The organism is Lactobacillus agrestimuris (assembly GCF_943193025.1).
In the GTDB taxonomy this organism is placed as follows: domain Bacteria; phylum Bacillota; class Bacilli; order Lactobacillales; family Lactobacillaceae; genus Lactobacillus; species Lactobacillus agrestimuris.
The window spans coordinates 1-52,448 of sequence record NZ_CALPCQ010000014.1; the positions used below are offsets into that span (position 1 = coordinate 1).

The window sequence follows — 52,448 nt, forward strand, 5'->3', positions numbered from 1 at the left end:
AAACTCAGTAGAATATTTAGTCATAAAAAATACCTCACAATCATTAGATCTATGTCTAACAATTATGAGGCACTTCATTTGAACTTGAATCCTTTTTTGAATATCAAAATTTTTGATTACTCTTCGGATAAAGCATCTTGGACTTCTTTAGTACGACAAACTAAGACATCACAATTAGCGGTTCTAGTAACGTATTCGGTAATACTACCGATCAATAATCGTTCAACTGCATTTAAACCAGTTGCACCAACGATAATTAAATCAATATTATTCTTAGAAGGGAAGTCATGAGCGATAATTGTTTTGGGTGAGCCAAATTCGATATCGTATTTAACATTTTCAATCCCAGCCTTCTTAGCACGGTCTACGTATTCTTCTAATCGCTTCTTAGCATCGTTAGATACTTGTTCAACCATAGCAGTATCAAAGCTAGATACATTTTGGAATGATCGAGTATCGACAACATGTAAGATGTCTAAAGTTGCATGGTTACGTTTTGCAATTGCAGCAGCTTTACTGAAAGCTAAGTCCGCTTCTTTTGATCCATCGACTGAAACTTGAATATGTTGATATTGTGAAAGCATAATATAAGCACCTCTTTCTGATCTCTACTCTTATTTTACCAAAAAAATTGAACTTCGTTATTAATTTTAATTCTTTTGATTAATTAATAGACTAAAGATTAAAATTGTTAATGAACCCAAAATCAGCGTAACTAAGTTAAGATATGTATTCCCTAAAAATAGGATTAGGATCCCAATTACACTGTCTACAAGCAGGGCAATAGAAGTCCACTTAAAGATTCCTGCCAACTTAGGATTACCACCTACATCATATATCAAAAAATGACCACCGCGTCGGTGCCATAAATACCAGGCGGTTAAGACTAAAATAATGATAAAGATTGTCATTACTATTTTAATTAGCATCTATTAAACTCCCTATGAAAAAAGACGGTCAAGAAGGACCGCCTTTTTTTGATTTTCTAAAGAAACCTGAGTTAATCAAACATAGCTAATGACGCTTGTTGAACCCGCAATGTTCAAATATTTAGTTGGTATCGCAGCGAATATGGATCCTGAGCAATGTCAGTATTCCGATTCGGTAGTTATTTACCAACCACCACGTCTTCTAGTTTGATCGGTCAACTTTATACATTTGAGCTTGTCGATCAACTCAGATCACTTATTATACTAAGTAAAAATACGCTAAATGTCAAGCGATTGAAAGGGGATACATTAGCATACTAGCGCTTATCTTTAAGGCCTTCTGCTTGCATTTTTCGTAAAATCTGGTACTGCTGTTTGAGACCTTTTTCAATTTTTGAATTACCTTTTGGATCAAAGTATTGACTTCCAACAAGATTATTTGGGAGGTATTGTTGAGCAATCCAATCCCCTTGGTAATCATGTGGGTAAAGATATTCGAGACCGTGTCCAAGTTTTTCAGCACCTTTATAGTGAGCATCTTTAAGGTTGTTTGGTATTGAACCAATCTTTTTAGTTCGAACATCAGAAAGAGCAGAGTCAATTGCAGAAATTGCACTGTTGCTTTTGGGAGAAAGTGCTAATTCTATAACTGCATTTGAAAGCGGAATTCTTGCTTCGGGAAAGCCTAGGGTTTGTGCTGCCTGAATTGCAATAAAAGCATGTTGAGCAGCTGCTGGATTAGCTAGGCCAATATCTTCATAAGCAATAACGGTTAATCGCCTGCAAATTGAAATTAGGTCACCAGATTCAACTAATCTAGCTAAATAGTGAAGAGCAGCATCAGTATCAGAACCCCTAATTGACTTTTGAAAAGCAGAGATTAAATCATAATGACCATCACCATCTGAATCGAAGTTTTGACTTTTCATTTGAATTGAATCGGCCATTTCTTTTTGAGTAATAACCATTGATTCAGTATTTTTTCCAGCCTCAATTAATTCTTGCTTAGTAGATCTAACTGCCAGTTCTAGGCCGTTAAGAGTAGCTCTTAAATCCCCATTGCCTTTCTCTATTAAAAGAGTTTTAGCAGCAGGAGATAATTCAGCATGATAACTTCCTAAGCCATTCACATCGTCATTTAAGGCTCGATCGATGGCTAGACTGGCATCTTCTTCTGATGGTGGTTTTAATTCAAAAATTTGACAACGTGATCTGATAGCAGGAGAAATTGAAATATATGGATTCTCAGTGGTAGCACCAATTAAAATAATCTGACCTGATTCAAGAAGAGGCAAGAGAAAATCCTGCTTAGTTTTATCTAAACGGTGAATTTCATCTAAAAGTAAAATTACAGTTCCGCTCATTTTTCCTTCTTCAGCAACCTGTTGAAGGTCTTTTTTGCTATCAGTTGCAGCATTGAGTTTTCTGAAAGCATATTTAGTAGATCCAGCAATTGCACTTGCAATACTTGTTTTTCCAATTCCTGGAGGACCGTATAAAATCATTGAAGAAAGTAGCTTAGCTTCAACCATCCGCCGAATAATTTTTCCAGGGCCAATTAAGTGTTGCTGACCAACAACTTCATCTAAATTTTTTGGCCGCATTCGATAAGCTAATGGTTTCATCGTTTACCTCCAAAAAGTCTCTGCCAAAAGTTAGGTTTACTACCAGAACTATTTTCTAATTCCATCTTTGGCATTTCGGGAGGGTATACTTGCATAATTTCAACCCTTGGTTTGTTAATAGCATCTTTTGCAACTACTAAAATGGCAGTATCATGCAGACCGGTTTTTGCTGTTTCATTATTTACCAGAGTAAATTTGATATCTTTTTTACAACAAATTGCTTCAACTTTATCTAAGAAGGGGATATTATCCATTTTTCCGTTGATTAAAATTGTATAACCATGATAATCATCTATGTGATCCAAAAAGATCTGAGTTAATTTAGGATCTTTGACTTCAGTATTATCCATTCGAACCAAGACTCTTTCTCTAAGAGAGCCTAAAAATCTTCTACGTTCGTCTGGTTTGGTTTGTGGAGTTATACCACTAGCGGCATTTTCCACACGCTTTGTTAAATCCTCAGTCATAATTTCACCTCCTGATCGAATATTAATATTATAGCAATAAAAAAACTTTTCCCAGAAGGGAAAAGTTTTTTCTTAATATAAATCCAAGTATTAAAGTAACTTGTTGTACCATTCAACAACAAGAGCTTCGTTGATGTTAGGATCCATTTCGTCACGTTCTGGTAAACGAACAAGTGAACCTTCCATCTTGTTGTCATCAAATGTTACGTATGATGGACGACTAGTTACTGCATCAAGAGCGTCCTTAACTTGTTGTAAGTTCTTTGACTTTTCCTTCAAACCAATAACTTGGTTTACGTTAACTTCGTATGAAGGAATGTCAACACGCTTACCATCAACAGTAATGTGACCGTGGTTTACCAATTGTCTTGCTTGTTCTCTAGTAGTAGCTAAACCAAGACGGTAAACAATGTTGTCCAAACGACGTTCAAGTAAAATCATGAAGTTAGTACCATGTTCACCTTCACGGATCTTACCGGCGCGAGCAAACATAGTTCTAAATTGACGTTCGTTTAAACCGTACATCCAACGTAACTTTTGCTTTTCGTGAAGTTGTTGGCCGTATTCTGATAAACGACCACGGCTGTTAGGACCGTGTTGACCTGGAGCGTAGTTACGACGAGCAAGTTCCTTACCAGTACCTGATAAAGAAATACCTAATCTTCTTGAACGTTTCCAACTTGGACCTGTATATCTTGACATAAAAAAATCCTCCAATAAAATCTAATAATTTTTGGAGTAAAATATTACAAATAAGTTCAACATTCGTGCATCTTGATTTGATTTTCACCCGTTGCAGCGTGGGTTACTCGTTCACTTAAAAGCGTATCAAGATGTTGACGTTCTTGTCACTTATAGCTGCAAATATTTTACACGCTGATTATTATATAAGCCTCCAAAGAATAAATCAAGAAAAAGCAAGCTTTTATCCCGCTTTTTTCAATGGTTTGGTATAATTATCTTAGTTTTGGAGGATTTTTTATGTCATCAATTCAAACTTTAATTGTTATAGCAGTCATTATCGTAGTTGTGCTTATTATTGCGTTTATGCTGATTATGAATCGGAAGCAACTTCGCGAAATTGAAGCAATTGATGAAGCTATGGATAAGATTGAAAAAATGCAACTAGCTCAAGATATTAAACGACTTGATAAGATGGATCTAGCTGGTGAAAGTTTAACTACGCTTAATACTTGGCGTAAATCATACCAAGAAGCTGAAACCAGTAAAATTCCAGAGGTTCAGCACTTAGTAGAATCTGCGGCTGATCAAAATACCTCTTACCATCTTTTTAAAGCTCGTAAAAGTATCAAGCAGGCACAGGAAATAATTAAGCCTACCTTGGAAGATGCCCAAAATACTAAGGCTGTTTTTACTGATCTGCTTGAATCTAACCGTGAAAATCAGATTCAATATGATGCTTTGATCAAGTCTTATCGTGAAACTAGAAAAACTATTTTAGCGGATTCTTTTGAATATGGCGCAGCACTTGACACGATTGAAAATGATTTGGCTACTATGGAAAGTGATTTCGAAGAAGCTAAGAACTTGTCGTCACAAGGTGACCACGTTGAAGCTAAGAGAGTTTTAACCAAGATCAAGATGGATCTTACCTCTTTAAAGGATCAGCTTCCTAAAATTACTGAAGCTCATCATCAGCTTAATACTGTCTATCAAGACCAGCTTCGTGAATTATCATCAGTTTACAAAGAAATGATCTCTCAGAAGTTCTACTTCGCAGACAGTGACGTTTTAGGCAAGATTAAAGATATTCACGATGAGATTAGTGAAGCTAGGGGACTACTAGCTGATTTAAAAGTCGATGAACTTGCAAAAGAAAATGAAAAAATTTCTAAGCATATCGATGAGCTATACTCAATCTTGGAAAAGGAATACAAGGCACGTCCATTTGTTGAAAAGAATCAAAGTAAGATGCTTGCTTTAATTTCTCATCAACAAATTGCTTCCAAAAATTTAGTTGAAAAATTACATCATATCGATGAAAGTTATGAATTAACTCATGGTGAGCTTGATGAAAGTCGTAAACTTGAAAAAGAAATTAATGAAATGAGTCGTCAATATACTGTAGAAACTCAAAGAATTGCTGATGGCAAGGGAGTTTATTCAGAAATTCAAAGTTCATGGCTTGCAATGCTTGATCGTATTCGTCAAATCGATGATGAACAAAAGCGTATGTCTGAAGATGTTGATGGTCTTTATGATTCGGAAAATGTCGCTAATGATTCAATTAAGCAATTTAAGCAAGAAGTTTCATTAGTATATCGCCGTCTTCAACGTCGTAAGTTGCCGGGCGATCCAGATAGCTTTGTTCAAATGTACACTTTAGTCGTAAATGAGATTGGTCATGTTGATAAAGAACTAAACCGAGTACGCATCAATATGGAAAAGATTTCTGACGAATTGATTCAAATTTCAGATGATGTTGAAAGATTAAAGCGAGAAGCCGACGATATCATTAACTCAGCTAACTTGGTTGAGTTAACTATTCAATATTCAAATCGTTATTCCGATAAAGAATCAATTCAGCGCGCACAAGAAAAAGCTACGCAATTATTTCAATATGACTACAACTATAAGGAAGCCTTAGATACTATTGCGACAGCTATTGAAAAGGTTGAGCCAGGTTCATATCAAAGAATTGAAAACTCGTACTATTCAGAGAAAAACAAATAATTGAAGCTAATTAATAATTAGGTTACAATTAATAAGTAACTAATTAACGGTCACATATGTTGACCGTTTTTTTAAAGGGGAAATTACTTGTGATATATTTTGATAATAGTGCTACAACAAAAATCGACCCAAGCGTTTTAGCTACTTACAACAAGGTAGCAACTGACATTTGGGGGAATCCATCTAGTTTGCATAAATTAGGTGATAGAGCGCACCAACTCTTAGAATCATCACGTAAACAAATTGCTGAATTGTTGGGTAGTAAGCCACATGAGATTTTCTTCACATCAGGCGGAACCGAATCCAACAATTGGGCGATTAAGGGTACGGCTATTCAAAAAAGAGAATTTGGTAAACATATCATCACTTCAAGTGTTGAGCATGCTTCAGTAGCTAATAGCTTTACTAGTTTAGAAAACTTGGGTTATCGTGTAACCCGTCTTCCAGTTGATAAAGAGGGTAGAGTTAATGTAAATGACTTGAGAAATGCGATTGATTCAGATACTACACTTGTTTCAATTATGGGTGTAAATAACGAAATTGGAACTATCCAACCAATTGAAGAAATCAGCGATTTGCTTGAGAATTATCCAACTATTCAATTCCACGTTGATAATGTCCAGGCTTTAGGTAAGAATATTTGGGATCGCGTCTTCACTCCTCGAGTAGATTTAACCAGCCTTTCAGCTCATAAATTCCATGCTCCAAGAGGAATTGGAATTTTATACAAAAAAGAAGGTAAGATGCTTACTCCACTTCATGATGGAGGTGGTCAAGAAAAGGGTCTTCGTTCAGGTACTGAAAACTTACCCGCAATTGCTGGTATGGCAAAGGCAGTGAGATTATTACTTGAGAATGAAGCCGAAAAGGCTGATAAAGAAGCCGCTATTAAGAAGCGCATTGTTGATTACTTGCAAGATAAGCCCGGTATTAAGATCTTTTCACCAGTAAGCGATGGCTTTGCACCGCATGTACTTTGTTTTGCCTTAGAAGGAATCCGTGGAGAAACCTTAGTACACACACTTGAAGATCAAGATATTTATACATCAACTACCTCGGCCTGTGCATCTAAGACCGCTGATGAGGCAAGTACTCTTGTATCTATGAAAATTGATGATAAAATTGCTACTAGTGCAATTCGTTTGAGCTTCGATGAAAGCAACACTCTTGAAGAAGCAGACGAGTTTATTAAAGTGTTCGATAAAATTTATGATCACTTTGCTAAAATTAATCATTTAGGAGAGAATTAATGGTTCAATACACTGAAATTTTGGTTCGTTACGGCGAATTATCCACCAAGGGTAAGAACCGTAAGGACTTCATTGGTCGTTTGGCGGGCAATGTTGAGAGAGTCTTAAGAGATTTCCCTCAAGTAAAAATTCACCCACGCCACGACAGAATGCACATTGTCTTAAATGGCGCACCATTTGAAGAAGTTGATAAGCGGCTTAAGAAGGTCTTTGGTATCCAAACTTATTCACCTTCAATCAAAGTCGAGAAAAATATCGAAGCAATTGAAGAGACTTCTTTAGAATTGATGAAGGCTACTTTCAAGCCTGGTATGACCTTTAAAGTTAATACTAGACGTGGAGACCACAAATTTGAATATGATACTAACCAAATTAACAATATGGTTGGTGATTACTTGTTCAAGAATATGGATGGCCTTAAGGCAGAAATGAAGCATCCTGATATTGTTTTGCGTGTTGAAGTAAGACAAGATGCTGTTTACATTTCTAGCGAACTCCTTCATGGTATCGGAGGGATGCCAGTTGGTACTGCCGGTAAGGCAATTATGATGCTTTCAGGTGGAATCGATTCACCAGTTGCTTCATACCTTGCAATGAAGCGTGGAGTAGAAATTGAAATGGTTCACTTCTTTAGTCCTCCATACACTACTGAAAAGGCACTTGCTAAAGCCAAAGAATTAACTGGTATTTTGGCAAACTACTCTGGCAAGATTAACTTCATTGCTGTTCCTTTTGCAGAAATTCAAGAAACAATCAAGGAAAAGCTCCCAGAAGGTTACCTCATGACTGTTCAAAGAAGATTTATGCTTCGTTTGGCTGATATTATCCGTGAAAAACGTGGTGGTTTAGCTATCTTTAACGGTGAATCAGTTGGACAAGTTGCTTCTCAAACTTTGGAATCAATGGTTGCAATCAATGATGTAACAACTACACCGGTTCTTCGTCCAGTTGCAACAATGGATAAGACTGAAATCATTGCTCGTGCTGAAGAAATTGGTACTTTCGATCTTTCAATTCAACCATTTGAAGATTGTTGTACAATTTTTGCTCCACCACGTCCAAAGACTAAGCCCAAATTGGATAAGGCTCGTGAATATGAAGCTCGTCTGGATGTCGATGGACTTATTCAAAGAGCGTTAGACGGAATTGAAATTACTCCAATTCATGCTAACCAGAAGTTCTTGGCTGATAAAGCTGAAGAAGATTTAAATTTATTATAGAAACTAAAAACGTGAGTCGTTGACTCACGTTTTTTTGCACTATTTAGACTTTTTATTTAATTTCTTCCATGCTTTCTTCGAACCACGATCAAGATCCTTTTGTAATTTGAATTCGTGCCAATCATCAATGAAAAGTAAATCAAGATTATAATTTTCAGGATACAGATCTTTGGCCAATCTTCGCAATTTTACTCGCTTAGCAGGAACAGTTTGCAGTTTCTTATCAAGAAAGACCACAATCTGATTGACTTGATCGCTCGGACCATAGTAAATTGCTTCACGTTTAAGAGCGGATAAGTAGACGATGTCTCCCTTATGAAAATTGGGTTCTTTATGTTCTGAACGCTGTTTGTGTTTGAAAGAAACTTTACTCTTCTTGGTTGGCAACACTCCAGTATCGAGAATCTTATGCGCAGATTTAAGTACTTTTTGGCTCATTCCGCATCTATTTGCAATCCATAATGCATTACTATCACCGGACTTATTTAAAAGTAGGTGGTAAGTGGGTGTTAGTTCATTAGCATCAAAATCCATTGCAGCAGTGATAAAGGCCGAGTTTTTCAAAGAATAATCCTTAATCGAACTATAGTGGGTCGTAGCAATCACAAGGCAGCCGCGCATCTGGAGTTCTTGTAGTATAGCAATTGCAATTGCACTACCTTCATTTGGATCGGTTCCGCTGCCAATTTCATCAAACAGAATCATACTATATCTTTGTGCGTTTTCAACAATCTTAGCAATTTCAGTCATTTCAGCTGAAAAAGTTGAGAGTGAATTATCAATATCTTGATGATCACCGATTGAAGTGAAGACGTGATCACTCAAAGGTATGTTGCAAATTGACTTACTTGGTAAAAAGAGTCCCATTTCAGTCATTTGAACAGATAAGCCAATAGTCTTGAGCGTAATTGTCTTTCCGCCAGCATTTGGTCCAGTAATGATTAAACCACGTTCTGGATTACCTAATTCAACTGAGAGAGGCACTGGATTTTCTAGTAAGGGATGACTCATTTGTTGCAAGTTCAAAATATTCTCCTGATTAATTTCAGGTCGTAGTCCATTGATTGATAAGGAATATTTAGCCCGAGCTAAAATAATATCAAGTTCAGTAATTATTTCCATATTTTGCCTAATTGAGGTCAAATCATCAAAGACTTTGGCGGATAATATCCCTAAAATTTGTAATTCGATTGCTTCAATTTGTCCTTCAAGCGTAGTTTTTTTCTGGATTAAATTAGCAATCTTTCTTGGTTCAATATAAACAGTCTTACCATTACTTGAACTAGTGATAATTGTGCTAGGTAGCTGATTTTTGAAAGAGTTCTTGATTGGTAGAGTGTAGTGACCGTCTTTTTCAACGATCATACTATCTTGCAAATACTTGCGAATGGTCTTGGATTGTAAGTAATGATTGAGAACTAGTTTAATCTGCTCATTGATTTTTATAAGTTGCTGACGCATTCTGGCTAGATCTTTATCAGCATTTGCAGAAACTTGACCATGCTCAATTTTGTCATAAATAGATTCTTCAGTTCGATCTAAGATGATTAGATTGTCTCCATAGCTAGCAAGTGTGCATGCAATATCACGGTTCTTATCAAAAAAGCGTGCAATTAAGCGAGTAACTCTGATAAAGTCAGCCAGTTTTTCAAATTCACTTGGATTCAAAATTAGACCTTTTTCAATTTTATTTAGTAGTGGAGTGATGGAATCTGATGAGATAAAAGGTAAATGTGAGCGCCGACTTAAGATGTTAACCATTTCTTCAGTTTCGTTAAGTAAGGCGGTAACCTTACTTAAATTATTAGATAAAGGGCGCAATAAAAGAGCGTGCTTAGCTTCAGGTGATGTTGCAAATTCTGCAACAAGTTCACGAACACGGTAAAATTCAAGTTCATCTTTTTTAATATTCATTTGTATTGTTCATCCTCAAGAAAAAATAAGAGTAGTTGTTTATCTTTGAGTTTTTCTAGAGAGAACACAATAGTCTATTCTCTCTAGACTATCTAACGGTACTAGTCATAAAGCATATTTCCTTTTATTTGTTCTAATTTATTTGATATCTCAAGATTACTACGGAAAGATGTAATTGTCATTAAAAATATATAGGAGGTAACTTTGAATGGTTAAAAATTAAAGACTCTGATTATGAATTATAAGAAATCAAGTTATCATTTATTAGGTAGAGCGAAAGCCCTACTTTTTTTGATATACTAGACCTATAGAATGTGGGTGACAATATGCGAATCGATAAATATTTAGCCAATATGAATGTAGGCTCTAGAAAAGAAGTCCATCAGTTGATCAAAAAGGGTCTGGTGATGGTAAATGATGAAGTGGTTAAAACGCCAAAGCAAAAAGTAATGGAAACTGACGTGGTGACAGTTAACGGTGAAGAAGTTATTTATCAAAAATATCATTACTTCCTATTAAATAAACCAAAAGGTGTGCTTTCGGCCACAGAAGATCGTAGTCAAAAGACAGTTATTTCACTACTTAAACCTGAAGATCAATATCAAGGAATTAGTCCAGTAGGTAGACTAGATAAAGATACAACCGGTCTACTTTTATTAACAAATGACGGACAACTTAATCATGAATTACTTGCGCCAGCTAAGCACGTTGATAAGGTTTATCGAGCCAAAATTGCTGGTGTTGCTAATGATGAAACAGTTAAGGCATTTGAAAAAGGATTGACACTTGGCGATGGAACTAAACTTAAACCAGCTGTGCTGAAGATCTTAAAACAGGATGTTGCAAGTGATAGTAGCGAAATTGAGATTAGGATTCAGGAAGGAAAGTATCATCAGATTAAGCGAATGTTCGCGGCTCAAGGGATGAAGGTAGTAGAGTTAGATCGAATCTCAATGGGTAATTTGACTTTACCAGCTGATCTTAAACGAGGTGAGTATATTAAGCTTAGTTTAGATGAGGTAGAGAGTATTAAATGAGTAATATGAAGAAATTACTATCATTAATCTTTTTAACAATATTTCCATTCACTTGCGGCTTTATGAATATTGCTCACCGCGGTGACAACCAACAGGGAATATACGCTGAACACAGTTATATTTCTTACGACCGTGCAGTTTCAGCCCAAGTGGATTATTTAGAACTTGATTTGCAAGAAACAGCAGATCATCAACTTGTACTCAGTCACGATGATAATCTAAGTCGTATTTTTGGCGTCGATCGAAAAATTGAAGATTATTCCTATGATCAGTTGAAGGACTATTTAAATCAAAGTAATGAGTCGATTCATCGACTTGAAGATGTTTTCAATCGTTATCAAAATAATACGCAAGTTAAGTATATGATTGAACCAAAAGCAGGCAATAAGTTAGCTGCTAAGCAATTAATCAAACTCATTAAGAAGTACAAGCTTCAAAAGCGAGTTTTATTAGAGTCTTTTTCCAAAGAGACCTTAGCCAAGCTTAAAAATCTTGCTCCAGAAATTCCTCGAGTACAACTTGCTGGTAATTATGAAGAGCTTGCCACAAGCAAAGATTATGCAAGTAGTATTTATTCCAGTCGCATAGCTAAATATCTTGCAAGAAAGGGTGATGGCTATCTGCTTTGGGGGAGTCAATAGCAAAAAGCAGATGGAGAAGTTCTTGAATCCAGATAAAGGAGTTACGGGAATCTTAACTGATCATCCAGTAAGATTAGCTGATTTATTACACAAGCATGATATTTTTAAGCTTGATTATAATTCCTATCAATTTCCAATTGAAAAATTGGTAGCCGACGTTCAACTGAAAAATGGCAATTTCCTTGCAGCTGATAAAATGAAACTGACAGATAATCAATTGTCTTATTTCGTTAAACCTGGATTATGGATCAAGCAGGATCAATTACGCTTATCGAATTCTACGGCTCCTAGAGCAAAAACAGGCTTGATTAAACTTAATCATGAGACAGCAATTTATCCTGATTTAACTTTTAAACATCCAACTGGAAAAATTTTACGTGCTGATAGTCAGTGGAATTACTATGGTATTGCAATAATTAACGGAAAAACTGTCTATAACTTAGGCGGGGCCCAGTGGATTAAATAGAATTTTCATGCTATAATTTTTAGCAAAGCAAGAATCAAGAGGGGTCGACTTCACAACAGAGAAAGGTCCAAGTCGCTGAAAGGCCGGAAGATGACTAGTAGCTTGATTAGCTGATTAATTGAAAATAAAAAGTAGATTAGTCCGGCTTTAGCACCGTTATCGCGTTAAGAGAAGTGTATTTGAATACACTTAACGTAGGTGGTACCGCGGTTAATCTAATCGTCCTAGACTTTTTGTCTAGGATTTTTTTATTGGAGGAAATTATTTAAATGACAGATTTAGCACCTAAATACAACCCTAATGAGGTTGAAAAAGGCAGATATCAAACTTGGCTTGATGAAAATTTATTCAAGCCTTCTGGTGACAAAAAAGCCCACCCATATGCAATTGTTATTCCACCACCAAATGTAACTGGTAAGTTACACCTTGGTCACGCTTGGGATACTGCTATTCAAGATACTTTGATCAGATTCAAGAGAATGCAAGGTTACGACACTTTATACCTTCCAGGTATGGACCATGCCGGAATTGCTACTCAGGCTAAGGTTGAAGCACGTCTTCGTGAAGAAGGTAAGGATCGTCATGAGCTCGGTCGTGACAAGTTCCTTGAACAAGTTTGGGATTGGAAAGATGAATACGCAAACATTATCAAGGGCCAATGGGCTAAGATGGGACTTTCTCTTGATTACTCACGTGAAAGATTTACTTTAGATGATGGCCTTTCAAAGGCTGTTAAGAAGGTCTTCGTTCAGCTATACAACGAAGGATTAATTTACCGCGGCGAATACATCATCAACTGGGATCCAAAACTTGAAACTGCACTTTCAGATATTGAAGTGGTTCACAAAGATGATAAGGGTGCTTTCTACCACATTAAGTATCCATTCGCAGATGGTTCAGGTTTTGTAGAAATTGCTACTACTCGTCCTGAAACCATGTTTGGTGATACTGCTGTTGCAGTTGCTCCTGGAGACGAAAGATATAAGGATTTAGTTGGTAAAGAATTAATCTTGCCACTTGTAGGTCGTCATATTCCAATTATCGAAGATCAACACGTAGATCCTGAGTTTGGTACTGGTCTTGTTAAGATCACTCCAGCTCACGACCCTAACGACTTTGCTGTAGGTAACCGCCACAACCTTGAAAGAATCAACGTGATGAATGATGACGGTACTATGAATGAAGAAGCTGGCAAATATGCTGGGATGGATCGTTTTGAAGCGCGTGATGCCTTAGTTAAGGATCTTGAAAAAGAAGGCTACTTAATCAAAATTGAACCAATCGTTCACTCAGTTGGTCACTCAGAACGTTCAGGCGTTCAAGTTGAACCACGTCTTTCAAAGCAATGGTTCGTTAAGATGAAGCCACTTGCTGACAAAGTTCTTGAAAATCAAGAAACTGCTGACAAGGTAAACTTCGTTCCTGAAAGATTCGAAGGTACTTTAAAACAATGGATGGAAAATGTTCACGACTGGGTAATTTCACGTCAATTATGGTGGGGACACAGAATTCCAGCTTGGTATAATAAGAAGACTGGTGAAACCTACGTAGGCGTTGATGCACCTAAGGATATTGAAAATTGGAAACAAGATCCAGATGTACTTGATACTTGGTTCTCAAGTGCCTTATGGCCATTTTCAACTTTAGGTTGGCCTGATGAAGATGCAGAAGACTTTAAGCGTTACTTCCCAACCAATGCTTTGGTTACTGGGTATGATATCATTTTCTTCTGGGTTTCAAGAATGATTTTCCAAAGTTTACACTTTACTGGTAAACGTCCATTTAACGATGTTGTTCTTCATGGTCTTATGCGTGATGAACAAGGACGTAAGATGAGTAAGTCACTCGGTAATGGTGTTGACCCAATGGATGTTGTTGATAAATACGGTGCTGACGCCCTTCGTTGGTTCCTTCTTAATGGTACTGCTCCAGGTCAAGATACTCGTTACGATCCTAAGAAGTTATCAGCTGCTTGGAACTTCATTAACAAGATTTGGAACGCAAGCCGTTTCGTAATTATGAACTTGCCAGAAGATGCTAAGCCAGCTCATATGCCAGATACTGCTAACTTCGACTTAGCAGATAGCTGGATCTTTGATCGTTTGAATCATGTAGTAACTGAAGTTAACCGTCTATTTGACGAATACAAATTCGGTGAAGCTGGTCGTGAACTTTACAACTTTATCTGGAATGACTTCTGTGATTGGTACATTGAAATTTCTAAGGTTGCTTTAAATGGTGACGATGAAGCTTTGAAGTCAAGAAAACAAGATAACCTTATTTGGATTCTTGATCAAATCTTACGTCTTCTTCACCCAATCATGCCATTCGTAACTGAAAAGTTATGGCTTTCAATGCCTCATGATGGTAAATCAATTATGACCGCTTCATACCCAGTTGCTCATAAGGAATTTGAAAACAAACAAGCTGACGATGAAATGGCCTTCTTAATTGAAATGATCAAGGCTGTACGTAACATTCGTATGGAGGTTAACGCACCAATGTCATCAGAAATTGACATTATGGTTCAACTTGACGATGCCGCAAATGAACATATTTTACGTGACAACGCAGAATATGTTGAAAGCTTCTTGCACCCTAAGAACTTAGAAGTTGCTACTGAAATTTCAGCTCCTAAGCTTGCTAAGACTGCCGTAATCCCAGGCGCTCAAATTTTCGTTCCACTTACTGAACTTGTTAATGTTGATGACGAATTAGCTAAGATGGAAAAAGAAGAAGAGCGTTTAGTAAGCGAAGTAGAACGTGCTCAAAAGAAACTTGCTAATAAGGGATTTGTTGACCATGCTCCAGAGGCAGTTGTTAACAAGGAAAAGGAAAAGATGGCAGACTATGAAAGCCAATTAGCTGGTGTTCGTGAAAGAATTCAAGAATTGAAGGAAAGCAAATAAAGTGATTTTTACTGATGCTAAAAGCGTGATTCAGCATTTATATGCCCTACCAATTTTGCATCCTAAGAATGACCTTTCCTATATTCGAAAAGTTCTAGCTAAATTAGGTGATCCTCAAAATGACGTGAAAACAATTCATGTTACTGGAACTAACGGTAAAGGGTCAACCAGCTATTACTTAAGCAATCTATTAAAAAAGGCCGGTCAAAAGACTGGCCTTTTTGTCTCACCGTACATTAGAGCTTTTAATGAGCGGATTCAGATAAATGGAGAATTCATTCCGGATGAGAATTTGGTCAAACTAGCTAATCAAGTTGAAAAGGTAATTGATGAACTTCGAAAATCTGATCCTGATTTTTCTTTAGTAACCTTTGAATATGAAGTAGCACTAGCTTTTTTATATTTTTCAAAAGAAAAGTGTGATTATACTGTCATTGAAGTTGGAATTGGCGGCAAACATGATAAGACTAATGTTATTTATCCTGAACTCAGCATTATTACAACTATTGGCCTTGATCATGAAAAAATTATTGGTCCAACAATTGAAGATATAGCTAAAGAAAAAAGTGGTGTCATCAAGGCGAATAGTCCAGTTGTTTTAGGAAATATTTCTGATAACGTTCTTTCAATTCTTGAAGCTAAAGCCAAAAAAGAAAATTCTTCTGTTTATTTATTACAGCGAGATTTTAAGATTAAGAATTCTTGTAAGTTGGAATACAGCTTTCAAAATAGGAAACTGGAATTCAATCATCGACCTGAAGTCGAAGAATATGATATTGCGATTGCGACAACTGCGTTTCTATTGTTAGATTTGCCTTTATCCAGTAAAGATCTTGAAGCTGCAATTAATGCAACTGTCATTCCAGGCCGTTATCAATTGATTGAACAGCATCCTGACATTATTCTTGATGGAGCGCATAATATTCAAGCGATGAACAATTTGCTTAATTTTGTCAGGAAGAGTTATGCCAATGTCACTCGTATTAAGGTTCTGATTGCAATGATGAAGGATAAGGATTTAGAAAAAGTATTTTCACTATTTAAGAATGAAGAAGTAACTTTAACTAGTATTCCTTATCCACGTGCGGCCAAGCTTGATGATTTTCCAAAAGATGTTCAAACAAGGTATCCTTATGTAAAAGACTACCAGAAGGCATTTAGATTGCTTCAGGATGATTTAAAGGATGATGAAGTCTTACTTGTTACAGGGTCATTTTACTTAGTTAGTGGGATTCTAAATATGGAGGATAAAGATGAAAGTTAACGGAATAGTTGACGATATCAAGGGCGTAATTTTTGATATGGACGGATTATTGGTTAATTCAGAAAAGCTATATTGGGAAGCTAATATTCAAGCGACCAAAGAAGCTAAATTGGGTCTTCCAGATGATTCTTATCTCAAACTTGCAGGTGCAACTGTTAAGGAAATGCAAGAGTTTTACCACCGCTATTTTAAAACTGAAAAGCAGCGAGATGATTTTATTAAGCGAACTGACGATTTGGTTTGGGAATGGACAGATCAAGGAAAGCTTAAACTTCAACCGGGCGTTCAAGAAGCTTTAGATAAATTTCAGGATTTAGGTCTTCACATGGCGATTGCTTCAAGTAATTATAAAGATGTGGTAGATCATGTCTTGTGGGTGACTGGAATTAGAAATTATTTTGATTTTGAATTAACTTATTTAGATGTTCAAAAGGGTCACATTCAGGCAAAACCTGCTCCTGATATTTATCTTGCTGCGGCCGAAAGAATTCATATTCCAAAAGAGAATTTATTAGTTTTTGAAGATTCTTCAACTGGTGTTCAAGCGGCAAGTAGTGCAGGTCTAAAAGTAGTGATGATCCCTGATTTATTGCCACCTTCAGAGTTTGATAAGAATAACGCTACAATGATTTGTAAAAACTTTTTTGAATTTCTTAAGGAAATTTAGAGATTTTTTGCGTACCTTATAATGAGAGGGGAATTTTAAATGAAATTTTTTAAAAGAAATCATTATAGAGTAAAAACAGACGTAGAATTGTTAGCACACCTTTTTAATCAACTAGAGGATAGTGGAATTGAAAGTTTGGCTGAATTAAGAGAAAGGTTAGCTGAACTTGAAATTACTTCTTTTGCCGATTTATTAACTTATACTTCTGGTCCAGACTGTGATGAAGAAGTTGCATTGACGATGGAAGAAATTATTGATCGACTAAGAATTTCTGAACAAAAAAGGGATGAAATATTAACTTCTAGTAATGAAGTTGGAAGATATTTGGCTAACAAAATGTTTGGTCTTAAGCAAGAAGAATTTTGGGCATTTTATTTTGATAATGGCAATCGAATCATTGCGGAAAAAAGAATTTCTGTCGGTACTTTAGACAGATCAATGGCTCATCCTCGTGATATTTTTAGATGGGCGGTAGTTTTTAACAGTTCAGCGATTATTGTTGCTCATAATCATCCGAGTGGCCGACTTACTCCATCAAGTGGTGATCTTCGAATGACTGAGAATTTAAAACAGGCGGCCAAATTGATGAAAATAGATCTGTTAGATCATTTTGTTATCGGAAAAGGACAATATTTAAGCATGAGAGAGACCGAAATGTTTTAAATTATTAAAAATTTTTAGGAAATTTCTCCGAAAATCCGTTTTGCCTAAAGTTTATGCTATAATTATTCAAGATTTAGACCGCAATATTAAGGAGAGATTTTCGTGTTTGGATTAGGTTCAAAGAATATTGGTATTGACTTAGGTACAGCTAATACCCTTGTATATATGGAAGGTAAGGGAATTGTTTTAACAGAACCTTCTGTAGTTGCTAAGAACACACAAACTGGCGAAGTTATCGCTGTGGGTTCAGAAGCAAAAGAAATGATTGGTAGAACTCCTGGTTCTATCCGTGCAATCCGTCCAATGAAAGACGGTGTTATTGCTGACTACGATACTACTGCAGCAATGCTTAAGTACTTTATGGAAAAGACTGTTGGTAATTCTAAGCCATCAGTTATGATCTGTGTTCCTTCAGGTGTTACTGAAGTTGAAAAGCGCGCAGTCATCGATGCAGCTCGTGTTGCAGGTGCTCGTGAAGCTTTTGTTATTGAAGAACCATTTGCTGCCGCAATTGGTGCAGGTCTTCCAGTTATGGAACCTACTGGTTCTATGGTTGTTGATATCGGTGGTGGTACTACTGATGTTGCCACTATTTCATTAGGTGGTATTGTTTCATCAACTTCAATTCGTCAAGCTGGTGATAAGTTCAACAACAGCATTATTAACTACGTTCACTCTAAGTTCAATTTACTTATTGGTGAAAGAACAGCTGAAGATGTTAAGATTCAAATCGGTTCAGCATCTGTTGAAAGATCTAAGGAAATTGAATCAATGAGCATTCGTGGTCGTGATTTAGTTACTGGATTACCAAAATCAATTGATATTGAAGCTGAAGATGTTGCAAAGGCGATTCAAGATGTTGTTCAAGATATTATTGTTGCTATTAAGGAAACTTTGGAACAAACTTCCCCAGAAATTGCTGCCGATGTAATTGATCATGGTATTGTTTTAACTGGTGGTGGCGCTCTTCTTAAGAATCTTCCAGATGTTATTTCTGAAGCAACTAAGGTTCCTGTATTTATTGCTCAAGATCCACTTGAATGTGTAGCAATTGGTACTGGTGAATCCCTTAAGAACATTGAAGTAATGCGTAGAAGTCATAAATAATCAATAAAACCGGTCGAGGCCGGTTTTTCTATAGGATAAATTCCGTATGAAAAAATTTTTACAAAACAAAAAATTATTAACGTCATTTATAGTCGTATTTGTCGTTTTAATCGTTTTAGGCGGAAGCGTGAGCTTACGTAATCGAAGAAATACGCCATTATTAATTCAAAGCTTGGGAAATGATATTGTAGCCGTTGGATCCAGAATTGTTGGAGGCCCAGTTAGTTTGATTTCTGGAGGTCTTAATAATGTTAATGATCTTTTAAATGTTCAAACTGAGAATAACCATTTGAAGAGTCAAGTTACTAATCTTGGTCAAACCAAGGCCGAAAATCAGGCTTTAGAAAGTGAAAATAAGCAGTTAAAAGAAGCTTTAAAAATAAAGGATACTTTAACTGGCTATACTCCAATTAATGCATCTGTGATCTCAAGATCATCAGATACTTGGTCAGATTTATTAGTAATTAATAAAGGATCATCTGCTGGTGTTCAAAAGAATCAAGCTGTAATGTGTAATGGTGGAGTTATTGGTAGAATTATTGAGGTTAACGCCGCTTCTTCCAAAGTTGAATTAATTACTACAACTGATAAATCGGCTAACCGATTTGCTGTTGAAGCTAAGACGAGCAATGGTAAGACAGTTCATGGTATTATCACTGTTAACTCAGATAATGGTTTAGCATTTACTCAAGTTGTCGATAGCCGTAAACTTAAAAAGGGTACCAAAATCTATACCAGTGGTATGGGAGGCAATTCTCCTAAAGGCCTATTAGTTGGTACAGTTGCTGCTACTACTCGTGATTCATTTGGTTTATCTGATTTGATTAAGATTAATCCTTCAGGGGATGTGAATGATCCTTCAGTTGTAACCGTAATTAAGAGAGAGGTGGCAAATAATTAATGCGCATTTTAAGGAAATGGGCGTTAGCCATCGCTTTATTTGTTGCACTACTATTTGATGGAGTGTTAGCACAATATTTGCACCAATTCTTAACGATTGGACGATATGGTGCATCACTTACACTTCTGCCAATCGGAATTATGTTAATTGCCTTGTTTGATGATACTAATTCCAACGAAATTTGGTTGGCCCTTGGTGCGGGAATAGTAGCCGATATTGCAACTTTAGGTATTGTCGGTGTTTACACGGTATTCTTTCCGCTTGCATCCTGGGCTTGTCAAAAAGTAGCTCGCTTCTTACCCGAAATTTTTTGGTCTCGCTTAATTGTGGTAATCATTGGTTTGACCATTTTGGATATATATAGTTGGTTAATTTTGACGATGGTGGGAATTATTTCTGTTCCAGTTAAAATAATGCTGATTAGTTTATTAGTAAATGCAGGTTGGTCAATCATTTTCTTCGTTGCCACGTATTGGATTTGGGGCAACTTAGCGGAAAGATATCCATTCTTGATCGATTTAAACGCTTATAGATAAAGAAAAGAGACTTTAGAAATTTCTAAAGTCTCTTTTTTCATCCGATTTAAAACTGACCAGATGACATCATTGAATTGATTACTGGAATTAAGATACCGAATAAAGTAACTAAGGCCATAAGTAAAGCCATAATAATAGTTAACTTTTGAAAGCCGGATTTCTTTTTTCTTTTACGAGCCATGAATAATTCCTCCTATTAAAATATTTTATGCTTATTAATGGTTTTTTTCAACGTGAGAAAAGGTTAGAATAAAATCTATGGAGGATTTGCGATGTTTTCAATTTTTATGATACCGATCATCGGATTACTATTAGATCTACTTTTAAATAAGCTCTTTCCTAAAGCAATGTTCCGTGGTTACGATATTTTACCCTTTTTCTTTATTCCAGCATGTGGGATGATTACCCACCATCAAAATAACCCATCTTTTCTACCATATGGCTTTTTATTCTTTTTTATTTTAGTAATAATTATGACTGTAGAGCTTGCAATAAAGAATAAGAATATCTCTTTAGGAAAAACTTTAAGACAGATTTGGAGATATTTATCAATTAGCTCCGTATTTTGGTATTTTGGCCTTTTATTTTTGATGATTATTTAATATATGATTAAAAAGCTCTTCGATTTAAAAAATCGAAGAGCTTTTTTTTATTGATTTATAATTCAATAAAAATGCAAAAAAAAACATTTTTTTCGGACATGTTGTGGTAGGAAGTGGTGAAATGTGGTAAATTATTAATTGGAAGGGGGCTAGACCATGTTCATGGGTGAATATCATCATAATTTGGACAGTAAAGGTCGTTTGATTATACCGGCTAAATTACGTGGCCAAATTGGTGAAAAAATGATATTCACAAGAGGAATGGAGGGCTGTATTTTCGGTTACACAATGGAAGTGTGGCATGAAATTGAAGCCAAGTTAGCGAAACTTCCGTTGACTAAGAGAAATGTTCGCAGTTTTATGCGATTATTTTACTCTGGTGCGATGGAAAGCGAGTTCGACAAGCAAGGGCGTGTCAATCTGACCACTACATTAAAAAAGCATGCCGAGCTTAAGAAAGAATGTGTTATTGTAGGTGTTTCTAACCGAATTGAAATCTGGTCAAGTGAGCGCTGGGAAGAATTCTCAGAAGCTGCTAACCAAAACTACGATGATATCGCAGAAGATTTGGACGACATTGAACTATAAATTATGGAATTCAAACACACCAGTGTACTCTTACACGAAACTATAGATAATTTAAAACCTAAAGATGGTGGTCTTTATGTAGATGCTACGTTCGGCGGTGGAGGCCATGCGAAGTATTTGCTCAGTAAGATTAACTCAGGAACATTAATAGGTTTTGACCAAGATGAATATGCAATAAAGGCAGCAGAGTTAAACTTTGCTGATTTATTGAGAGATGATAGTAGCCCAAGGCTAAAGCTAGTACATGATAATTTTAGTCATTTGGAAAGTAACTTGGTTAAGCTAGGTTACTCAGATGGCATAGATGGCATTTACTATGATTTAGGGGTCTCATCTCCTCAGTTTGATCAAGCTGACCGCGGATTTTCCTATCGATATGATGCAAGGCTTGATATGAGAATGGATCAAAGTCAATCTCTTGATGCTTATGAGTTAGTTAACACTTTGGATCAAAAAGATCTAGCAAATATTTTGTATAAGTTTGGTGATGAAAAATATTCTCGCCAAATTGCCAGAAAAATCGTTGAAAAGCGTAAGGTTAAGCCAATTGAAACTACTTTTGAATTAGTAGATATCATAAAAGAAGCGATACCTGCGTTTGCACGTAGAACCGGAGGTCATCCCGCGAAAAAAAGCTTCCAGGCTTTGCGGGTGGCAGTTAACCACGAATTAGAAGTCCTACAAGAATCCCTTGAAGAGGCGATAAAAGCTCTGCGCCCCGGAGGACGGATAAGTGTGATTACATTCCAATCTGATGAAGACAAGATAGTAAAAAAGATTTTTAAAAAATATTCTGAAGTCGAAGTTCCAAGAGGGATGCCGATAATTCCTGATGATTTGAAACCGACACTTCGTTTGGTAAATCGCAAACCGATTACAGCTTCTACAACAGAATTAGAAGACAACAACCGCTCACACAGTGCGAAGTTACGGGTTGCAGAAAAGATATAAAGAGGAAAGATGATGGCTGATAGTTCTGCAAGAAGAATAGAATTTGAACCCAACGAACAAGTAAATGTTGGAAACAAACGACGAATTGTTCTTAATCCACGTCAAGTTCGTTGGACGTTCTTTGAAAAAACGTTAATTGTTATTGGAAGTATAGTTACCTTGGGAATGATGATTTTCCTTGTTTCTTCTAGTATCTCTGTAACCTCAGCACAACATAAGCTTTCTGAAGTTCAACAGAGAATTACTAAAGTAGAAAATAGCAACGCTGATTTAAGTCAACAGATTGGTAAACTTTCATCAAGTGCTCGATTGAATGAGATAGCACGTGCTAAAGGTCTAACTTTGAATGAAAAAAATATTAGGACAATTCGTTAATGAAAAAGAAAAATAGTAATTTAAAATTACAAAAAACCAAAGCCCACGGCTACCGCTTTACGGTGGGGAGAGTTCTCCAAATGGCCGTGGCTTTGGTTTTTCTTGTATTTATGGGTAGATTTTTATATATCGGGATTTCTAAAACAGTTGATGGAGAAAACTTATCCGCTCGGACCAAACAACTGTATCAAAGAAATGAAGTATTGAAGGCAACGCGAGGAAGTATATATGATAGCAATGGCTTATCCCTTGCTGAAGATTCGCATTTGTATACTGTATACGCAATTTTAGATAAGTCTTCAATTAATTCTGATAATAAGCCTGAATATGTTGTAAATAAAGATAAGACTGCTAGAGAATTAGCAACAGTACTTCCGATTTCTGAAGATAAGATTTTGGAATATTTAAATCCAAAACATAAGGCCTTTCAGGTTCAATTTGGAACAGCCGGAAGTAATTTGACTAAAGAACAAAAAACAAAAATTGAGTCAATGAAGTTACCTGGGATTAAATTTATTGAAACGCCTTCAAGATTATATCCAAATGGTGTATTTGCATCTCATATTGTTGGTTTAGCTCAACCAGTCTACAATAAAAATTCGTCCTCACCTAATTTAGTTGGAACAATGGGACTTGAAGCTTGGTATAACAATATCTTATCTGGTAAAGATGGATATAGGATTTCATCTGTTGATGCTTCTGAAAATCAATTACCAAATAAGTCTCAAACATATAAACCCGCTAAAAACGGAGATAATTTATATTTAACAATTGATTCGCAATTACAAACTTTCTTAGAAGAACGCCTTTCAGATGTTCAAAAGAAATATAATCCTGTAAGTCTGACGGCAGTTGTTGAAGATATGAAGACCGGAAAAATTTTAGCAGCTTCACAGCGTCCAACTTTTAATCCGCAAACAAAGAAGGGGTTAACGAACGCTTATCGGGATATTTTAGTTCAAGATAATTATGAAGCTGGTTCTGTTTTTAAAGTTTTAACTTTAGCTGCAGCGGAAAATAGTGGTAATTATAATCCAAATGAATATTACCGCTCTGGTTCTGTTAATGTTGGTGGTGCGACTATTAATGACTGGAACAAATCCGGATGGGGAACTATCCCAATGTCACAAGCCTTTGCACGTTCAAGTAATACCGGTTTTGTTCACTTAGAACAAAAGATGGGTGCAAAAACTTGGAAGAAGTATCTCAAGCGTTTCAGAATTGGACAAAAAACTGGAGTAACTTTACCTGGTGAACAACCTGGTTTGGTATCATTTAATACTTCAACCGATCAGGCGGTAACTAGTTTTGGTCAGGGTGTTAGTGTTAACGTAATGCAAATGATGCAGGCCTTTAGTTCATTAGGTAATAATGGCCAAATGGTTAAACCACAATTTGTTGATAAGATTACTAATTCAGAAGGCAAAACTATTAAACCATATAAGGTGGAAAAAGTTGGTGCTCCAGTTTATACAGAAAAAACTCGCAAAGTGATCATTGATAATATGAAGCGAGTATTAAATAAGCAAATTGGAACTGGGTATGCTTACCATATGAATGGCAAAGATATCGCTGTTAAAACAGGTACAGCTCAAATTGCTAATCCTAAAGGTGGCGGCTATATGAAAGGTGACAGTAATTATATTTTCTCAGTAGTTGGAGTTACTCCAACTAAGAATCCACGTTACTGCATTTACTTGACAATGAAGCAGCCACGTAACATGACACAGCCAGCAGAATCAATTTTAGCCTCTATTTTTAAGCCAATGATGAATAGAATCATTGTTATGTCGAAGAATCAACATGTAGATTCCTCAATCACTAAGATACCGGATGTTAAGGGCAAGAGTTCATCTGAAGCCAAATCTGCTATTAATAAAGCAGGATTTGAACCTTTCCAATTAGGAACCGGTGACAAGGTGACTGCTCAGGGTATTAGCGCAGGTGAAAGGCTTGAAATTGGTAGTAAGGTATTCTTCTTAACTTCTGGCAAAATTAAATGTCCTGATATGACTGGTTGGGATCTAGAAGATCTGCATCAGTTTGAGAATTTGACAGGAGCAAAAATTACTATTTCTGGTACTGGAAAAGTTAAGAATCAAGACATTAAAGTTGGTACAATTATAAATACGGGTAAAAAAATAAAAGTAACTTTAAAGGAGTAAAAATATGCTAGTAAGCATTATTGCATTAGTTAGTTCGCTTGCAATAACAGCGATCTTTGTTCCCTGGTTGATTATCTTTATGAGATCACATCACGAAGGACAAGAAATTAGAGATGAAGGACCTAAGTGGCATCAAAAGAAGTCAGGTACACCTACAATGGGTGGGACGATCTTCGTTTTAGCCGCAGTCATTTCTACACTCTGGGTATCAATCTGGCAAGGTGAATTAAATAAGACCATTTGGATTTTAATTATTTCACTTCTTGGATATGGAATTATTGGTTTCTTGGATGATGGTTTGAAGCTTTTCTTCAAGCGTAATTTAGGTTTACGCGCATGGCAAAAATTAGTTTTACAAATTTTAATTGCCTTTTTAATCGTTTGGATTGCTGCTTCAGATCACTTTAGCTTAAGCTTGTATATTCCATTTGCTGGTGTTGTAAATAGTGCAGCTTTGTTCATTATTTTTGTTATCTTCTGGCTAGTTGGATTTTCTAATGCAGTTAACCTTTCAGATGGACTTGATGGACTTGCTACAGGTTTATCAATCGTTGCTTATGGAACATATGCATATCTTGCATATGTACAAAATAACTTAAGTGTATTGATTTTTTGTATGAGTGTCATCGGCGGTTTGATTGCCTTTCTAATCTATAATCATAAACCTGCTAAAATTTTTATGGGAGATGCGGGTTCACTTGCATTAGGTGGAGGATTGGCAGTAGTAAGTATCTTGTTAAATCGTCCATGGTCATTACTTTTAATTGGTATTGTCTTTGTTTGTGAAACTGCTAGTGTAATCATGCAGGTAATATCATTCAAGACGACTGGAAGAAGAATCTTTAAGATGACTCCAATTCACCACCACTTTGAAATGCTAGGATGGTCAGAATGGAAAGTTGATATAGTGTTCTGGTTAGTAGGTTTAGTAGGAAGCATTTTGTATATTTGTATTTGGGGATAAAAATGAAAGAAATTGATACTTATAGAAACAAAAATGTATTAGTTTTAGGTTTAGGAAAAAGCGGATTTGCAGTAAGTGAATTATTGTTAAAACTTGGTGCAAAGTTAACTTTGAATGATAAAGCTGACTTAGACGAAAATCCCAAAGCTAAAGAATTAGAAGCTCAAGGCGTACGAGTTATTGGTGGATATCATCCAGTTGAAATGTTAGAAGAAGAACATTTTGATTATTTGGTAAAAAATCCAGGGATTCCATATGAGAATCCAATGGTTGCCAAAGCGGAGGAATTATCTATTCCAATTATTACTGAACCTGAAGTTGCTCTAAGCTGTTCAGAAGCACCTTACGTTTGTGTGACTGGTTCAAATGGTAAAACTACTACAGTAATGCTCACTCAACAAATTTTAGATCATCATCTTCAAAAGTCCGGTCACCATGCTTATGCAGTAGGTAATATTGGTGTGCCAATTTCTGAAGTAGTTACTAAAGCAACCAAGGATGATATTTTAGTTGTTGAAATTTCAAGTTTCCAATTACTTGGAGTAACGGATATTAAGCCTAAAGTTGCAGCCATTGTAGATATTTACAATAATGTCCACTTGGATTATCACAAGACTTTTGAAAATTATGTTGATGCAAAATTAAGAGTAACTAAGTTTCAAGATAGTACCGATTTCTTTATTGCTAACTTTGATCAAAAAGATATTTTGGGAAAAGAAAAGGTAACTACAAAAGCTAAGACCCAAACTTTCTCAGAAAAAGATAAATCAGCCGATTACTTTATTGGCGATGAATATCTTGAATCACAAAATGAAAAGATTATAAAAATTGATGATATAAAATTACCGGGAATTCATAACTTACAAAATAGTTTAGTAGCAATCGCTATTTCAAAGATTATGGGTGCTGATAATGATGATATTAAAGCGGTTCTTACCACATTTTCTGGTGCAAAACACCGCCTACAATATGTGATGACGCTTGATGGCAGAAAGATCTATAACGATTCAAAATCTACTAATATTGAGGCTGCGACTGTAGCTATTCCTTCATTTAAAGAACCTGAAGTATTAATTGCCGGTGGGTTAGATCGTGGATTTACTTTTGATGATTTAATTCCATTGTTTAAGAAACATGTAAAGGCCATTGTTTTATATGGTGAAACACGATATCTTTTAGCTGATAGTGCTAGAAAGGCTGGAATTAAAGATATAGTAATTGAGAACACTCTTCAAGAGGCAGTGCCTAAGGCATATGAATTGACTGAACCTGGCGATGTTATGCTGTTATCACCTGCATGTGCTTCATGGGATCAATTTAGAACTTTTGAAGATCGTGGTGATTATTTTGTTAAATTTGTTAAGGAATTGAAGACTAAGTAAGATGAGAGTAATTTTTACTGGTGGCGGAACTGGTGGCCACATTTACCCAATTATGGCGATTATTGAACGTCTTAAAGAACTTGGAATAAGTACAGATGATGAGATTTTATTTGTAGGTACTGAAAAAGGTTTGGAATCAAAGATTGTACCTGCGGCTCATGTGAATTTTAAGACAATTAGAATTCAAGGTTTTAATAGAAAGCATGTTTTAAAAAATTTTGAAACAATCGAATTATTCTTTAAAGCTACCAAAAAAGCAAAGCAGATTATTGAAGAATTTAAACCAGATTTAGTATTTGGTACAGGTGGCTATGTCAGCGGTGCAATGGTTTATGAAGCATCTAAGATGAATATTCCTACAATGATTCATGAGTCAAATTCAGTTGTCGGCCTGGCCAATAAGTTCTTGGGTCATTATGTTGATAAAATAGGTTATACTTTTGATGATGCTGCCAAGCAATTTTCTGAAAAGAAAAAATTAGTTAAAACTGGTAATCCGAGATCACAACAGGTTCTTGCATTGAATAATGAAAGAATTGACTTGAAAAAGGAATTCGATTTTAACCCAGAAATTCCGACTGTCTTAGTATTTGGTGGTTCACGTGGAGCCTTGGCGATTAACAGAATTATGCTTAAATCAATTGTTGAATTAAAGAAGAAACCATATCAAATTATTTGGGCTACTGGAAATTATTACTATGATGCAATTGAAAAGAAATTACAGGGCGTTGATTTAGGTAAGAATATTAAAGTATTGCCATATATCAAAAATATGCCTGCATTACTTCCAGAAATGACTTGTGTAGTCTCAAGATCTGGTGCAACCAGTATTGCTGAAATTACAGCTTTAGGTGTACCTGCGATTTTAATTCCAAGTCCAAATGTTACTCATAATCACCAAATGAAGAATGCAATGGATTTGGAAAAAGCAGGTGCAGCCTTGGTTCTTCCAGAGGATGATTTAAATCCAAATAATTTTGTTGCATCAATTGATCACATTTTGCTTGATCAAAAGTATGCCGATGAGATGAAGAAGGCATCTAAGGCCTTAGGTGTACCTGATTCTACAGATCAGATTATTAAAGTAATGGAAGAAATAAGCAAGTAAAGGCAGGTGAGGTAGTTGCCCAAGAAAGATATAACGAAAATTGATCCGAGAAAAGAACTTTCTCCATACTTGAATCATCAAACAAGTAAGAAAAAAAACAAGAATCGTAAAAAAGTAACGAAGGTTTCTGCCTCGCTTTCCGGTCTCCAATCAGAACGAAGAAAATCTTTGTTTAAAGGATTGGGACTAATATTGGGAATATCAGTTATAGCGATAATTATCTTCGGCTATTATGTTTCACCTTTAGCTAATATTAATAGTGTAGAGGTAAAGGGTGCCCCAGATTTACCAACAAAAGAAGTAGTTGCTAATTCAGGGATTAAATCTGATGAAAAAATCTTTGATTATTTGTTCAATTCAAAAAAAGTTGATGAAAAATTATCAAAGAAATATCCTGAAGTTGATGGTGTAAAGATAAGTGTTAAACATCTTAATAATTTAGTTTTACAAATTAATGAGTATCCAACAATCGGATATATTAAAGATGGGAGCAAATATCGAAAAATTTTATCAAATGATGATATTGGAAGTCAGTCCCTGAATTGGAAAAACATTAATCAAGAGAAACCAATTTTTGTTGGTTATACTAAAAAAATGTCCTTGAAGAATGACTTGAAATTGTTTAACAGTTTCCCAGAAGATTTCCGTCAAGAAGTAAAATTATTGACTGGAAAAGGAGCTCGCACAAATCAAATAATTTTAGTCATGAAAGATGGCAATGTGGTCATTGGTAATACAGCAACTTTAAAGAATAAAATTCTTTACTATAATTCAATTAAAGCAAAAGCTGGTAAAAATAGCTTAATAGATTTGGAAGTTGGGGCATTTAGTAGACCACTTACCAAAGGTGAAATGAAAGCATATGGAATAAACTAGCTGTTTTATATGAATTTTTATGTTAAAATTTCTTGAAGGTAGTTATTAATGGAGGCTTAAATTTGGATAATTCAAAACTGTTAGTAGGTCTTGATATAGGAACTACTAGTGTAAAAGCAGTTGTTGCAGATTCAGGAAAAGTGATTGGCGCTGTTTCAACTCCCAACGAAGGAATGAGACATGGTCAAATTGTTGATATTGATCAAACGGCTGCTGCAATTAGTACAGCATTAAAAGAAGTAGCAGAAAAAACCAATTCTAATATTTATCGTGTAGTGACAGGTATACCAGTAGGTATGCTCCAACTTGAAAGTGCAACAGGATTAATCAGTGTTGCTGATAATGGACAAGAAGTTGGTAATGATGATGTTAAGCGGGTTTCTCAAGCAGCAATTAGATCGGCTGTTAAAGATGGTAGAGATCCAATTACATTTTTGCCAAGTAGATTTTTGATTGATGGCAAAACTGATGTCGATGATCCAAGGAAGATGATCGCTCATTCTTTAGCAGTAAGAGGTATTCTACTTACTGCTCCAACTGGTGCACTTCACAATATTAGAAAAGCAATTGAACGAGCAGGCTACAAGAATAATTTTTTTGTTCCAACTCCACTTGCAATTGCTAGTGTCGCGCTTGATGAAGGTGAAAGAACATTTGGTTCTATTATCTTGGATTTAGGTGGTGGAACTACTACAGCCACAGTTATTCAAGATAATCAAATTAAATATGCTAATATTGATCCTGAAGGTGGAAAAGACATTAGTAATGATATATCTGTGGTTTTAAGCATTTCAAAGAAGGATGCAAATCAATTAAAACTTGATTATGGATATGCTGATCCAAATCTAGCCTCAAAAAATGATAAATTTGCAGTTAACAGCGTTGGCTCAAATGGTCAACAAATGATCGATGAAGTTTATTTGAGTGAAATTATTAACGCACGTTTGATGCAGATTTTAAATAGAGTTGGTAAAGGCTTAGCAAAAACTAATGCACTTAAGTTACCAGGTGGTATCGTAATCACGGGTGGTAGTAGCTTACTTCAGGGAATTGATCATTTAGTTGCTAATACCTTAGGAATTAAAGCGAGAATTTATCAACCAGATCAAATGGGAATGCGGAATCCGGTTTATGCAGCAGCATATGGAATCGTAAATTATTCTTATAGAATGTCAGAAATCGATTTCATCGTTACTGGAGCGATTTATGGTGGTACAGATACTGTACCATCTGAAAAACAAGGTTCAACTCAAGCTACGAATAACGGAAATATCAAAAATTTGAAAAGAAATCCGGCTTCTAGTGAAAGTGAACAGAAAGAAGCATATAATAATAGTAAAACTTCAGAGAGAGAAGATTCTCCTGAAAAAGAAAATAATCCAAAAAATAGAGCAGGAAGCATAAAAGACTTCTTTAAAAAATTCTTTGACTAAAGGTGGGTAATTAGATGGATTTTACATTCGATTCAGACGACAATAAAAATGCTGTCATTAAGGTAATCGGTGTCGGTGGAGCCGGCGGTAACGCAGTAAATCGAATGATCGATGATGGTGTTCAAGGTGTTTCATTTATTGCTGCTAACACTGATGTACAAGCTTTGAACAGTAATAAAGCAGAAGAAAAGATTCAACTTGGACCTAAATTAACTAGAGGTTTGGGTGCTGGTTCACATCCAGAAGTTGGTCAAAAGGCTGCAGAAGAAAGTGAACAAACAATTGAAGATGCACTAAAAGGTGCAGATATGATTTTTATCACCGCTGGTATGGGTGGTGGTACAGGAACTGGTGCGGCTCCTGTAGTGGCTAAAATTGCTCGTGAGACTGGTGCTTTAACTGTTGGTGTTGTTACAAGACCCTTTAGTTTTGAAGGACCTAAGCGTTCAAGAAATGCGGCTGAAGGAATAACTCAATTAAAGCAATATGTTGATACCCTAGTTATTATTGCAAATAATCGTTTGCTTGAGATGGTTGATAAGAAGACTCCAATGATGGATGCCTTTAAGGAAGCTGATAATGTCTTGAAGCAAGGTGTTCAAGGTATTTCAGACTTGATAACTTCAACTGACTACGTTAACTTGGACTTTGCTGATGTTAAGACAGTTATGGAAAACCAAGGTGCAGCCTTAATGGGTATTGGTCGTGCTAGTGGTGAAAATAGAACTGTTGAAGCTACTAAATTAGCTATTTCTTCACCTTTACTTGAAGTATCAATTGATGGTGCTAAGCAAGTACTTTTGAACATTACTGGTGGTCCTGATTTAACTTTATTTGAAGCTCAAGATGCTTCAGAAATTGTATCTAAGGCCGCAGGGGATGATGTAAACATTATCTTTGGTACTTCAATTAATCCAAATCTTGGTGATGAAGTTGTTGTTACAGTTATTGCAACTGGTATTGACTCGGCTATTGAAGAAGCGGCTTCAAAGCAACTTCCTGGTAGAAGTCATCAAATTAAGGCTCAGACCAAGAAAGAAGAAAATAGTGAAACTACTGAAGAAGCAAGACCAAAGAGCCAGATTGGTCAAACTGTTCAGCCAAATGAAGATATGGATGCAAGCACTCTTGAAACAGCTCCTGTTAATCCAGCACCAAAGCATGACACAATGGTAGATCCAACTAGTGTTTGGGGCTTGAATGATAGTGAACAAAGTTCAAGAAGAAATCAAACTGAACCAGATGAGAATCACAATAATAATTTTGATTCATTTGCTAATGATGATCAAAATAGTATTTCTCAAATTGAAACCAGTGTACAAGATGATGACAGCAACGATATTCCATTCTTTAAGCACCGTAATGAGAACTAGTAGGAGGAATAAATCATGGCTTTTGACAAATTAGGTAAATTCTTCGGAATTTCTGATGAAGAAGATATGACAGACGAAGAAAGTTATTCTGATGCTCAACAAGATCTCGAAAATGATCAAATTCCTATGAATAATCTAAATCGTGACAATGTTGTTTCAATCAAATCAGGTATGTCATCTACTAAGAGCCAAATTGTCCTATACGAACCAAGAGTATATTCTGATGCTAAAGATGTTGCCCAAAATTTATTGCAAAATAAGGCTGTTGTGATTAACTTTGGTAGAATGGAAGATAGTTCTGCAAGAAGAATTGTTGACTTTATTACTGGTACAGTTTATGCATTAAATGGAGAAATTCAACGCATTGGTGATAAGATCTTTTTAGCAACTCCACCTAAGTTTGTAACAGATGGCAAAATTAGTGAATTACTTGATAAGAAAGATAATTTAGGGTAATGGTAGTTTATAGTATTATTTCTATAATTGATTGGTTGATATGGCTATATTGTTTACTTATTGTGATAAGTGCAATTTTAAGTTGGGTACCAATGCTTTATAATTCAGCAATTGGACAATTCTTAAATAAGATCGTCGATCCTTACCTAAGTTTATTTAGACGAGGCCCATTACAAACACTTGCAAATAATACAGGCATTGATATTTCACCAATTATTGCAATCTTTGTTCTATATTTTATTCAAGATTATGTTTTGAGATGGGTAGCTAATATTTTATTTAAATTGGTTGGATAATGGAAAAAAGACAAGCTAGTAGCTTTTATCCTCACTTCAATCAAGATGAAAGACCAACTATTGATCATATAGTTGGTCTTTTTAATAACTTGATTTTTAAGCAACAAACTATTTTGACCGACTTTTTAAATCCTGGGGAAAGGGAAATTCTTAAAAAGATAGTTGGAAATGATGCGTTTGTTCAAGAGTTTGGTGGATATGAAGATGCGGAGAAAAAGCGCGTATTAATGAGTATAGAATGGATTAATGTTAATCCATTTGATTTTAAAATAATTCCTTTAGAAATAGACTATCCCACAAAATTCGCTAAGTTAACCCATAGTTCAATCTTAGGCACTTTAGCAAATTCAGGAGTGGAGTTGGATACTTTTGGAGATATTATCACTGATGGCAATGGAAAATGGCAATTCTTTATAAAAGAGGAATTATTAGAATTCTTTAAAAATGAAATCAATAGAATTGGAAGAACTCAAGTTAAATTGAAAGAAATAACTTTCAAAGATGTAGTTCAACCAGAAGATAATTCGATTGAACGAACAGAAATTGTTTCTTCATTAAGAGTCGATGCACTTTTGGCCAGTGTAAGCAAAAAGAGTAGAGGCGAAATTCAAAAAGTTATTGGTGAAAAAGAAGTTAAATTAAATTGGCATGATATTCAAAATTCTAATATAATGATTAAAGAAGCCGATATATTAAGTTTGCGTCACTTCGGTAGAATAAGAATTGAAGGGATAACCGCAACTAGAAAAGGTAAATATAGGGTGGTGTTTAGAATTTGGCAAAACATGAAAAGATAGATCAACTTACACCGATGGATATTCATAATAAGGAATTTAAACATCGTGGACGTAATGGTTATGATCGTTATGAAGTAGATAGTTTTTTGGATCAAATAGTAGATGATTATGGTGATTCTTTAGATGAAGTTGTTGATTTAAAAAATCAAATGGCTTCATTGAATGATAAGGTTACTGAACTTCAAGCGAAAGTTAATAAGTATGAGCAAAAAGAAAGTGAAGTAAATCAAGCTTTAGTTTCTGCTCAACAAACAGCAAATAAAATTATTGCAGATGCAAAGGCTGAAGCAGAAAAGTCTGTTAAAGATGCCAAAGATCAATCGATGACTGATACTAATTATCAAAGACAGCAACAAGATGTTCTTAAGTATGATTATGATCGCTTAAAGAAGGAAATTGGTGAATTTAGAACCAACATGCAAGCTATGTTGCAAAAAGAAATTGATAATTTAAGTGATGATCAATGGCAACACGCACTAGACAAATATTTTAAGACACCAAGATTCTATCCTGAAGATGGCTCAGAACCGGTTCCTACTGCTGAAACTCAGGAAGAAGAATTTGCACGTGAAGCACGTTTAGCCGACGAATTCACAGATGATCTTGACGAAAATGATTATGAATTAGTTGACGATGATGTTGACATTGATGACGATGATGAAGTAGACTCTAGTGAAGAGGTTGTTGAAGCAGATGATGATTCTGAACCACAACCTATGACGGGTGATAGTTCAAATCATGAAACAATCAATACTGAAGCACCTGCCAGAAAAGATACTGGAGTAAACATTGTATTTCCAGATGATTATAAAGATCATAATTAGATCGACAGTAAAACTAAATGACAGTTTAGCGAGTTAGTGATGGTGAAAGACTAACATAAGAGTCGGATAGTTGATCGGCTGCCAATGTATCTAAACGTTAATTGCACGATACGCAATGTTTAAGTGGGGCATTTTATGCTCAATTTAGGTGGTACCACGATTAACCTCGTCCTAATTCGGACGAGGTTTTTCTTTTTTACAGAAAGGAAAAATTGAATGAGAATCAAAGATACATTGAATTTAGGAAAAACTAAATTCAAGATGCGTGGAAATCTTCCTGTTCGTGAAGCTGAATGGCAAAAGCAATGGGAAGATAATGATTTATATGAACAAAGATTAAAGTTGAACGAAGGTAAACCTCGTTTTGATTTACATGATGGCCCTCCATTTGCTAACGGAAATATTCACATGGGTCACGCATTAAACAAGATCTCAAAGGATATTATTGTTCGTTACAAGAACATGGATGGCTACTACGCACCATACGTACCCGGTTGGGATACTCACGGTCTTCCAGTTGAACAACAACTTGCTAAAAAAGGTGTTGACCGTAAGTCAATGGATCGCGCAAAATATCGTGAGCTTTGCCGTCAATTTGCGGAAGAACAAATTCAAAAGCAAATGACTGACTTTAAGCGCCTTGGTGTAATGGCAGATTGGGATCATCCATATATTACTTTGCAACCTGAATTCGAAGCAGAAGAAATTCGTGTCTTTGGTGAAATGTTTAAGAAGGGTTACATTTACAAGGGTAAGAAACCTGTTTACTGGTCATGGTCAAGTGAGTCAACTTTAGCAGAAGCAGAAGTTGAATACCACGATATCAAATCACCAAGAATCTATGTTGCATTTCCAATTTTAGATGGCAAGGGAATTCTTGATCAAGATACTTCACTTGTAATTTGGACCACTACTCCTTGGACTATTCCAAGTAACGTTGGTATTACTGTTAACCCTAAATTTGATTACTCACTAGTTGAAGTTGATGGTAAAAAATACGTTATCGGTGCTGACCGCCTTAAGGCTGTAGCTGAAGACTTAGGTTGGAAAGATTACAAGGTTTTGAAGGACATCAAAGGTACTGAATTTGACAAGATGACTTACAAGCATCCGCTTTACGATGTAACTGGTCTTGTAATGAACGATACTTATGTTACTGATGATGATGGTACAGGTCTTGTTCACAACGCTACTGGTTTTGGTGAAGATGATTACAATGTTGGTCGTCGCTATGGATTACCAGTATTTAGCCCAATGGATGCACAAGGTAAGTTTACTGATGAGGTTCCAGATCCAGACCTTGTTGGTGTATTTTATGAAGACGCTAATAAGATTGTGACTGACAAGCTTGAAAAGGCCGGTGCACTTCTTAAATTAAGTTTCTTTACTCACTCATATCCACACGATTGGCGTACTAAGAAGCCTGTAATTTACCGTGCTACTACTCAATGGTTCGCATCAATTGATAAGTTTAGAGATCAAATCCTAGATCAAATTGAGAAGGCCAATTTCATCCCTTCATGGGGTAAGACTCGTCTTTACAATATGATTAAAGACCGTGGTGACTGGGTAATTTCTCGTCAACGTGCTTGGGGTGTTCCACTTCCAATTTTCTATGCTGAAGATGATACTCCAATCGTTACTCCAGAAACCATTGAACATGTTGCCAAGATTTTTGAAAAAGAAGGATCAATTGCTTGGTACAAGCGTTCAGCTAAGGAATTACTACCAGAAGGCTTTACTTCTGAACATTCACCACATGGTGAATTTAAGAAGGAAACAGATATCTTAGATGTTTGGTTTGACTCAGGTACATCATGGGCAGGTGTCATGAAGCTTAGAAATGGTCTTGACTTCCCAGCTGATCTTTACCTTGAAGGTAGTGATCAATACCGTGGTTGGTTCAACTCAAGTTTAATTACTTCTGTTGCTACTACTGGGTTAGCACCTTATAAACAAGTTCTTTCACAGGGATTTGTTTTGGATGATAAGGGCCATAAGATGAGTAAGTCACTTGGTAATACTATTTTGCCAAACGATGTAATCAAAAAGATGGGTGCAGAAATTATTCGTTTGTGGGTTGCTCAAGCAGATACTTCATCAGACGTTGCAGTTTCATACGACATCTTGAATCAATCGGCTGAAAGCTACCGTAAGATCAGAAACACTTTCCGTTACATGCTTGCTAATACTAGTGACTATGATCCAAAGGAAAACCGTGTAGCTTATGATGATCTTCGTAGCGTTGATCAATATATGGAAGTTAAACTTAACGATCTTATCAAGGATTGTTTAGCAGCATACGACAAGTACGACTTCTCAACTGTGTTTAAGCGTGTATTCAACTTCATTTCAAATGATTTATCATCATTCTACTTGGATTTTGCTAAGGATGTACTTTACATTGAAGCTGAAAACAGTCATGCACGTCGTTCAATGCAAACTGTAATCTACGATGCAGCAGTTAAGATTGCCAAGATTTTGACTCCAATTTTGCCACACACTATGGAAGAAATTTGGGGCTTCTTAAAAGAAAACGGCGAATACATTCAATTATCTGAAATGCCTGAAGTTGAAACTTTCATTAACCGTGAAGATTTACTCGAAGATTGGGGTAAGTTCATGAAGCTTCGTGATGATGTCCTTAAGGCCTTAGAAGAAGCTAGAAATGAAAAGTTAATCGGTAAATCATTTGAAGCAGCTGTAACTGTCTACCCAGATGATGAAATGAAAGATGTTCTTAAGAAGCTTAATGCTAACTTTAGAGAAATCTTGATCGTTTCGAACTTAACTATTTCTGATGAAGAAGCACCTGCAGATGCTAAAAAATTCGCAACTGCTTCAATTGTAGTTAAGCCAGCTGAAGGTGAAGAATGTCCACGTTGTCGTATGATTAGAACTGATATCGGTGTAGATCCTAAATTGCCACAACTTTGTGGACGCTGTGCTAAGATAGTGGAAGAAAACTATCCAGAAGCAGTACAAGAGGGTCTTGAATAATGAAACACGGTATTGTTAAACAGTTTGATGAAGGCAGTGCATATGGTTTTATTGAAGATGATATCAATCATAAATCATACTTTGTCTTCTATACAGCTATTAAAGAAGAAGGTTATAAACGTTTAGAAGTTGGTCAAAAGGTAAAATATCAGTTAGCACAAGGTAAAAAAGGATTACAATGTGTTAATGTCTATTTGGCCGATTAAATAAGACAGGGGTTAAAGATGGATTTAAAAGAAACTGAAATTTCATCCCAACCTATCTTTAAAGGTAGAATTGTTGACCTTTCAGTCAGAACAATTAAACTTCCAAATGGTGAAAAAGCCACAAGGGAAGTAATTAAGCACCAGCCAGCAGCAGCTGTTATTGCTATAAATGAAAATAAACAAATGTTATTAGTCAAACAATGGCGTGAACCAATTAAGCAGCTAACATTGGAAATTCCTGCTGGTTTGATTGATTCAACCGATGCTAGTCCACTTGATGCAATGAAGAGAGAACTTAACGAAGAGGGTGGATATAGGGCAGAATACTGGGAAAAAGTAATGGAATTTTATTCTTCTCCTGGTTTTACTGATGAGAAAATGTATCTATTTTATTGTGATACATTAACCAAACTTGAAGAGAAGCGTTCTCTTGATGAAGATGAATTTTTGACTGCTGAGTGGTATAGTCTTGATGAACTTAAAAAGATGCTTTCAGAAGGTAAAATAGTTGATGCAAAGACCATCTATGCTATTACTTTCTGGGAAAATATGTTATTAAGTGGTCAAAAGATGAAGGAAACTAATGACTGAAAAAAGAGCTGATTATCGTAAAAAGCAGGCAAAAGGCAAGAATAATCTTTTGAATAAGGTTAAAGCTGCCTTTGATGATAGTTCAACTGTTGATACAAGCGATGTAGACGTAAATCCAGATTTCACTAGAGATCAGTCTGAAAGAAGACCATTAGAAGGAAATGGGTTAGAAGATTACCAAAAAGTTGCGGTAAATTCACCTTCACCTTCAATTTCTGATGAGAAAAGGTTACGTCTTAAGAAAAGATTGAATATCTCAATCTTTGTAGTTACCATATTAATCATCTTAGTGTTATTAGCACTGTTTTATTTATAAAGTGAATTGAGGAAGAAAATGAAAATTGCGATTATTGTGCCAATGCAAGAAGAAGCAGAATTTTATCGTAAGCATTTTCGCTCAGAAGACAGAGAAATGTTCGGATCAACTGAATTCGAGCATTTTTCTGTTAATGGTAATGATATTTACCTTGGCCTGAGTGGAATTGGTAAGGTTAATGCTGCAATGAATTTGGCAAGTTTATTAAGTAATGTAGACATTGATATGATATTCATGACTGGATCAGCCGGATCAATGCAGGATAGTGTTCGTAAAGAAGATTTGATTTTACCAAGTGAATTTGCATATCATGATGCTCACAATACATTAGCTGGTAATTATGTAGAAGGACAAATTCCACAGGAACCTGCCAGATATGAATTGAGTTCAGATGAACGAAATAAGTTTGCTAAATATTTAACTGATAAGGGTGTTAAATATAAAGAAGGCTTAGTTGTAACTGGTGATTCATTTATTGCATCGGATGTACAAAAGAATGAAATTAAACAAAACTTTAAAGATGCACTTGGAGTTGAAATGGAAGGTGCTGCTTTTGCACAAGTTGCTAGCCACTTTAACGTTCCATTAGTAGCAATGAGAGCAATATCTGATAATGGCGATGACAATGCGGATGATGATTTTGATGCATTTGTTAAAAAGGTTGGCGCTAAGGCAGCTAAATTAATTTGTGACTATGTTGAAAATCTAAATTAAGGGGTTGCTTTCAAAAAGAAAGTAACTTATTATAAATAAGTGAGGATAACTATGGCAAATACAGTTATAATCAATGGCGATAAACGTAAGTTTACATTGAGTTCAGACGTAAAGCTTTATTCATTAATGGATGTTGGCTTTACTAAAACCAAAAAAGGTAATTATAATTATGAACATCCTTTGTACAATGATTCACCATATGATGCACCAACTAAATTGAAGATGACTGTTGATAAGGATTTATCACATTTAACAATGGTTGTTACTGATAGAACTGGTTTGCAAAAGGTTAATATTTTTAAAAATAAACAATTAGCGAAAACTGTAGAACTTTTAGATTTTATTTTAGAAGATCTAGAGGATCGCAATATAATTGTTCCAGTGAAGGACTGATTAGATGGTAGACAATAGTAAGATCAGAGTTGTTGTCGGAATGAGTGGTGGAGTTGATTCTTCAGTTTCAGCTTTACTTTTGAAACAACAAGGCTATGATGTTGTCGGTGTCTTTATGAAGAATTGGGATGACACTGACGATTCTGGAGTTTGTACAGCAACAGAAGATTACGCAGATGTAAAGAAGGTTGCCGATAAAATTGGGATTCCATATTATTCAATTAATTTTGAAAAGGAATACTGGCACCGAGTTTTTGAATATTTCTTAGATGAATACAAAAAGGGTAGAACTCCAAACCCTGATGTTATGTGTAATAGTGAAATCAAATTTAAATCATTCCTTGATTTTGCAATGGATCTTGACGCTGATTATATTGCAATGGGTCATTATGCAAAAACTGTGAAGGATGAAAATGGCGTCACTCACATGATGAGACCTAAGGATGGTAATAAGGATCAAACTTATTTCTTAAGTCAATTGAGCCAAGATCAGATTAAGAAGGTAATTTTCCCACTTGCTAACTTAACTAAGCCACAAGTACGGGAAATTGCTTTGGCAAATGGTCTAGCTACAGCTAAGAAGAAGGATTCAACTGGAATCTGCTTTATTGGGGAAAGAAACTTTAGAAAGTTCTTAAGTGAATTTTTGCCAGCTAAGTCAGGTAAGATGATTACTCCTGATGGAAAAGTTGTTGGTGAACATGCTGGTCTTATGTACTACACAATAGGTCAAAGACAGGGTTTAGGTCTTGGTTCTACTAAGGAATCAACTGATCCATGGTTTGTAGTTGGTAAGGATCTTGAGAAGAACGAATTGATCGTTCAACAAGGTTATGACAGTAAGCTCCTTTATGCTACTCAACTTAAAGCAAGTGATATGTCATTCTTTACTGGTAAGCCAGATCATGATATTGAATTTCACTGCACCGCTAAGTTTAGATATCGTCAATGTGATGTTGGTGTAACTGTTCAATATCACGCTGATGATAATACAGTTGATGTCTTCTTCGATGAGCCAGCTCGTGCCGTGACTCCTGGACAAGCTCTTGTTTTATATGATGGAGAAGAATGCATCGGTGGAGGTAATATTGATGCTGCCTTCCAAGGTGCAAAAGAGTTACAATTAGTATAATGATTATAAAAAGAGTAAGAAAATTTTTCTTACTCTTTTTTTGAAGGAGTTTTTATGTACAAATTAATTGCTTGTGACTTAGATGAAACTTTATTAAGTGATGATGTAACAATTTCTCAAAGAAATATTGATGCAATAAAAGCAGCATTGAATAAAGGCATCAAGTTTGTTCCTGCCACAGGAAGAGGGTACAATTCAATACAAAATGTTTTAAATGATCTAGATTTAAAGGATAAAGCAAGCGAGTATGTGATATCGTTTAATGGCGGTTGTATTACTGAAAATAAAGATAATAGAATAATAAAGTTTGCTGGCCTAGAGTATTCGGAAGTAAAAGCGTTGTTTCAAATTGGTAGAGAATTTGATGTCTGTATCCATGTTAATACTAAAAATAAGTTGTTTATCTATAATGCTAATGATGATGAATTGAATTATGTAATGGCCCGCAACTCTTTTGAAGTTATTAAAGATCCTGATGATTTATCTTTTTTAAAGAATGAGGATGTTGCAAAGGTAATTTACGGTAATACTGATCTAGATTATTTATCAAGGATTGAAAAAGTTATTAGAGAAAAAGGCTACAACCTAGATATTTCATATTCATCAAATAGATATTTAGAATTAAATCCTCAAGGAGTCAATAAAGGACAGGGATTACATGAATTAGCTGCCAATTTAGATATTGATCTTGCAGATACAATTGCAATAGGTGATAATTTTAACGACCTATCAATGATTAAGACTGCTGGTTTAGGTGTTGGAATGAAAAATGTCAATCCTAAGATAAAACAATATTGTGACTTTATTACTAACTCAGATAACAATGAAGGTGGAGTTGGAGAAGTTATTGAAAAGTTTATTCTTGATAAATAAACAGAAGAATATAATTAGAAATTTTTGCTAAAATAGATTCATAAGGAGCGGGATATAATTATGCAAATTTATTTTGTTAGACATGGGAAAACTGAATGGAATTTAGCAAGTAGATTTCAAGGCGGTCACGGCGACTCACCACTTTTGGATCAAAGTTTAGAAGATATTAAAAAGCTAGGTAAGTACTTAAGAGGTACAAAATTTAGGGGGATATTTTCAAGCCCCTTACAGCGTGCGTTTAATACCGCCCAGGGAATTGATGATGCAATGAATGCAAACTTACCTGTTGTTATTGATGAACGTCTTAGAGAGTTCAATTTAGGCGATATGGAAGGTATGTTATTTGATGATGCAAGTAAGAAGTATCCAGTACAGATGGATAATTTTTGGCATCATCCAGATAAGTATGACCCTACGGAACTAAATGGGGAAGATTATCCTCATGTAATTGCGAGAGGTAAAGATTTTGCTCAAGAAATGGCTAAGCGTTTTCCAGAAGAAAATGATAAGATCTTAGCAGTAAGTCACGGAGCAGCATTGTCTGCTATTATGGGTGGATTATTAGGTTACCCACTAAAAGATGTGCGTAAGCGTGGAGGCTTAAGTAATACGAGTTTAACCATCCTGGAAACAGATGATGGTGGAAAGAGTTTTAAACCTGTTTTATGGAATGAAACTAGTTATTTAGAAAGAAAATTATCAAAAACGGATTCACTATAATGAATAAAAAAATATCAGACCTATATAATTCGGGCAATGTTGACGAAGCAGTCAAATTATTGATTAAAGAAATAGATTCTCATCCTAAAGATACAGAAAACTATTTACAGCTTTCGACTTATTTAATTGAGCAAGGGAGTGTTGATCAGGCTCAACAATTATTAGAACAAGCACAACATTTAGTTAAAAATCCAATAGACTTAGCTTATAATTTGGCAGTTTGTTATTACATGCAAGGTGATTTTGATAAAGCAATTGCGTTACTTGATCAGGTTCCAAATGATGATTTAACCCTTTATCAAAAGGCCTTAGTGTACTTTAAGTTGGGACAACATCAAAAGGCACTTGCATTTGCTCTAACTATAAAAAATGTCGATGAAAAGGTTAAAGAACTAATTGGCGATATTTGGCTTGGGTTAGGGCAATTGGAAGATGCAGAAAAGACATATAAGTCTATTCCAAAAGATAAAAGAACTGCAAAAATATATTTCTTGCTTGGAATAACTGTTTTTTCAAAAAATCGTGATCAAGCTGAGAAATATTTTAATAAGTCTAAACAAATGGATTCGAAGTACTATCAGCAAGCGAAGAATCAATATGGCTCGATTCTAAAATTAATTAGTGACAAGGGTAAAAAAGATGAGTAATAGTTTTACCGGAAAAATTAATAATATTGTTTTTGAAAACGATAAGGATCTATATAAAATTTTAGATGTCGAAATAATTGGCAAATTAGAAGATTATTCTAAGGATTCTATCAAAGTAGTGGGAAATTTTGGTGATATTCAAGTTGGTTCAAATTATGAATTTACCGGTTTTTTTGTTGTTCATGAAAAGTTTGGAAAACAGTTTCGAGCAGAAAAGTATAAGCAAGTACTTCCTCATGAGGAGGGAAGTTTAACAAAATATTTAAGTTCAAATAAGTTTCCTGGTATTGGTAAAAAGGCTGCAGAAAAGATTATTGATGAAGTTGGTCTCAACGTATTAGATGTCTTAAAAGAAAATCCCGCTAAAATTGATACGCTTAATTTGACCGCAAAACAAAAAGATAGTTTGTTGTCTGGAATTAATACAATGGACTCTTTTTCAGAAGTTACTTTAAAATTGGCCCAATTTGGACTTAATCGAAAAGTGGCAACGCGCTTATATCAGTTGTACCATGGTGAAACAGTTGAAAAAATAAGAAAGGATCCGTACTTTGCAATTGCTGATGTTTCTGGTTATGGTTTTAAAATAGCTGATCAAATTGGTCGAGAATTAGGTATTTCTGCAGATGATCCAAAAAGAATTGGTGGAGCAATTTTTCAAGTCTTAAATGATGCTTTAAATAGTGATGGTAATACATATGTTGAATTGTCAACTTTATTAGAAACTGTCAAGGAATTACTCAATTTAGACTTATATGATCCAATTGCTGAAGAAGTTAATACGCTCCAAAGTAATGGAAAAATTGTAGTAGATGGTAATAATGCTGCTTTAAGCAATATTTATCAAGCAGAGCTAGGTATTGCTCGTTCTATGAAACACTTAGTTGATAGACAGGATAACCAAGAAAATGAGCAGTATGATGAAGATAAGATTGAATCTGCAATAAACGAAGCAGAAAAAGAGCTTGAAATTGAATATGATCAAACTCAAAAATTGGCAATTAAAAACGCAGTTAATAGTCCAATCTCAATCTTAACAGGTGGTCCAGGTACCGGTAAAACTACTATTATTAATGGAATTATTTTAGTTCTTCGCAAACTTGCTGATATTCCGGCTTCAGCTTTATATAGCGATGATCCTCCTTTTCTTTTAGCGGCACCTACAGGTAGAGCAGCAAAAAGAATGAGTGAAATTACTGGAATTGCTGCGAAAACTATTCATAGATTGCTTGGGATGGGAATTGGTGATAATAGTATTGATGACTTGAATGAATTGAATGGGGAGATATTAATTATCGATGAGATGTCGATGGTTGATATGTTCTTGTTTAGACAATTGATTTCCAGCATCAATATGACAAGACACATTGTTTTTGTCGGGGATAAAAACCAATTACCTTCAGTTGGTGCGGGAAATGTTTTTAGTGATTTAATTAAATCTAAGGCTTTTCCGACTACTATTCTTAAACAAATTCACCGACAGGGAGATGATTCAAGTATTATTACCCTGGCACATGATGTAAATGAAGGCAGTAACCCAGATATTTTATTTAAAAAGACTAAGAACTATTCTTTTATCCCATGTAAGCCAGGCCTTGTTGGGGATGCAGTAAGACAGATTGTAGAGCTTGCCTTAAAGCGTGGCTTTAAAAAAGATGATATTCAAGTATTAGGTGCGATGTACCATGGTATCGGTGGAGTAAATAATTTGAATGATATAATTCAAGAAATTATGAATCCACCGACAGAAAAAAGCAAGTATCTTGAAGCTCATGATGAGATTTTTCGAATTGGTGATCGAGTTTTACAATTACAAAATAATTCTGAAAAAGATATATATAATGGGCAAATTGGACAAGTAATTGGTATTGATGAAGATGATTCTAAAGCATGCTTAATAGCTGATTTTGATGGACGAGAAGTAGAGTTTGGTAGAAAAGATTTAATGGATTTAACTAGAGCGTATGCAATTACAATCCATAAATCACAAGGCTCAGAATTTCCGTTAGTAGTATTGAATTTAACAATGCAAAATTATGTCATGTTGAAGAGAAATCTTTTATATACTGCTATTACCCGTGCTGAGAAAAACTTGGTTCTTATTGGTGAGCCTAAAGCATATATTACTGCATTAAATACACCTGGAAATGATCGGAAAACGGGTTTAATAGCTAAATTACAGAAGTTGTTAGGAATTGAATCCGAAAAGACAAAATCAGTAACAGATGGTGTAAAAGTAGGTGAACAAGACCAAATCGCTTCGACCGAAAGTTTTACCAATGAAAACCAGGATTATGTTCTAACAAAAGAAAAAATATATTCTGGTTTAATTGATCCGATGATAGGTATGGAAGGAATTTCTCTAAAACCTTAAATCAAAAAGTGCGTAAGACTTATAAATCTTACGCACTTATTTTATTTTTGGTTTTTATTTCTTGCAGGAACTGTCTTTTTGATCATATTTAAGCTAGATGCTGTAAGGAACAAAACCAAAAAAGAACAGATAGTTAGTAAAATATGTAGCAATATGGTCATCCTTTCGATATCATCTCTACAGTGAAAATAATAGTTAATAAATGTGAATTTTTTATGATGATTTATTTACGAATTAAATAAACCAAAATATATTGACTGATAATAATAGAATTGGGTAAAATTTCATTGTTAGAGTCAAATCAATGCCATAATTCCTAAGTTTTAAACTTAGGAATTTTTCTATTTTTTTCAATATAAACTTGTAAAATAAAAGAACGAGTGTTATTATTTAATAAGTACGTGAGATAGGCTCATGTGCAACTATACAATATGTTTCTTCAAAGTCGCCTAGGTCTCTTAAATGGCGACTTTTTTTATGGTCAAAAATTAATAAATAAGATATGATAATAGGGTAATAGCTATAGAAGAGGAAAAGTAATGATTAATAATGCTGACGATATAAAATTTATTAAAAACGGAATTGGTAATTGGATCAGTGAAAATACTCAGATTATTCCTATAAGTGATGATACCTATGAAATTGCAACAACTGAGATTGACTCTTATGGAGATACGATCTATTGTTTTGTCAAAAAAATGGAAGATCTTTACCAAATAGGGGATGAGGGTCGAATTTTATTCAAACTAGATCCAGGTGCTGATGATGTGGATCTTTATCGAACAGCAGAAGAAATTGCAATTGGTGCAGGTTTTGATTTTGATGAAGAGACTTGCGAAATATCTGTTACAACAGATAAAGATAATTTGGTTCAAGCTATAATTAAGTTGTCGCAATTACAGATAGCAATTTCATATTTAGGATAAACTTATAATACAAAAAAAGAAATGTATCAAATTAGTGATACATTTCTTTTTTTATTTTTGTAAATAAAAGTGATCAATTTTAAAGCTTATGTCATAGGTAGTTTTTGGACCATTTTCTCCATCAATTTGGCAATACTCCTTATTATAAGTCTTAACTCGAATTTCTTTTGCTTCAATACAATGAAAATGTGGATCGTTGACATGTGAACCATCTTTAAAAAGTTTTGCAAAGAGACGTAAAAATTTACCTAGACTAGGTTTTTGAACTACTATTGTCGATAATCTATGATTATAAATATTTGCACTAGGTAAGATAGGGACGCCACCGCCAAAATAAGGATGATTCGTTGTAGTTGTAAAATAAACATTATCAAAGTGTTTTTCGCCTTGGTAATCAAATACACTTACTGAAAATGTATCTTGATTTTTTAAAGCATTAAAAACATTTATGATGTAGGTCAAATTTCCAACATGGATTTTGTTAAGCTTCCTTTTAAGAGAGTGGGTATTGGTACGATTTACGATATATGCATCAAAGCCAATTCCAAAATTATTAACAAAATAAGTTCTAGAAGTATTTAAATCATTATCGATAAAAGAGCCACAGTCAACCATTTCTGGCTTTTTTTGTTTTACCAAATTTGCTAATAATACTTCAGGATTATTAGTTAGTTTTGCTGCACGAGCAAAATCATTACCAGACCCCGCAGGTAAATATGAAACTGGAGTTTCAGGATGGTTTGATCTTTTTATTCCGTTGACTACTTCATTAAGGGATCCGTCTCCACCAATAACTAATAAAATTTCCTTTTTATTATGTTCTTGATCGGAATATTTTTTTGCAATTTCAGTAAGGTCACCAGGGCGTGAACTACTATATAAATAATTTCTTATTTTTCTTTGAATTAGCAACTTTTTTAATTTTGAAAAAATTTTAAGTGCTTTACCATTCCCAGCAACAGGATTTAATAAAATATGTATTGTGATATTATTAGTCATTTTTATTCTTGAATAAAATAAAACCCCCGAAAAGGGGATTTTTATATTAGATTTTTATTTTTTCTCAATAATCATCGGCAAAATCATTGGTCGACGTTCAGTTTTAGAATACAAGAAGTCAGAAAGATTTTCGATAATAGCTTTTCTAATATCACTATCTTTTGGCTTGTCTGATTTTGCCATTTCATTACGCAGTACATGGTAAACGTGTTTTTGAGCTTGGCTGATTAATTCAGTTGATTCTCTCATGTATACAAAACCACGACTTAAAATATCAGGTCCTGCAAGAACACGCTTATGTTTATAGTCAATAGTTGCAACGGCAACCACTAATCCTTCTTCAGAAAGGATTTGACGATCGTGAACAACTACATTACCAACATCTGCTGTACCAGAAGTATCAACGTAAACATCTCCGGCAGGAATATGTCCAGCGATTCTTGAGCCTTCTGGGCTAAAGCAGACAACTTCACCATTACTTAAAACAAAAGTGTTTTTTGCAGGAACTCCAGCTTCTTGTGCCAATTCAGTATGGATAACCTGCATACGATATTCACCGTGAACAGGAATCATGTATTTGGGTTTAGCCAATTCAACCATCATCTTAAGTTCTTCTTGACCACCGTGACCAGAAGTATGGACGTTATTTACACGACCATGAATTACATTAGCTCCACCTTCCATTAATTTATTAATAAGGTGGTTAACGCTCAATGTATTTCCTGGAATAGGGTTGGATGAGAAGATAACAGTATCGTTTGGTTGAAGACTAATTTGTCTGTGAGTACCATTTGCAATTCTGGAAAGTGCAGCCAATGGTTCACCTTGAGAACCTGTACAAAGGATCATAGCCTTCTCAGGAGGAGTACGGTTAATTTCATCTGCATCAACAATTAATCCATCAGGTAGATCTAAATAGCCAAGATCAATACCATTTTGAACACCATTTTCCATACTTCTACCAAAAATCGCCACTTTACGGCCCGTGTCAATCGCAGCCTTAATTGCAGTTGATACACGATATAAGTTTGAGGCAAATGTGGCAAAAATGATTCTACCGTCAATTCCAGTAATTATGTCATGAAGAGATTTAGCAACAAATCTTTCAGATTTTGTAAATTGTGGAACTTCAGCATTTGTTGAATCTGACAAGAGTGCAAGTACGCCTTCTTGACCAAGTTCTGCCATCTTTTGAAAGTCTGGAGAAGGTTGATTCATTACAGGTGTAAGATCAAACTTGAAGTCTCCTGTAAAAACTACAGCACCTAATGGAGTATGAACCGCAATTCCTAAAGTATCAGGAATTGAGTGGGTAGTTCTAAAGAATGAAACGCTAAGTTTCTTAAATTTTAGAACGGTATCTTCGTGTTCTTCATGAAGTTCAGTGGTATTTAAAATCCCATGTTCATCAAGCTTGCCTCTAATTAAAGAGAGAGCGAATGGAGTAGCGTAGACAGGAATTTCAGGAATCTTTTCAAGAAGAAAAGGAATTCCACCAATGTGATCTTCGTGTCCGTGACTAACTACCAAAGCCTTGATCTTTTTTCTGTTCTTCACTAAATATGAATAATCAGAGATAACGTAATTAATACCTAAAAGGTTATCTTCAGGGAATTTAATACCACAGTCCATAATGATGATTTCATCTTGATATTGGACGCAATACATGTTTTTACCGATTTCGTTTAAACCCCCGATTGCGAAAACGGCAACTTCATTATTTTTAATTCTCAATATTATTACTTCTTATCGAACGACGTTAATTTGAAATCAGCGTGTTCTTGTTCGTATTTTAATGAGTTTCCAGTTAATTCTTGGATGAGTTCAATGTTGTAGGGGGTGTTATCCTCAACCATAATTCTGGCTTCTACTTGATTGTCAGCCTCAATGTAGAGTGTTTGAGTGGTTTCTCTACGTGGGTTAACAATCTTGTCTTTTTGATATAAAACTTTGTAGATCATAATTATTAATCTCCTTATAAATTGTAAAACGTTCTAAATAATGAGTATTCAAAAAATACTCAATAGCTAATAAAATTTTATCATATTTATAGGTTCAAGTATAGAAACAAGTTTAGAGCCTTTTTTAAGAAAAATATAAAATTAAATCACAAGTCCCATTGACTTAAAATAACGTTAGATATAAGATAAAAAATGTAGTAAGTATAAAACTCACTTACTTGTGTTGAGAAGTCTCTTCAATCTTCTTAATTCCCTAATTGATTAAAGGCAAAGTAGGTAATGCCTTTTTTTCGATAATAAAAGCACCCAGTTTGGGTGCTTTTTTATTTATCTATTAAAAAACAAAATTTTGATTTAAAAATAACTGATTAAGAAATAACGATGGTATCATCATCTAAAGCGAAAGGATTTTCTTTATTAATTCTGTCATAGAAAAGATGTCCATTTAAGTGATCGATCTCGTGGCTTGCGACAATTGCAGGATAATCTTTTAAGCGAATTGTTTTTTCCTCACCGTCAACGGTGTAGTAATGGATGGTTAATTTATCGGGTCTTGGAACATAACCATTAATAACTTTATCGACGCTTAAACAACCTTCTCCTTCACTTAAACAAACTTGACGGACGGATTCAGAAATAATTTCTGGATTTACGAAAGTTTCTTTAAAGAGAATATTTCCTTCATCATCTGGTACCAGAAGTGAGGCCATTTTTACTCCTTCACCAACTTGTGGTGCAGCTAAACCAACACCTGCACGAAGTTGATGTTTTTCAGCGATCTTTGGATCTTGAGAGTTAACCAGGTATTCCATCATATCGTCAGCAAGTTTTCTGTAGTGATCACTTAATGGAAAAGTTAAATCGTCTGCAACTCTACGCAAAACCGGATTTCCATCACGAGTGATATCTTTCATTAAAATCAATTTTAAGTCTCCTTATATATTATTTTGTCTATATTATTTGTACCATAAATTAAAGAAGTTTGTCGAAATTTTAAAACTAATAATAAGTTTCCTTAAAACGTTGACCCTATTAGTTGTAGGTGGTAAAATCATAAATCGAAACTATAGAGATTTTAAGCACTTCGATGAGGCGCTTCGGCGCTACCGAAACTGTGACGAAGTCACAGTTTTTTTATTGAAGATCGGGAGGATTATACTTTTGTCAGAAAAAAGAAGAGACGATTTAAGAAATATCGCCATTATTGCTCACGTTGACCACGGTAAGACTACTTTAGTTAACCAATTACTTAAGCAATCAGATACATTACCAGAACACATGAACCTTGAAGATCGTGCAATGGATTCAAATGATATCGAACGTGAACGTGGTATTACTATCTTGTCAAAGAATACTGCTGTTAAGTACAAGGGGACTACTATTAATATTTTAGATACTCCAGGACACGCAGACTTTGGTGGGGAAGTAGAACGTATTATGCACATGGTTGATGGTGCACTTTTACTTGTCGATGCATATGAAGGTCCAATGCCACAAACTCGTTTCGTTTTGAAGAAGGCTTTGGAAGCTGGCGTTAAGCCGATTGTTGTTATGAATAAGATCGATCGACCAGGTGCTCGTCCACAAGAAGTTCTTGATGAAGTACTTGAATTATTCATCGAACTTGGTGCTAATGATGAACAACTTGACTTCCCAGTCGTATATGCTTCTGCTTTGAATGGTACTTCATCATACGATCCAGATCCTGCTAAGCAAGAAGAAACAATGGATCCAATTTTTGATACTGTAATCAAGAACATTCCAGCCCCACTTGATAATGATGATGAACCACTACAATTCCAAATTACTATGCTTGATTGGGATGACTATGTAGGTCGTATCGGTGTAGGTCGTGTTTACCGCGGTAAAGTTAAAGTTGGTGACAACATCACTGTTATGAAGCGTGATGGATCAACTCAAAACTTCCGCGTTACTAAATTATTTGGTTTCTTCGGTTTGAAACGTAATGAAATTAATGAAGCTAAAGCAGGTGATATCATCGCTATTAGTGGTATTAATGATATTTATGTTGGTGAAACTATTGCTTCTGCTGATAAGCCTGAAGCATTGCCAGTTCTTAAAATTGATCCACCAACACTTCAAATGGACTTTGTTGCTAATGACTCACCATTTGCTGGTCGTGAAGGTGATCAAGTAACTCCTAAGAAACTTGAAGATCGTTTAATTCGTCAAACTCGTACTGATGTTTCATTAAAGGTTGAACCAACCGATCAAATTAATGCATGGACTGTTTCAGGTCGTGGTGAGTTGCACCTTTCAATTTTGGTTGAAGAATTACGTCGTGAAGGTTTCGAATTACAACTTTCACGTCCAAAGGTTATTTACCGTGAAATTGATGGAGAAATGTGTGAACCATTCGAATCTGTTCAAGTTGATACTCCAGATGAATATGTTGGATCAGTAATTGATTCTCTTTCACAAAGAAAGGGAACCATGCAAAACATGGAAACTACTGGTAATGGCCAAACTCGTTTGGAATTTTTAGTTCCTTCACGTGGCTTGATTGGTTATAACAATGAATTTATGTCTCAAACTGGTGGTTATGGTATTATGAACCATACTTTTGATTCATACAAACCAGTTGTTAAGAATTGGGAACCAGGTCGTCGTAACGGTGCTTTAGTATCAATTAACCAAGGTCAATCAACAACTTACTCACTTCAATCAGTAGAACAAAGAGGTGTATTGTTCATTGGTGCTGGTGTTGAAGTTTACGAAGGTATGATTGTTGGTCAATCAAGTCGTGAACGTGATATTGCTGTTAATGTCACTAAGGGTAAGAATTTAACTAACACTCGTGCTTCTGGTAAGGACCACGCAGCGGCTATTAAGACACCTAAGAAGCTCACTTTGGAAGAAGCAATTGAATTCTTGAACGATGACGAATTATGTGAAGTAACTCCTGAATCAATTCGTTTACGTAAACAAATTTTGAATACTTCAGAACGTCAAAAGGCAGATAAGAAGCGTAATCGTAACTAATAAAATACTTATTATGAAAAAGTCACTACTTCATAGTGAACTGAGACCCAAAAGTTAGACGCTTTTGGGTCTTTTGTTATGTCTAAATTATCTAAACAACAAAAATTAGAAAT

At 35.2% G+C, this 52,448-nt stretch carries 52 protein-coding genes; 41 read left to right on the plus strand and 11 right to left on the minus strand.

The annotated features are described in order from the left end of the window. Positions 1-116 precede the first annotated feature (116 nt). From NFR82_RS05495 to rpsD, 5 genes are all read right to left on the minus strand, one after another. Positions 117-584: a universal stress protein gene (locus NFR82_RS05495; protein WP_251717290.1), complete on the minus strand. Its 468-nt coding sequence runs from the start codon at positions 582-584 to the stop codon at positions 117-119. A 66-nt stretch (positions 585-650) separates the two neighbouring features. Continuing rightward, a complete protein-coding gene (locus NFR82_RS05500) occupies positions 651-929 on the minus strand; it encodes a hypothetical protein (protein WP_251717291.1) in 279 nt (92 codons plus the stop codon). Between the two features lie 317 nt (positions 930-1,246). Then, positions 1,247-2,554 (minus strand): replication-associated recombination protein A, encoded by a 1,308-nt coding sequence (locus NFR82_RS05505; protein WP_251717292.1) that lies wholly within the window; start codon positions 2,552-2,554, stop codon positions 1,247-1,249. Then, on the minus strand, positions 2,551-3,021 hold the full coding sequence (locus NFR82_RS05510) for a YueI family protein (protein ID WP_251717293.1): 471 nt from the start codon (positions 3,019-3,021) through the stop codon (positions 2,551-2,553). The genes NFR82_RS05505 and NFR82_RS05510 overlap by 4 nt, the downstream gene beginning before the upstream one ends. A gap of 90 nt (positions 3,022-3,111) precedes the next feature. After that, positions 3,112-3,723: a 30S ribosomal protein S4 gene (gene rpsD, locus NFR82_RS05515; protein ID WP_251717294.1), complete on the minus strand. Its 612-nt coding sequence runs from the start codon at positions 3,721-3,723 to the stop codon at positions 3,112-3,114. Positions 3,724-4,002: 279 nt separating this feature from the next. Here rpsD and ezrA point away from each other — a divergent pair, with 279 nt between their 5' ends. The 3 genes from ezrA to thiI all read left to right on the plus strand — a co-directional run bounded on the left by ezrA (position 4,003) and on the right by thiI (position 8,185). Further along, complete coding sequence (ezrA, locus tag NFR82_RS05520; protein ID WP_251717295.1) at positions 4,003-5,715, plus strand: septation ring formation regulator EzrA; 1,713 nt, start codon at positions 4,003-4,005, stop codon at positions 5,713-5,715. Between the two features lie 89 nt (positions 5,716-5,804). After that, positions 5,805-6,965 (plus strand): cysteine desulfurase family protein, encoded by a 1,161-nt coding sequence (locus NFR82_RS05525; protein WP_251717296.1) that lies wholly within the window; start codon positions 5,805-5,807, stop codon positions 6,963-6,965. Further along, positions 6,965-8,185 (plus strand): tRNA uracil 4-sulfurtransferase ThiI, encoded by a 1,221-nt coding sequence (gene thiI, locus NFR82_RS05530; RefSeq protein ID WP_251717297.1) that lies wholly within the window; start codon positions 6,965-6,967, stop codon positions 8,183-8,185. Before NFR82_RS05525 ends, thiI begins: the two co-directional genes overlap by 1 nt. Before the next feature lie 39 nt (positions 8,186-8,224). On the opposite strand, the gene NFR82_RS05535 is transcribed toward thiI, so the two are convergent. Further along, positions 8,225-10,099: an endonuclease MutS2 gene (locus tag NFR82_RS05535; protein WP_251717298.1), complete on the minus strand. Its 1,875-nt coding sequence runs from the start codon at positions 10,097-10,099 to the stop codon at positions 8,225-8,227. A 326-nt stretch (positions 10,100-10,425) separates the two neighbouring features. On the opposite strand from NFR82_RS05535, the gene NFR82_RS05540 reads away from it, so the two are divergent. The 10 genes from NFR82_RS05540 to mreD all read left to right on the plus strand — a co-directional run bounded on the left by NFR82_RS05540 (position 10,426) and on the right by mreD (position 20,290). Beyond that, entirely contained in the window at positions 10,426-11,136 is a 711-nt protein-coding gene (locus NFR82_RS05540) for a pseudouridine synthase (RefSeq protein ID WP_251717299.1), read from the plus strand. Next, the gene (locus NFR82_RS05545; protein WP_251717300.1) at positions 11,133-11,777 is read left to right on the plus strand and encodes a glycerophosphodiester phosphodiesterase; all 645 of its coding nucleotides are present in this window, start codon (positions 11,133-11,135) and stop codon (positions 11,775-11,777) included. Before NFR82_RS05540 ends, NFR82_RS05545 begins: the two co-directional genes overlap by 4 nt. 22 nt (positions 11,778-11,799) lie before the next feature. Next, entirely contained in the window at positions 11,800-12,243 is a 444-nt protein-coding gene (locus tag NFR82_RS05550; protein ID WP_251717301.1) for an SLAP domain-containing protein, read from the plus strand. Between the two features lie 269 nt (positions 12,244-12,512). Further along, a complete protein-coding gene (locus tag NFR82_RS05555) occupies positions 12,513-15,152 on the plus strand; it encodes a valine--tRNA ligase (RefSeq protein WP_251717302.1) in 2,640 nt (879 codons plus the stop codon). 1 nt (position 15,153) lies between these two features. Beyond that, a complete protein-coding gene (locus tag NFR82_RS05560; RefSeq protein WP_251717303.1) occupies positions 15,154-16,416 on the plus strand; it encodes a bifunctional folylpolyglutamate synthase/dihydrofolate synthase in 1,263 nt (420 codons plus the stop codon). After that, a complete protein-coding gene (locus NFR82_RS05565; protein WP_251717304.1) occupies positions 16,406-17,083 on the plus strand; it encodes an HAD family hydrolase in 678 nt (225 codons plus the stop codon). Before NFR82_RS05560 ends, NFR82_RS05565 begins: the two co-directional genes overlap by 11 nt. A 39-nt stretch (positions 17,084-17,122) precedes the next feature. Continuing rightward, a complete protein-coding gene (locus NFR82_RS05570; RefSeq protein ID WP_251717305.1) occupies positions 17,123-17,746 on the plus strand; it encodes a JAB domain-containing protein in 624 nt (207 codons plus the stop codon). A 102-nt stretch (positions 17,747-17,848) separates the two neighbouring features. Continuing rightward, on the plus strand, positions 17,849-18,853 hold the full coding sequence (locus tag NFR82_RS05575) for a rod shape-determining protein (protein WP_251717306.1): 1,005 nt from the start codon (positions 17,849-17,851) through the stop codon (positions 18,851-18,853). A 46-nt stretch (positions 18,854-18,899) separates the two neighbouring features. Beyond that, positions 18,900-19,754: a rod shape-determining protein MreC gene (gene mreC / locus NFR82_RS05580; RefSeq protein ID WP_251717307.1), complete on the plus strand. Its 855-nt coding sequence runs from the start codon at positions 18,900-18,902 to the stop codon at positions 19,752-19,754. Beyond that, a complete protein-coding gene (mreD, locus tag NFR82_RS05585; RefSeq protein WP_251717308.1) occupies positions 19,754-20,290 on the plus strand; it encodes a rod shape-determining protein MreD in 537 nt (178 codons plus the stop codon). Before mreC ends, mreD begins: the two co-directional genes overlap by 1 nt. A 46-nt stretch (positions 20,291-20,336) precedes the next feature. Here the strand turns inward: mreD and NFR82_RS05590 are convergent, their stop codons facing one another. After that, positions 20,337-20,471, minus strand: coding sequence for a DUF4044 domain-containing protein (locus tag NFR82_RS05590; RefSeq protein WP_251717309.1), 135 nt, complete (start codon positions 20,469-20,471; stop codon positions 20,337-20,339). Between the two features lie 91 nt (positions 20,472-20,562). Here NFR82_RS05590 and NFR82_RS05595 point away from each other — a divergent pair, with 91 nt between their 5' ends. From NFR82_RS05595 to NFR82_RS05725, 27 genes are all read left to right on the plus strand, one after another. Continuing rightward, positions 20,563-20,892, plus strand: coding sequence for a DUF3397 family protein (locus tag NFR82_RS05595; RefSeq protein WP_251717310.1), 330 nt, complete (start codon positions 20,563-20,565; stop codon positions 20,890-20,892). Between the two features lie 156 nt (positions 20,893-21,048). Beyond that, on the plus strand, positions 21,049-21,480 hold the full coding sequence (gene mraZ / locus NFR82_RS05600; protein ID WP_251717311.1) for a division/cell wall cluster transcriptional repressor MraZ: 432 nt from the start codon (positions 21,049-21,051) through the stop codon (positions 21,478-21,480). A gap of 3 nt (positions 21,481-21,483) precedes the next feature. Further along, positions 21,484-22,431: a 16S rRNA (cytosine(1402)-N(4))-methyltransferase RsmH gene (gene rsmH, locus NFR82_RS05605; protein WP_251717312.1), complete on the plus strand. Its 948-nt coding sequence runs from the start codon at positions 21,484-21,486 to the stop codon at positions 22,429-22,431. A gap of 12 nt (positions 22,432-22,443) precedes the next feature. Further along, positions 22,444-22,806, plus strand: a complete 363-nt coding sequence (gene ftsL, locus NFR82_RS05610) for a cell division protein FtsL (RefSeq protein ID WP_251717313.1) — start codon at positions 22,444-22,446, stop codon at positions 22,804-22,806. After that, positions 22,806-24,971 (plus strand): penicillin-binding protein, encoded by a 2,166-nt coding sequence (locus NFR82_RS05615; protein ID WP_251717314.1) that lies wholly within the window; start codon positions 22,806-22,808, stop codon positions 24,969-24,971. The genes ftsL and NFR82_RS05615 overlap by 1 nt, the downstream gene beginning before the upstream one ends. Positions 24,972-24,975: 4 nt before the next feature. Then, complete coding sequence (gene mraY / locus NFR82_RS05620) at positions 24,976-25,935, plus strand: phospho-N-acetylmuramoyl-pentapeptide-transferase (RefSeq protein WP_251717315.1); 960 nt, start codon at positions 24,976-24,978, stop codon at positions 25,933-25,935. Between the two features lie 2 nt (positions 25,936-25,937). After that, complete coding sequence (gene murD, locus NFR82_RS05625; protein WP_251717316.1) at positions 25,938-27,317, plus strand: UDP-N-acetylmuramoyl-L-alanine--D-glutamate ligase; 1,380 nt, start codon at positions 25,938-25,940, stop codon at positions 27,315-27,317. 1 nt (position 27,318) lies between these two features. Beyond that, positions 27,319-28,425: an undecaprenyldiphospho-muramoylpentapeptide beta-N-acetylglucosaminyltransferase gene (gene murG, locus NFR82_RS05630; RefSeq protein ID WP_251717317.1), complete on the plus strand. Its 1,107-nt coding sequence runs from the start codon at positions 27,319-27,321 to the stop codon at positions 28,423-28,425. 15 nt (positions 28,426-28,440) lie between these two features. Further along, a complete protein-coding gene (locus NFR82_RS05635) occupies positions 28,441-29,301 on the plus strand; it encodes a cell division protein FtsQ/DivIB (protein WP_251717318.1) in 861 nt (286 codons plus the stop codon). A gap of 62 nt (positions 29,302-29,363) precedes the next feature. Next, entirely contained in the window at positions 29,364-30,734 is a 1,371-nt protein-coding gene (gene ftsA, locus NFR82_RS05640; RefSeq protein ID WP_251717319.1) for a cell division protein FtsA, read from the plus strand. A 14-nt stretch (positions 30,735-30,748) separates the two neighbouring features. Beyond that, positions 30,749-32,107, plus strand: a complete 1,359-nt coding sequence (ftsZ, locus tag NFR82_RS05645) for a cell division protein FtsZ (RefSeq protein ID WP_251717320.1) — start codon at positions 30,749-30,751, stop codon at positions 32,105-32,107. Between the two features lie 15 nt (positions 32,108-32,122). Continuing rightward, positions 32,123-32,563, plus strand: a complete 441-nt coding sequence (locus NFR82_RS05650) for a cell division protein SepF (RefSeq protein WP_251717321.1) — start codon at positions 32,123-32,125, stop codon at positions 32,561-32,563. Next, entirely contained in the window at positions 32,563-32,859 is a 297-nt protein-coding gene (locus NFR82_RS05655) for a YggT family protein (protein ID WP_251717322.1), read from the plus strand. The genes NFR82_RS05650 and NFR82_RS05655 overlap by 1 nt, the downstream gene beginning before the upstream one ends. Continuing rightward, entirely contained in the window at positions 32,859-33,656 is a 798-nt protein-coding gene (locus NFR82_RS05660) for a YlmH family RNA-binding protein (protein WP_251717323.1), read from the plus strand. Before NFR82_RS05655 ends, NFR82_RS05660 begins: the two co-directional genes overlap by 1 nt. A 14-nt stretch (positions 33,657-33,670) precedes the next feature. After that, the gene (locus NFR82_RS05665) at positions 33,671-34,480 is read left to right on the plus strand and encodes a DivIVA domain-containing protein (RefSeq protein ID WP_251717341.1); all 810 of its coding nucleotides are present in this window, start codon (positions 33,671-33,673) and stop codon (positions 34,478-34,480) included. 216 nt (positions 34,481-34,696) lie between these two features. Further along, positions 34,697-37,480: an isoleucine--tRNA ligase gene (ileS, locus tag NFR82_RS05670; protein WP_251717324.1), complete on the plus strand. Its 2,784-nt coding sequence runs from the start codon at positions 34,697-34,699 to the stop codon at positions 37,478-37,480. Next, entirely contained in the window at positions 37,480-37,686 is a 207-nt protein-coding gene (locus NFR82_RS05675; RefSeq protein ID WP_251717325.1) for a cold-shock protein, read from the plus strand. The genes ileS and NFR82_RS05675 overlap by 1 nt, the downstream gene beginning before the upstream one ends. A gap of 18 nt (positions 37,687-37,704) precedes the next feature. Continuing rightward, a complete protein-coding gene (locus NFR82_RS05680) occupies positions 37,705-38,277 on the plus strand; it encodes an NUDIX hydrolase (protein ID WP_251717326.1) in 573 nt (190 codons plus the stop codon). Next, a complete protein-coding gene (locus tag NFR82_RS05685) occupies positions 38,270-38,593 on the plus strand; it encodes a hypothetical protein (protein WP_251717327.1) in 324 nt (107 codons plus the stop codon). The genes NFR82_RS05680 and NFR82_RS05685 overlap by 8 nt, the downstream gene beginning before the upstream one ends. An 18-nt stretch (positions 38,594-38,611) precedes the next feature. Then, positions 38,612-39,307 carry a 5'-methylthioadenosine/adenosylhomocysteine nucleosidase gene (locus NFR82_RS05690; RefSeq protein WP_251717328.1) on the plus strand — a complete coding sequence of 232 codons (696 nt, stop codon included), beginning with the start codon at positions 38,612-38,614 and terminating at the stop codon, positions 39,305-39,307. Positions 39,308-39,358: 51 nt separating this feature from the next. Continuing rightward, positions 39,359-39,700, plus strand: a complete 342-nt coding sequence (locus NFR82_RS05695; protein WP_251717329.1) for a DUF1831 domain-containing protein — start codon at positions 39,359-39,361, stop codon at positions 39,698-39,700. 4 nt (positions 39,701-39,704) lie between these two features. Further along, positions 39,705-40,832, plus strand: coding sequence for a tRNA 2-thiouridine(34) synthase MnmA (mnmA, locus tag NFR82_RS05700; RefSeq protein WP_251717330.1), 1,128 nt, complete (start codon positions 39,705-39,707; stop codon positions 40,830-40,832). A gap of 54 nt (positions 40,833-40,886) precedes the next feature. Then, entirely contained in the window at positions 40,887-41,705 is an 819-nt protein-coding gene (locus tag NFR82_RS05705; RefSeq protein WP_251717331.1) for a Cof-type HAD-IIB family hydrolase, read from the plus strand. Positions 41,706-41,765: 60 nt separating this feature from the next. Further along, positions 41,766-42,425 (plus strand): histidine phosphatase family protein, encoded by a 660-nt coding sequence (locus NFR82_RS05710; RefSeq protein ID WP_251717332.1) that lies wholly within the window; start codon positions 41,766-41,768, stop codon positions 42,423-42,425. Beyond that, positions 42,425-43,072 carry a tetratricopeptide repeat protein gene (locus tag NFR82_RS05715; RefSeq protein WP_251717333.1) on the plus strand — a complete coding sequence of 216 codons (648 nt, stop codon included), beginning with the start codon at positions 42,425-42,427 and terminating at the stop codon, positions 43,070-43,072. Before NFR82_RS05710 ends, NFR82_RS05715 begins: the two co-directional genes overlap by 1 nt. Continuing rightward, entirely contained in the window at positions 43,065-45,446 is a 2,382-nt protein-coding gene (recD2, locus tag NFR82_RS05720; RefSeq protein ID WP_251717334.1) for an SF1B family DNA helicase RecD2, read from the plus strand. Before NFR82_RS05715 ends, recD2 begins: the two co-directional genes overlap by 8 nt. A gap of 539 nt (positions 45,447-45,985) precedes the next feature. Continuing rightward, complete coding sequence (locus tag NFR82_RS05725; RefSeq protein ID WP_251717335.1) at positions 45,986-46,372, plus strand: DUF1828 domain-containing protein; 387 nt, start codon at positions 45,986-45,988, stop codon at positions 46,370-46,372. A gap of 51 nt (positions 46,373-46,423) precedes the next feature. Here NFR82_RS05725 and NFR82_RS05730 read toward each other — a convergent pair whose 3' ends face one another. The 4 genes from NFR82_RS05730 to def all read right to left on the minus strand — a co-directional run bounded on the left by NFR82_RS05730 (position 46,424) and on the right by def (position 50,255). Next, the gene (locus NFR82_RS05730) at positions 46,424-47,371 is read right to left on the minus strand and encodes a diacylglycerol/lipid kinase family protein (protein WP_251717336.1); all 948 of its coding nucleotides are present in this window, start codon (positions 47,369-47,371) and stop codon (positions 46,424-46,426) included. Positions 47,372-47,425: 54 nt separating this feature from the next. Next, positions 47,426-49,105 carry a ribonuclease J1 gene (gene rnjA / locus NFR82_RS05735; RefSeq protein WP_251717337.1) on the minus strand — a complete coding sequence of 560 codons (1,680 nt, stop codon included), beginning with the start codon at positions 49,103-49,105 and terminating at the stop codon, positions 47,426-47,428. A gap of 5 nt (positions 49,106-49,110) precedes the next feature. Beyond that, positions 49,111-49,332 carry a DNA-dependent RNA polymerase subunit epsilon gene (locus NFR82_RS05740; protein WP_251717338.1) on the minus strand — a complete coding sequence of 74 codons (222 nt, stop codon included), beginning with the start codon at positions 49,330-49,332 and terminating at the stop codon, positions 49,111-49,113. Positions 49,333-49,700: 368 nt separating this feature from the next. After that, a complete protein-coding gene (def, locus tag NFR82_RS05745) occupies positions 49,701-50,255 on the minus strand; it encodes a peptide deformylase (RefSeq protein WP_251717339.1) in 555 nt (184 codons plus the stop codon). Positions 50,256-50,493: 238 nt separating this feature from the next. Here def and typA point away from each other — a divergent pair, with 238 nt between their 5' ends. Next, positions 50,494-52,335: a translational GTPase TypA gene (gene typA, locus NFR82_RS05750; protein WP_251717340.1), complete on the plus strand. Its 1,842-nt coding sequence runs from the start codon at positions 50,494-50,496 to the stop codon at positions 52,333-52,335. Positions 52,336-52,448: the final 113 nt, after the last annotated feature.

What these genes read in the sequence shown, in the direction of transcription:
- NFR82_RS05495 (WP_251717290.1), bottom strand. Translation starts at nt 584, where the DNA reads ATGCTTTCACAATATCAACATATTCAAGTTTCAGTCGATGGATCAAAA.
- NFR82_RS05500 (WP_251717291.1), bottom strand. Translation starts at nt 929, where the DNA reads ATGCTAATTAAAATAGTAATGACAATCTTTATCATTATTTTAGTCTTA.
- NFR82_RS05505 (WP_251717292.1), bottom strand. Translation starts at nt 2,554, where the DNA reads ATGAAACCATTAGCTTATCGAATGCGGCCAAAAAATTTAGATGAAGTT.
- NFR82_RS05510 (WP_251717293.1), bottom strand. Translation starts at nt 3,021, where the DNA reads ATGACTGAGGATTTAACAAAGCGTGTGGAAAATGCCGCTAGTGGTATA.
- rpsD (WP_251717294.1), bottom strand. Translation starts at nt 3,723, where the DNA reads ATGTCAAGATATACAGGTCCAAGTTGGAAACGTTCAAGAAGATTAGGT.
- ezrA (WP_251717295.1), top strand. Translation starts at nt 4,003, where the DNA reads ATGTCATCAATTCAAACTTTAATTGTTATAGCAGTCATTATCGTAGTT.
- thiI (WP_251717297.1), top strand. Translation starts at nt 6,965, where the DNA reads ATGGTTCAATACACTGAAATTTTGGTTCGTTACGGCGAATTATCCACC.
- NFR82_RS05535 (WP_251717298.1), bottom strand. Translation starts at nt 10,099, where the DNA reads ATGAATATTAAAAAAGATGAACTTGAATTTTACCGTGTTCGTGAACTT.
- NFR82_RS05540 (WP_251717299.1), top strand. Translation starts at nt 10,426, where the DNA reads ATGCGAATCGATAAATATTTAGCCAATATGAATGTAGGCTCTAGAAAA.
- NFR82_RS05545 (WP_251717300.1), top strand. Translation starts at nt 11,133, where the DNA reads ATGAGTAATATGAAGAAATTACTATCATTAATCTTTTTAACAATATTT.
- NFR82_RS05555 (WP_251717302.1), top strand. Translation starts at nt 12,513, where the DNA reads ATGACAGATTTAGCACCTAAATACAACCCTAATGAGGTTGAAAAAGGC.
- NFR82_RS05565 (WP_251717304.1), top strand. Translation starts at nt 16,406, where the DNA reads ATGAAAGTTAACGGAATAGTTGACGATATCAAGGGCGTAATTTTTGAT.
- NFR82_RS05570 (WP_251717305.1), top strand. Translation starts at nt 17,123, where the DNA reads ATGAAATTTTTTAAAAGAAATCATTATAGAGTAAAAACAGACGTAGAA.
- mreC (WP_251717307.1), top strand. Translation starts at nt 18,900, where the DNA reads ATGAAAAAATTTTTACAAAACAAAAAATTATTAACGTCATTTATAGTC.
- mreD (WP_251717308.1), top strand. Translation starts at nt 19,754, where the DNA reads ATGCGCATTTTAAGGAAATGGGCGTTAGCCATCGCTTTATTTGTTGCA.
- NFR82_RS05590 (WP_251717309.1), bottom strand. Translation starts at nt 20,471, where the DNA reads ATGGCTCGTAAAAGAAAAAAGAAATCCGGCTTTCAAAAGTTAACTATT.
- NFR82_RS05595 (WP_251717310.1), top strand. Translation starts at nt 20,563, where the DNA reads ATGTTTTCAATTTTTATGATACCGATCATCGGATTACTATTAGATCTA.
- mraZ (WP_251717311.1), top strand. Translation starts at nt 21,049, where the DNA reads ATGTTCATGGGTGAATATCATCATAATTTGGACAGTAAAGGTCGTTTG.
- rsmH (WP_251717312.1), top strand. Translation starts at nt 21,484, where the DNA reads ATGGAATTCAAACACACCAGTGTACTCTTACACGAAACTATAGATAAT.
- ftsL (WP_251717313.1), top strand. Translation starts at nt 22,444, where the DNA reads ATGGCTGATAGTTCTGCAAGAAGAATAGAATTTGAACCCAACGAACAA.
- NFR82_RS05615 (WP_251717314.1), top strand. Translation starts at nt 22,806, where the DNA reads ATGAAAAAGAAAAATAGTAATTTAAAATTACAAAAAACCAAAGCCCAC.
- mraY (WP_251717315.1), top strand. Translation starts at nt 24,976, where the DNA reads ATGCTAGTAAGCATTATTGCATTAGTTAGTTCGCTTGCAATAACAGCG.
- murD (WP_251717316.1), top strand. Translation starts at nt 25,938, where the DNA reads ATGAAAGAAATTGATACTTATAGAAACAAAAATGTATTAGTTTTAGGT.
- murG (WP_251717317.1), top strand. Translation starts at nt 27,319, where the DNA reads ATGAGAGTAATTTTTACTGGTGGCGGAACTGGTGGCCACATTTACCCA.
- ftsZ (WP_251717320.1), top strand. Translation starts at nt 30,749, where the DNA reads ATGGATTTTACATTCGATTCAGACGACAATAAAAATGCTGTCATTAAG.
- NFR82_RS05650 (WP_251717321.1), top strand. Translation starts at nt 32,123, where the DNA reads ATGGCTTTTGACAAATTAGGTAAATTCTTCGGAATTTCTGATGAAGAA.
- NFR82_RS05655 (WP_251717322.1), top strand. Translation starts at nt 32,563, where the DNA reads ATGGTAGTTTATAGTATTATTTCTATAATTGATTGGTTGATATGGCTA.
- NFR82_RS05660 (WP_251717323.1), top strand. Translation starts at nt 32,859, where the DNA reads ATGGAAAAAAGACAAGCTAGTAGCTTTTATCCTCACTTCAATCAAGAT.
- NFR82_RS05665 (WP_251717341.1), top strand. Translation starts at nt 33,671, where the DNA reads ATGGATATTCATAATAAGGAATTTAAACATCGTGGACGTAATGGTTAT.
- ileS (WP_251717324.1), top strand. Translation starts at nt 34,697, where the DNA reads ATGAGAATCAAAGATACATTGAATTTAGGAAAAACTAAATTCAAGATG.
- NFR82_RS05675 (WP_251717325.1), top strand. Translation starts at nt 37,480, where the DNA reads ATGAAACACGGTATTGTTAAACAGTTTGATGAAGGCAGTGCATATGGT.
- NFR82_RS05680 (WP_251717326.1), top strand. Translation starts at nt 37,705, where the DNA reads ATGGATTTAAAAGAAACTGAAATTTCATCCCAACCTATCTTTAAAGGT.
- NFR82_RS05685 (WP_251717327.1), top strand. Translation starts at nt 38,270, where the DNA reads ATGACTGAAAAAAGAGCTGATTATCGTAAAAAGCAGGCAAAAGGCAAG.
- NFR82_RS05690 (WP_251717328.1), top strand. Translation starts at nt 38,612, where the DNA reads ATGAAAATTGCGATTATTGTGCCAATGCAAGAAGAAGCAGAATTTTAT.
- NFR82_RS05695 (WP_251717329.1), top strand. Translation starts at nt 39,359, where the DNA reads ATGGCAAATACAGTTATAATCAATGGCGATAAACGTAAGTTTACATTG.
- mnmA (WP_251717330.1), top strand. Translation starts at nt 39,705, where the DNA reads ATGGTAGACAATAGTAAGATCAGAGTTGTTGTCGGAATGAGTGGTGGA.
- NFR82_RS05705 (WP_251717331.1), top strand. Translation starts at nt 40,887, where the DNA reads ATGTACAAATTAATTGCTTGTGACTTAGATGAAACTTTATTAAGTGAT.
- NFR82_RS05710 (WP_251717332.1), top strand. Translation starts at nt 41,766, where the DNA reads ATGCAAATTTATTTTGTTAGACATGGGAAAACTGAATGGAATTTAGCA.
- NFR82_RS05715 (WP_251717333.1), top strand. Translation starts at nt 42,425, where the DNA reads ATGAATAAAAAAATATCAGACCTATATAATTCGGGCAATGTTGACGAA.
- recD2 (WP_251717334.1), top strand. Translation starts at nt 43,065, where the DNA reads ATGAGTAATAGTTTTACCGGAAAAATTAATAATATTGTTTTTGAAAAC.
- NFR82_RS05725 (WP_251717335.1), top strand. Translation starts at nt 45,986, where the DNA reads ATGATTAATAATGCTGACGATATAAAATTTATTAAAAACGGAATTGGT.
- NFR82_RS05730 (WP_251717336.1), bottom strand. Translation starts at nt 47,371, where the DNA reads ATGACTAATAATATCACAATACATATTTTATTAAATCCTGTTGCTGGG.
- NFR82_RS05740 (WP_251717338.1), bottom strand. Translation starts at nt 49,332, where the DNA reads ATGATCTACAAAGTTTTATATCAAAAAGACAAGATTGTTAACCCACGT.